This window comes from Sorangiineae bacterium MSr11954 (assembly GCA_037157815.1).
Taxonomy (GTDB): Bacteria; Myxococcota_A; Polyangia; order Polyangiales; family Polyangiaceae; genus Pendulispora; species Pendulispora albinea.
Map to the genome: position 1 here is coordinate 2,536,828 of CP089984.1, position 57,671 is coordinate 2,594,498.

A 57,671-nucleotide genomic window follows, 5' to 3' on the forward strand; every position below is an offset into this window, starting at 1 on the left:
CTCGGGTACGACATTCATGGGCCCTTCATGGGATTCGTGAATGGAATGCATCCGCTTCGCGTGCTCGAGTGATTCCATCGCCGGAACGTATCGTTCCGTGAGAAGGAAGCGCCCGTTCCTCGGCTGCGTCCTTACCGTTCGTCAGAGGCATCGCGCCGCCACGTTTACCGCGGCACCGTCTTCGTCCACAAAGACGCGAGCTATGCCACCTTTGCCGACCTTAAAATAAGGTATTGCGCAGGAAAGGGTGCCAATCTACCGGGCATGGTATACGTTGTGTGTACCTCGCGCGGGGACCGGTTTTTCGCGCGATGGTTCGCTACGCGAAGAATGGCATATGGCAAGCATGTCGGAGGGCCTCATGCATATTCCGTTTACCGCGCGATCGCTGATCCCCCTCACCGTCGTATCGCTCGCCGCGGCGGCGGCGCCGGGGTGCAGCTCGTACGAAGATGCTTCGACCGCGCAGACCAGCACCGATGGGCTCTCGAGCGTGGATCGCCTTCCACGGTACGAGAAAATTCGCGATTCGGCGCGTGCGCGCGGGATTGGCAATGCGTATCTGCTGGCCGGAATCGCCATGCACGAGTCGGCCGGGCTCGCGATGTGTTGGTCCGAGCTGACGTGGGCGTGCCAGGGGCCGAGCTCTCCCGATTGCGGGGGAGGACCCATCATGGCCGGCGCCGGAGATGGAGCGTGCTCGGCGCAGCAGGGCGGTCTGGGCATGTTCCAATTCGACGCAGGGACGTATTGGGACACCATCCGCAAGTACGGACAGGACGTGCTCACCATCGACGGGCAGGTCGCGCACGCGATCGATTACGCCGTCAATATGGTCAAGGTGTCCATTTATACCACGGACGCCGAGACCGATGCCAAAGCGCGCGCGTGGATCAACCGCTTCGACATTCACAACGGCGCGCTCCGCGACCAGTGGATCAAGACCGTGTTGAGCGAGTACAACGGGTGCCGCAGCCCGGATTGGAGCTGCTGGGCACCCCGTTACCAGCAGTACAACGATGCGCTCTCTCAAGTGCTCAATGAGACGCCGGCCGGCTTCTGGGGAGAGACGGGGATCACGTGCGCCGGCGGCAGCGGGACGGTGGTGGGCTTGATCGCCGAGAAGTATCGCGCGCTCGGCGGGTGCGGCTCGGTCCTCGGCGTCCCGAAGAGCAACGAGCTCGGCACGCCCGACGGGGTCGGTCGCTACAGCGTCTTCGAGCGCGGGTCGATCTATTGGACCCCGGCGCTCGGCGCCCACGAAGTGCATGGCGCCATTCGAGACAAATGGAAGGACACCGGCTGGGAGGCGGGCGCGCTCGGATATCCGATCACCGACGAGACGATCCCGCCGGATGGGATCGGGCGCTACAATGTGTTCGAGCGCGGCTCCATCTACTGGACGGCGGCGACCGGCGCCCACGAAGTGCACGGCGCCATTCGAGACAAATGGAAAGAGCTCGGCTGGGAGGCTGGAGCGCTGGGCTACCCCACCTCCGACGAGTACGTGGTCACGGTGGGCCGCAAGAACGACTTCCAGCACGGCTCGATCACCTGGAACGAGCGGACCAACCAGACGACGGTCGAGATGAAATAACGCGCGAGCCGCGGAGCCCGGAGGTGTGGCATGACGTCATTCGCTTATTTGCGTTCGTTTGCAATCGCACTGCCGTTCAGCGTGTGGGCGTGCTCCTCGGCCACCAACGAGGAGCGCGCGCTCGAGGAGGAGAGCCCGCTGGCCGACACCGGGTTCTGCCCCGCGGAGGGCCCGATTACGCAGGGCTATCACAGCGCTCACGACGGGGTCGACATCGGCGGCCCCATGAGCGCGCCCATCTTCGCCACGGCGGCGGGATCGGTGACGGCGTCCGGCCCGGCGCAAGGGTACGGGCAATGGATCCGCATCCGCCACGACGATGGCAGCATGACCGAATATGGGCATATGCACACCCGCTTCGTCGGGGTGGGGGACCGCGTGAACGGCGGCGATCGCATCGCGCTCATCGGCGCGGAGGGCCAGGCCACCGGGCCGCATTTGCACCTCCGCACGTACAACCGTGCGGGCGACGGGCACGGGGTCGATCCCGTGGGCTACCTGGGCGCGCGCGGCGTCTCGCTGCCTTGTCGGGCAGGGCAGGGCGGCGGTGGCTCGACGACGTGCCCCGGGGGAAAGGGGGCGACCATCGGGGCCATCAATGTCAAATACCGCGAGCTGGGGGCTTGTGACTCCGTTCTTGGAGCGCCCATGACGAACGAGCTCACCACGCCCGACACCCGCGGGCGCTACAACGTCTTCGAGCGCGGATCCATCTACTGGACCGCGGCGACGGGCGCCCACGAAGTCCACGGCCTGATTCGGGACAAATGGCGAGATTTGAAGTGGGAGACGGGGCACCTGGGATACCCCATCACCGACGAGTTTACGCCGCCGGATGGCCAGGGGCGCTTCAACGTCTTCGAGGGAGGATCCATCTATTGGACCCCTTGGACGGGCGCCCACGAAGTGCGCGGGGCCATTCGCGATCGGTGGCGGGACGAGGGTTGGGAGGCGGGGCGATTGGGGTACCCCACCTCGGACGAGTACGATGTCGGGGGCGATCGGCAAAGTGACTTCGAGCATGGATCCATCCAGTGGATTCGCGCCACCAATCAAACCAAGGTGCAAATGAAGTGACCGGTCCCCGGAACGATAGGGGAATGAATGACGCCTTCCTCGGCGATCTTCGCCGCTCGGATCGCGGCCCTTATTGGACCGAGGGCTATCCGGCCGTCACGGTCACCGACACCGCCAACCTCCGCAACCCGCCTATCACCGCCTGAACGGCGAGGTGGACGATTTGAGCCAGCTCGACTCGAGCTCGCGACCCGAGTCGTCCAAAACGCCGTGGACGCGCGCGCGGAGATGCCGGGGTTGCCCCGCGACATGGGGGTCATCGCAGCCCTTGCGTCACGCGCGCTGCAATACGTGACGAAGGAATTGGCGCCGGGGGCAGCTCGTCTACCCCCCACGCCGGTCTCTTGGTTTGTTACGCTGGCCGATCATGCTCAGCCGACGCGAACTCCTTGCGACCACGGGATCCACGCTTGCCGCAGCTGCTTGCAGCGTACCACCGCGAAGCACGACCTCGGTCACCGCGGCCGCGCTGAGCACGTGGCCCAAGGTGCGCGAGCAGTTCCTCTTGTCGCGGGAGTATCTGCACTTTTCGCAGTTCTTCCTCGTGTCGCACCCCAAGACCGTGCGCGACGCCATCGAGCGCTATCGCCGCATGCTCGACGACAATCCCTTTCTGACCATGGAGCGCACCCCCGAGATGAAGCTCCGCGTGCGCGGGGCGGCGGCGGAGTACCTCGGGGGCAAGCCGGAGGAGGTCGTTCTGGTCGACAGCACCACGCAAGGCCTCGCGTTGATCTATCAAGGCCTGCGGCTCCGGCCCGATCACGAGATCCTGACGACCATCCACGATCATTACGTGACCCATGAAGCCATCCGCCTCACCACGGAGCGCTCCGGCGCGAGCTCCCGTCGCATTGCGCTCTACGATGCGCCCCACACGGCCACGCGCGATGAAATGGTGGACCGGCTGCGGCGCGCCATCAAGCCCGCGACCCGGATCGTCGGCGTCACCTGGGTGCACTCGAGCACGGGGGTGAAGGTGCCGATTCGGGAGCTGGCGAATGTCGTGGCGGACGCGAACCGAGGACGCGCCGACGCGGACCGCGTGTTGCTGGTGGTCGACGGCGTGCATGGTTTTGGCAATCAGGAGCCAACGGTGGCCGAATTGGGCTGTGATTTCTTTGCGGCCGGCTGTCATAAGTGGATCTTCGCGCCCCGAGGCACGGGCATCGCGTGGGCGCGGCCGAGCAACTGGGCCCTCTTGCGGCCGACGATTCCATCCTGGTCATCGAGTGAGCTCCATCACGCGTGGGAAGATGGACGGAGCCCGTCCGGGCCGGCCGATGCGACGTGGATCCAGCCGGCGGGCTTCAAGGCTTACGAGCACCAATGGGCCATGCCGGAGGCGTTTGCCTTTCATCGCGAGCTCGGTCGCGGCCGGGTCGAAGCGCGGATTCGCGATCTCAATAGCCAATGCAAAGAGGGTTTGGCGAAAATCCCCGGTGTGACCGTGCACACCCCGCGCGATCCGAGCTTATCGGCGGGCATCGTATGCTTCGATGTCGCGGGCCTTTTGCCGAAAGACGTCGTCAAAAAGCTGCTCGAGAAGAAGGTGGTCGCGTCCGAGTCGCCGTACAAATTGTCGCACGTGCGCTTGGCCCCGAGCCTCGTCAACGACGAGGCGGAGGTCGACATGGCGCTGCGCGCCGTGCGCGCGATCGCCTAGACGCGAGGACGCATCGAAGAGGCGAAACCCCGCCCGTCAGCCGAGGCGCTCCAGGACGGCGACGACGTGCTCGGGGCTGCGTTCGCAGAGCTTTTGAAGGAGCTTGGCGTCGAAGAAGGCCACCGTGGTTCCGGCGCGCGCGATGGCCGCGACATGGGGCGCGATTTGGTGAACGGCGTCGCGCACACCGTAGAAGGAGTCGGCCTCGATGGTGGCGAGCGGGGTATCCGGCTTGCCGTCTTCGAAGAGCCCAATCGAGCCGCGCGCCACCAGGCAAGCCACATTGGGGATCTCATTGGCGCGCAGCAGGAGGGTGTCTCGGTGGAAGGTCTCGAGGCGCTGAATGCACTGGAGCATCTCGTCTCGGACTTGGACGTCGAGCTGGCCCATCGTCTCGTGCATCGAAAAGAACGAGTCGATGCGGTGGAGCTGTTTGGTCTCCGCGATCCGAAGGGCGAACGCGCGATCGTCGGCCATCAAGGTGCGGATGATGGACGCCGGGCAAATCCAGACTTCGCTGATTCGTTCGGCGCGCAAGGTGGCGGTGCAGCGCGCGTCGGCGGCGCCGAGGACGCTCGACTCGCCGAGGAGCCAGCCCGGAAAGCAGCAGCGCACGAGCCAGGAGCCGCCCTCGGGGCGTTCGAGCCAGACGCCGAGCAGGCCGCTCTTGACGACGAACACATTTTGCGAAGGTTCGCCTTCGTTCACCAGGGCCTCGCCGGCGGCGAGGGTGCGGAGCCGCGCATGGGGGAGGAGCTTGGCGCGGAGATCGCCCGGCAAATGGGCGAAGCTCCTCGCCTCGAAGAGGCTGCTCAGCGGGGTGAGGCGCGCGCGACTTTGCTCGAGCAGCGCATGGACCGGCGAGCCCACGAACGCGTCGGGCCCGCCGAGCTCGAGGTCGAGGGCGGCGGCATCTTCCAGTGACCCGAGATCGTACCGATCGGCGAACTCGCGCGCGGCCGCCTCCAGGTAGCCCCGGGCGAGCTCGGTTTGACCGAGCTTCACCTCGACGCGCGCCATCGTGAGCAAGGTCGCACCCCTGCGCTCGTGATCGGCGAGGAGGTGCGGGAGGAGCTCGCGCGCTTCGCGGAGCGAGGCGGTATCGCCGCGCGCGATGGCGGCGCGGGCGCGCGCGTCGAGGGGGGCCTCGGTGGTGGTGGCGAGCAGCTCGAGGGCGGGCTCATCGTCGAGCTCGGAGGCCAGCTCTTCCCCGAAATCCGTGAGCGTGTCGGGCGCCGTCGGCTGCACGGAGGCACGCGCATCGCGTCGCACGGCCTCGATGACATGGTCGGCGTTGAGGACCGGCGTGATCGCACCGGTGTCGTCGACGTTCACATCGGCGACATGGAGATCCCCGGAAGGCGCCGAGAGGACGACGGTGACGATCCACGCGTCGTGGGTCACACGGCGGACGCGGCGCACGCCTCGAACATCGAGGAGGCGGCCGAAATCCTTCCGCAGGGTGGCGGTCATCGTCTTCCAAACTTGTTCGCGGGTCACGCGGCCAAGTGTAGTTCGCAGGGCCGCCCCTGACGATCGGGATCCACGGCCGCCCGAACTTCGCGCGCCGGCCGCCGCCCGCGGTGCGGGGTCAGGCGCCGATCATCGAAAAAGTGACAGCTGATCTTTCTCCCGGGGAGGCGGAGCCCCCTCCGTCCATCGAGCGCGATCCATGTCGACGGCCGTACCCGAAGGTGCGAACGGCGTGCCCTCCTTGCGCAGCAGGTCGAGCTGGCGCGATTGCAAGTGCGGTGCACAACTGCCGTCGATGCGAACGACCCGCCACCACGGAACGTCATCGCCATGGTGCTGGAGGACGTCGCCCACGTCGCGCGGCGTCGTTGCGCCGGTTTGGGCTGCGATATCGCCGTAGGAAAGAACGCGCCCCGCGGGGATGGCCTTGACGAGTGCGAGCGTACGTGCGGTGAAGGCGTCCATCGCCGGTAGACAAGCACCGGCGGCCCGGCCGGTCAATCCCAGCCGGCACCGCGGTGCTCGCGCACATCCTGGCCGCCGCACGGGGCCGCGGGGTCGCCCTTCGCTACTCTTCAATCGTGTTGCCGCCTGCTTCGAATCGGATTCACGAAGGTGACGTGGCTCGCGTGTGCTCCGATTGTTGCCCGGGTCACGTTGCCTGCCCGACATCTGGTTGCCTGCGCAGCGTCACGTTGCCTGCGCAGCGTCACGTTGCCTGCGCAGCGTCACGTTGCCTGCGTAGCGTCACGTTGCCTGCGCAGCGTCACGTTGCCTGCGCAGCGTCACGTTGCCTGCGCAGCATCTCGTTGCTGGCGTAACTTCTTGCTGCCGGCATAACGTCCTGAATGGCACGTGCGCCTCGTCGCGATCGATATGAGCACGGCGATGGATCGATCCTGCCTGGAGCGCCTCCCGCGTGGCGCAGTATGACGTGTCTTATTGCGCCTTCGGCGTGTCGCGATTGGTCGTGCCTCGAAGCCCTGCATCGCGAGGTGCTCAAATTGCCCGCAATGGCGGAGTGGCGCGCGGTTCAATCCGCTTTCGTCGCGAATAAGCACGATGGCGTGCAAAGAAAATATTTCATCCGACGTCCATGAGACGCCAGGGCGAGGCGCGAAAGGTGGATGACAAACGTAGAGGTGTGACCTAGAAAGATAATGGCAAATTTGTCTGTCTCATTCGAGACGGGGACATCGAAAACGTGAACATGCAGTGGACGAGTGTCTCCGCTGTGGATCGCGCAAATGCCGCCGGCGGAGACCGGTCCGCATCGGTCAGCATCGGTGCGCGCCGGGCTTCGACGAGCTTCCTCCTCCCCTATTATCCGCAAATCGGTTGAAAACAAAAAGTCGGATTCCATTCGAATGATCGTCGAATCGTTGAACATCGCCCTGGACACCCCTGCGTTCGTGGAGAATCGGCCGTTCGAGCGCGACCAAGTCCAGGCTGCGTCCTCCCGAGATCTGCCGTTTTTCGCCGAGTTCGCTGTCCATCGCCATCGCGCAACGCCTTGGACGCGCGCGACTCGCGAGTTTGCAAACGTTCGCCAAATCGACCAAGACGCCAATCACTCCTCCTCGGAAAACGATTTCTCGCGAACGGTCCAATCATGACCCACGCGCCCGCGATCGCGGCCAACCTGGAGGAGCTTCGCACCTGGATCGTGACCTACGTGGCCGAGCGTCTCGGCGTGGATCGGGCGGCGGTCGATCCGCGCGCGCCATTCCGGCGTCTCGGTCTCGATTCGCAGCAATCGACCGAGCTCGTCTCTTGGTTGGGTAAACGATTGGGGCGCGCCCTATCGCCCGTGCTCGCCTGGAGGTGCCCGACGCCCGAGAGCCTGGCGCAGCACCTCCTGGATCCAACGGCGTCCGATTGGCGCGATGGATCCATGCGCGACGAAGATGGGCGAGGTGGAGAGGATGGGCCCATCGCCATCGTGGGCATGTCCTGTCGCGTCCCCGGCGGGCCCGATGTGGAGGTGTTTTGGCGGCTGCTCCGAGGCGGCGTCGATGCCATTACCGAGGTACCCGCGGGGCGATGGGACGCTGGAGCGTGGTTCGACCCCGATCCGCGGGCGCCCGGAAAAGCCAACAGCCGCTGGGGGGGCTTCCTCGATCGCATCGATGCCTTCGATGCGGCCTTCTTCGGTATCTCACCGCGCGAAGCGGCATCGATGGACCCCCAGCAGCGACTCTTGCTCGAGCTGAGTTGGGAGGCGCTGGAGGACGCGGGGGTCGTCCCCGGGAGCTTGAAGGGGAGCCCGACCGGCGTCTTTTTCGGATCGATGTGGGACGATTATGCGACCTTGGTGCATCGCGCCGCGGCCGAGGCCATCACCTCGCACACCTCCACCGGGCACCACCGCAGCATCCTTGCCAATCGCGTCTCCTACGCGCTGGGGCTGCACGGGCCGAGCATGAGCATCGATTCGGCGTGCTCGTCGTCGTTGGTCGCGGTGCATCTGGCGTGCGAGAGCTTGCGGCGCGGCGAGAGCTCCCTCGCGCTGGCGGGCGGGGTGAATCTCGATATCGTCCCCGAGAGCGCGCTCGGCATGAGCCAGCTGGGCGGCCTGTCCCCCGACGGGCGCTGTTTCACCTTCGATGCGCGCGCGAACGGGTATGTGCGAGGGGAGGGCGGCGGCGTCGTTCTGCTCAAGACGCTGGCCCGCGCGCGCGCCGATGGCGATCGCGTTCTCGCGGTGATTCGCGGGTCGGCTGTCAACAACGACGGGGCCACCAACGGCCTCACCGCCCCCAATCCGGCGGCCCAAGAGGCGGTGCTGCGCAGCGCCTATGCGCGCGCGGGCGTCTCGTCCGAAGCGGTGCAGTACGTGGAGGCGCACGGCACGGGCACCGCGCTCGGCGATCCGATCGAGGCGGGGGCGCTCGGGGCCGTGCTCGGTCGGGGCCGCTCGCGCGAGCACCCGCTCCTCATCGGATCGGTGAAGACGAACATCGGGCACTTGGAGGGAGCGGCCGGTATCGTCGGGCTCATCAAGGTCGTTCTGTGCATTCTGCATCGAAAGATCCCCGCGAGTCTCAACTTCGAAGTTCCCAATCCGCATATTCCATTTTCCGATTGGAACCTGCGCGTGCAGCGCGCGCTGGGGCCGTGGCCCAGGGAGGATCGGCCTCTGGTCGCGGGCGTCAGCTCCTTCGGAATGGGTGGAACGAATGCCCATGTCGTTCTGGCGGAGCCCGACCGAGAGCGCGGCGTGGTCTTCGTGTTCGGAGGCCAAGGTGCGCAGTGGGCCGGGATGGGCCTGGGCCTGCTCGAGCGCGAGCCGGTGTTTCGCGAGACGCTCGTCCGGTGCGATGCCGCGATCCGCCGCCACCTTGGCTGGTCGCTGCTCGACGCGTTGCGCGCGGAGGACGCGCGCCTCGACGGGGTGGCGGTCGGCTTTCCCGCCATCGTGGCGGTGGAGATCGCGCTGGCCGACCTGTGGCGCGCGCGCGGCGTGGAGCCGGCGGCGGTGGTGGGGCATAGCATCGGTGAGATCGCGGCGGCCCATGTGGCAGGCGCGCTCGACTTCGACGATGCCATGCGCATCGTGTGCGCGTATGCGCGCGTGCTCGGAGACCGGGTGGCCTCCGGCGGTGCCGGCGCCATGGGCGTGGTCGGCCTCTCGTGGCAAGCGGCCTGCGAGGCCGTATCCGATGAACCGGGCCGGCTCTTTCCAGCCATCGAGCACGGCGCCGATCTGACGGTGCTCGCAGGCGACACCGGCGCGCTGGACCGCGTGCTGGAGCGCCTCGAGGGCGAGGGGGTGTTCTGCCGGCGCGTCGCCACGGATGCGGCCGCCCATTGTCCGTGGTTGAATGGACTTCGCGCCGATCTGCGGGCCGCGCTCCTCGACGTACGCGCGCACGCGGCGGCGATTCCCATCTTCTCCGAGGTCACCGGCGGAGCCCTCGATGGCGCTTCCTTCGATGGGGACCATTGGGTGCGCAACCTGTGCGATCGCGCGCTCTTTTCGACGGCCATCGACGGCGCGCTGGAGGGCGGGTTCGAGCTGTTCCTGGAGCTCAGTCCGCACCCCGTCGCGCTCGGGGCCATCGAATCGAACCTCCGCCGCCGCGGGGGGCGCGGCATGGTCGTGCATGCGCTCCGGCGCGGGGCAAGCGAGGTCGAGACCATGCAGGCCGCAGACGAGCATCTTCGCGCTCGGTACGCGCATCGCGTTCATGGCGACCGTCCCGGCCGTCGCGACCGTCGGGTTTTGCGCGCACGCGATGTGCGGGCCGTGCTGCCATTTCCCCTGTCGGGCAAGACCGAAGCGGCGCTGTTTGCGCAGGCGGGGCGCTTGCGCGCGCACCTCGAGGAGCACCCCGACGCGAGCCTCGCCGACGTCGCCCATTCGCTGGGGACGGCGCGCACGCACTTCGAGCGCCGCGCCGTGATCGTGGCCCGTGAGCGCGCGGAGCTGCTCGACGCGCTGGGGGCGCTCGAAGCGGGCGAGCTCGGGCCGGGGGTCACCGCGGGCGAGGTCTCGGTCGAGGGCAAGGTGGTGTTCGTCTTTCCGGGCCAGGGGACGCAATGGCCGGGGATGGCCCGCGGGCTGCTCGGCGCATCGCCCGTGTTCCGCGAGCAGATCGAGGCGTGCGAGCGCGCCCTCGCCCCGCACGTGGGCTGGTCGCTTCGCGCGGTGCTCGAAGAGGCCGAGGGCGCACCGTCGCTCGCGCACACGCACGTCGTGCAGCCGGTCCTCTTCGCCATGATGGTCGCGCTGGCGGCGGTCTGGCGATCGCTGGGGGTCGAGCCCGATGCCGTGGTCGGCCACAGTCAGGGCGAGATCGCCGCCGCCTGCGTGGCGGGCGTGCTGTCGCTCGAAGATGCGGCCCGCATCGTGGCGCTGCGCAGCCGTGCCCTCGCGGAGCTCGCCGGGCGCGGTGCCATGATGGCCGTCGAGCTGCCCGCGCACGAGCTGTCCGCGTACGTGGGGCGCTTTGGTGGCGCGCTCGCGGTCGCCGCGATCAACAGCCCGCGATCGGCGACCGTGTCGGGCGACGCGCGCGCGCTCGACGCGCTCCTCGGAGACCTCGCGCGCGATGGCGTCTTTGCGCTCAAGCTGCCCGGCGACCTGGCGTCGCACGGCGATCAGGTGGAGGTGCTCCGTAGCCCGCTGCTCGAGGCGTTCTCCGGCATCGTACCGCGCGAAGGGACCGTTCCATTTTACTCCACGGTGACCGGGCAAAGGACGCCCGGGGCCGCGCTCGATGCCGCCTATTGGTACGAGAACCTCCGGCGCACGGTTCGTTTTGGCGACGCCGCGCGCGCCGCCATGGAGGACGGCCACCGCTTCTTCATCGAGATCAGCCCGCACCCCGTGCTCATGCTGCCGCTGCAGGAGACGATCGAGGCGACCGAGGTCCCCGCGGTCGCCGTGGGATCGCTCTGGCACGACGAGGGCGATATGGCGCGCATGCTCGCGTCGCTGGCCGAGCTTCACGTTCATGGTCGCGAGCTCGATTGGAAGACCGTCGTGCCCGAGGGTCGCCGCGCTCCGCTGCCGAGCTACGCCTTTCGACGCGAGCGGCACTGGCTCGACGCGTTCGCCGCTCCGGCGCCGGGGTCTCGGTCGCGGCAGGGCGACGAGGCGACCATCGATGCTTGCCGCTATCGGATCGTCTGGAGACCGCTCGAGCGCGATCCGCGCCCGCGCCCGCGCCCCGGAGGAGCGTGGTGGTTGGTGCTGCCGGACGCGTGCTCGGACGAGGAGGCGCGCGCGCTCGCGCTCCATCTCGGCCACGCCGGCGCCCGCATCACGACGATCCGCGTGCCCGACGAGGACCCCGGCGACGGCGCCGAACGCGCGCTCCTGGTGGCGCATCTGCGCGAGGCGCGCGCGCGGTGCGGCAGCGCGCCGGATGGCGTGCTGTCGCTCCTCGGCTTCGACGAGCGGCCCATGCCGGCCTACCCCGCCGTGCCACGAGGGCTCGCGCGAACGCTGGCCTTGGTGCAGGCGCTCGGAGACGAATCCCTCGAGGCGCCGCTTTGGGTTTTGACGCGCGGTGGCGTATCTGTCGGACCGCACGATGCGCTCACGAGCCCCGTGCAGGCGATGCTCTGGGGGCTCGGCCGGACGGCGGCGCTCGAGCACCCCGAGCGCTGGGGAGGCCTGATCGACGTCTCGGATCTCGAGGAGGCGTCGGTCTCGCGCCTGCCCGCCGCGCTCGGCGCGCATTCGCGCGAAGATCAGATCGCGTTGCGCCATGGCGGCGGGTTCGTACGGCGCTTGGTCCGCGCGCCGCTCGGCCCGAGCGCGGGTGCGCGCGCCTTCGAGGCGCGCGGAACGGTCTTGATCACCGGGGGCGCGGGCGCGTTGGGTGGCCATGTCGCGCGATGGCTGGCGCGGCGCGGCGCCGCGCATGTGGTGTTCGCCTCGCGCCGCGGCGCCGCGCTCCCGGGGGCGGCCGAATTCCAGACGGAGCTCGGCGCGCTCGGGGTTCGCGCCACCTTCGCCGACTGCGATGTCGCCGACCGGGCCGCCGTAGCGACCTTGCTCGCGCGCCTTCGGGGCGATGGCGAGGAGCTCCGCGCGGTGTTTCACCTCGCGGGCATCGGGCAGCAGCGGCCCCTCGATCGAACGACGCCGTCGGATCTTTCGCAGGTGCTCGCGGCCAAGGTCCTGGGCGCGCGGCACCTCGACGAGCTGCTCCTCGATCACGAGCTCGATGCGTTCGTGCTCTTCTCGTCCACCGGCGCGATCTGGGGCAGCGGCCATCAAGGTGCCTATGCGGCGGCCAACGCGTTCCTCGATGCGCTGGCCGAGCAGCGCCATGCATCGGGGCGCTCGGCGCTGTCGATCGCGTGGGGGAGCTGGGCCGGGCCGGGGATGGCCGACGATGGCTCGCGCGAGCACCTTTTGCGCCGCGGGCTGCTCCAGATGGAGCCTCCACGGGCCATGCAAGGGCTGGCGACGGCGCTCGGCTCCGATGCCCCATCCATCGTGGTGACCGACGTCGATTGGCGGCGGTTCGCCCCTTATTTTGCGTCCGCGCGACCGCGACCGCTGCTCGAGGATCTGCCGGAGGCGCGCGAAGCGCTGGGGCCGATCGAGGGCGCGAACGCGCGCGCGGCGGACCTCCTAGCCCGTCTGGAGCGCCTCTCGGACAAGGAGCGCCTGCGCGAGCTGGTCGCCCTCGTGGTCGCGGAGACGGCCGCGATCCTGGGCCACCGCGATGCTTCGCGCCTCGATCCGAAGAAGGGTTTCGTCGATCAGGGCCTGGACTCGCTCATGGCCATCGGTCTGCGCGAGCGGCTGCATCGTGCGACCGGCATACGCCTGCCGGCGACCTTGGCCTTCGATCATCCTTCCCCCCAGCACGCGGCGGCCCGTCTCCTCGACGGCATGGCCGCGAAGCTCCGACCCTCCGTTCGCGCTGCTCGGGCGGAGGCGCACGAGCGGCACGTGCGCACCGAGGGCGAACGGATCGCCATCGTGGGCATTGGATTGCGTCTCCCTGGCGGTGTGGTCGACTTGAATGGCTTTTGGGCGTTGCTGGAGGGCGAGATCGACGCCGTCTCCGAGATCCCGAGCGACCGCTGGGACGTCGATGCCTTCTACGATCCCGATCCGGAGGCCCAGGATAAGAGCTACGTTCGCGGCGGGGCGTTTCTCGACCGCATCGATCTTTTCGATGCCGATTTTTTTGGCATCAGCCCGCGCGAGGCAAAGGATCTCGATCCGCAGCATCGCATCTTGCTGGAGACCGCCTGGCAAGCGCTCGAGCACGCGGCCATCGTCCCCGGATCGCTGGAGGACTCCCGAACCGGCGTCTTCGTCGGCATCGGGCCGAGCGACTACGAGCGGCTGCGCACGTCGGCGCAACCCGGGACGATGCACGCCCTCACGGGCACGCACGCATCGTTTGCCGCGGGCCGGCTGGCGTTCACCTTGGGCCTGCAGGGACCTGCTCTTTCGGTGGACACCGCCTGTTCGTCCTCGTTGGTGGCGCTCCACCTGGCGTGCCAATCGCTGCGCCATGGCGAGTGCGAGCTCGCGCTGGCCGCCGGCGTGCAAGTGATGGCCTCTCCCGAGATGTTCGTGTTGCTGTCGCGGACGCGGGCGCTCTCTCCCGATGGTCGCTCGAAGACCTTCTCGGATCGCGCCGATGGGATGGGCCGCGGCGAGGGTGCGGTGGTTCTGGTGTTGGAGCGGGAGAGCGCGGCGCGTGCGGCGGGGAGGCGGATTTTGGGCGTGGTTCGGGGGAGCGCGGTGAATCACGACGGGGCGAGCAGCGGGATTACGGCGCCGAATGGGACGTCGCAGCAGAAGGTTCTGAGGGCGGCGCTGCGGGATGCGGGTCTGGAGGGCCACGAGGTGGATGGCGTGGAGTGCCACGGGACGGGGACGACGCTGGGGGATCCGATCGAGGTGCAGGCGTTGGGAGGGGTGTACGGGGAAGGTCGAGGGGAGTCGGGCCGGCTGTGGTTGGGTGCGGTGAAGACGAATATCGGTCATCTGGAGTCGGCGGCGGGGCTGGCGGGTGTGGTGAAGGTGGTGGCGTCGATGCGAGCTGGGATGCTGCCAGCGACGTTGCACACGAGGCCGAGGAATCGGCACGTGGAGTGGGAGAAGCTTGGGGTGGAGGTGGTGGAGTCGCGGAGGCCGTGGCCGCGGCGGGGTGAGGGCGTGGCGAGGCGAGCGGGGGTGTCGGCGTTCGGGCTGTCGGGCACGAATGCGCATGTGATTTTGGAAGAGGCGGGCGCGGGGTTGGATGTGGCGGCGAGGGCGCACGCGCAAGGAGGCGAGAGGGCGGCGGGGTGGGGGAGGGTTCCGCTGGTGCTGTCGGCGAAGAGCGAGGAGGCGCTGAGGGGACAGGCGGAGCGGTTGCGGGCGTATTTGGAAAAGGACGAAACGATATCGCTGTTGGATGTGGGGTATTCGCTGGCGACGACGCGGACGAGGTTCGAATACCGTGCGGCGGTGGTGGCGGGGGATCGTGCGGAGGCGCTTTTGGGGTTGGCGGCGCTGGCCGGCGAGGAGCTGGAGCCTGGGGGGCGGTGGGGAACGGGAGAAAACCGCAAGGGCGCAAGGGTCGCCAAAGGGCGCGCGAGGGGGGATGGGAAGTTGGCATTTCTGTTTACCGGGCAGGGGAGTGCGTATTCGGGAATGGGGCGGGAGTTGTATGCGGCGTTTCCGGTGTATCGGGGGTCGTTGGATCGGATTTGTGCGTGCTTTGAAGATGCGTTAGGCGTGTCGCTGCGGGAGGTGATCTTGGAGGCGGGGAATGCGACGCAATTGGAGCAAACGCAGTATGGGCAGGCGGCGCTGTTTGCGGTGGAAGTGTCGGTGGTGCGGTTGCTGGAGTCGTGGGGGATACGAGCGGATGTCGTGATGGGGCACTCGGTGGGGGAGCTTGGTGCGGCGCACGTGGCGGGTGTGCTGAGCTTGGAGGATGCGTGCCGGTTGGTGGCGGCGCGTGGGCGCTTGATGCAGGGGGTGAGCGCGAAGGGGGCGATGGCGTCGCTGCAGGCGACGGAGGCGGAGGTGGTGGAGCGGCTGGGGGCCGTGCGGGGGTGTCGATTGCGGCGGTGAATGGGCCGCGTACGACGGTGATCTCGGGGGACGAGGCGGCGGTGCAGGAGGTGGTGGAGGCGTTCGAGAAAGCGGGACGCAAGACGAAGCGGCTGGAGGTGAGCCACGCCTTTCACTCGGCGCATATGGATGAAGTTTTGGAGGCGTTTGGGCGCGAGGCTGCGAAAGTCGCATATGCGCCGCCGCAAACGGCGGTGATCGCGAATGTGACCGGGAAGCGAGCGCGCGACGAGGAGCTGCGCAGCGCGGGCTATTGGGTTCGCCACCTGCGGGAACCGGTTCGATTCGGCGAGGGCGTGCAAGCGCTGGAGGCGGAAGGCGTTACGCGTTACGTGGAGGTGGGCCCGCGGGGCGTGCTCTCGGCGATGGCGGCGGAGAACCTAACGGAACGTGGCGCGGAAGAGAGCGTGCTTTTGGCGGCCATTCGCCCGGAGCGCTCGGAGGTGGAGACGCTCCTGGAAGCTCTATGCAATCTGCACATAAATGGTCAATCGGTGGATTGGGCCGCCTTCTACGAACCGCTGGGCGCGCGCCACGTGGAGCTGCCGACCTACGCCTTTCAGCGCCAGCGCCATTGGCTCGACCTTCACCCGCGCGACGCGAAGGGCCGGAGTGCGCCCGACCGCGACGACGAGGATCGAAACACAATCTACGCGCTCGACTGGAGGCCCTGTCCGAGCGCCGGTGCTCCGGTATCCGGCGGGTCGTGGAGCATCGTTGGCCGCGACGGGGCAAGGTGGCACGAGCGAATCGCAAGCCGGGTCGGACCGCTCGACGCCCATGCGGATCTCGCCGAGCTCCGTGCGGAGATTGGCCGCGGCGCGCGCCTACCCGGCATCGTCCTTCTCCCGTGCACCGCACCTGCGGAAAGTCCACGCGCGCCGCTTCCGCACGTGCTCGCGCATCTCCAGGCGTGGTTGAACGATGAAGCCTTCGCCTCGTCGCGGCTGGTCATCGTCACCCGCCGCGCGGTCGCCGCGGGGCCCGACGAAGATGTCTCCGACGTCCATCACGCGCCCATTTGGGGCTTCGTGCGCTCAGCGCAAACGGAGCATCCGGATCGCAACCTGACCTTGCTCGACATCGATGACGACCCTGCGTCGCTGGACGCACTCCCGCTGGCGATGGCCTCGAACGAAGCGCAGATGGCGCTGCGGGGCGGAGCGATGCGGGTACCGCGGCTCGCGCCCCGGCGTGCGACGCCCAGCGCGAAGGCCGGCGGCCGCCAAAGCCCGCTCGCTCCCGAGGGAACGGTGCTCGTCACCGGTGGCACGGGGGCGCTCGGAGCCGCGGTCGCGCGGCACCTGGTGGACCGTCATGGCGTGATGCGACTCGTTCTCGCTTCGAGGCGGGGGCAGGCGGCGCCAGGGGCCGAGCAGCTCGCGCGCGACCTCGCGTCGGCCGGCGCCCAGGTGCAGATCGTGGCGTGCGACGTCTCGGATCGTGCGGCGCTGGCGTCGCTCCTCGCCGCGATTCCGGCGGCGCATCCATTGTCCGGGGTGATCCACGCGGCGGGCGTGCTCGATGACGGCGTGGTGCTTTCGCAGACGGAGGCTCGCATCGCGCGCGTCTTTGCGCCGAAGGTCGACGCGGCGTGGCACCTTCACGAGCTCACGCGCGAACGAGACCTTTCGGCCTTCGTGCTGTTCTCGTCGCTGTCCGGCGTGCTCGGGAGCGCGGGCCAGAGCACCTATGCGGCCGCCAACGCGTTTCTCGATGCGCTGGCACATCATCGACGCGCGCACGGCTTGCCCGCCATGTCGCTGGCATGGGGATGGTGGGCCGAGGACGGCGGCATGAGCGCGCACTTGGACGAGGTGGCCCAGAGGCGCATGTCGCGCCTTGGCATCGAACCGTTCTCCACGGCGGACGCGCTCGTGCTCCTGGATGCTGCGCTCGACCAAGGTGAGGCCTCATTGATTCCCGCGCGCTTCGATCGCCGTGCGCTTCGCGCGCGGACCGCCGGAGCGCGCGATCTGCCAGCGCCGCTGCGCGGGCTCGTTCCAGAAGCCGGCCCGCCCGTTCGAGAGCCCGGCCGCCTCGCTCCCGAGACCAGCCGCCTCGTCGAACCGCCCGGCCGGACCGAGCACGCGCCGGCATGGCCGTGGGGCGAGCAGCTCGGCGGACTCTCCGCGCGCGAGCGTGAGCGCGCGCTCCTCGCGGCGGTCGGCGCCGAGATCTCCACCGTGCTCGGGCGCGGGAGCGACCGAGGGCTCGAGCCGGATCGCCCGCTGCAGGAGCTCGGCTTGGACTCGCTCATGGCCCTGGAGCTACGCAACCGGCTCGGGGCGCTCGCGGGGAGGCGGTTCCCGGCCACATTGCTCTTCGATCATCCGACGCCGGCCGCCCTCGCGCGAAGCGTCCACGACACGCTGTTCCCCCAGGCGCCTCCGCGGCCCACCCAGGTGCTCGACGAGCTCGCGCGGCTCGAGTCGCTGCTGGCCTCCCTCGATCCCGAAGACGCCGAGCGGTCCGGCGTGGCGGCGCGGCTTCGCGCGCTGTCGTCGAAGTGGAGCCGCCCCGCGCCGAGCGCGCAACGAGCCGAGGCCGCGTTTCGGGCGGCCAGCGACGACGAGCTCTTTGCGCTCCTCGAGCAAAAACTGCAAGGGCGAGGTCTCGAATGAGCAACGAAGAACGACTCCGCGATTACCTCAAACGGGTCACGTCTCTTTTGCACGAGACCGAGGCGCGGCTGGCGGGCGTCGAAGAGAGGGACCGCGAGCCGATCGCCATCGTATCGATGGCGTGTCGGTATCCGGGTGGGGTGCGGACCCCCGAGGATCTCTGGGAGCTCCTTCGCACCGGGGTGGATGCGATATCGGGACCGCCTCGAGGTCGAGGTTGGGACACGGCGCCCTGGTACGATCCGGATCCGGACGCACCCGGCACGAGCTACACCCGCGAGGGAGGCTTCCTCCACGACGCCGACCAGTTCGATCCGGCGTTCTTCGGCATCAGCCCGCGCGAGGCGCTGGCCATCGATCCCCAGCAACGGCTGCTGCTGGAGACGTCGTGGGAGGTGGTGGAGCGCGCGGGCATCGATCCGCGGTCGCTCCAGGGCAGCGCCACCGGCGTCTTCATCGGCATGAACTCCAACGACTACGGCGCACGTTTGCTCGAGCACCGTGAGGCGCTGGAGGGCTACGTGGTGACGGGCAGCGCGGCGAGCGTGGCCTCGGGCCGCATCGCGTACACCTTGGGCCTCGAGGGGCCCGCGCTCACGATCGACACCGCGTGCAGCTCCTCGCTGGTCGCCATCCACCTCGCTTGCCATGCCCTGCGCCGCGGCGAGTGCGCGCGCGCGCTCGTGGGCGGCGTCACCGTCATGTCGACCCCCGCCGCATTCATCGAATTCAGCCGACAGCGCGCGCTGTCCCCCGACGGCCGCTGTCGGGCCTTTTCGGCCGGCGCCAACGGGACCGGGTGGGGCGAGGGCGCCGGTCTGCTCTTCCTCCAACGCCTCTCGGACGCCCGGCGCGAGGGCCGCCCCGTGCTGGGCGTGATCCGCGGCAGCGCCGTCAACCAAGACGGCCGAAGCCAAGGGTTGACGGCCCCGAACGGGCCCTCGCAGCAGCGGGTGATCCGGCGCGCGTTGGAGAGCGCCAACCTGGTCGCGCACGACGTGGATGCCGTGGAGGCGCACGGCACGGGGACGACCTTGGGCGATCCCATCGAGGCGCAGGCGCTGCTCGCCACCTACGGCCAAGGGCGAAGCGCCGACACCCCTTTGTGGTTGGGGACCATCAAGTCGAACCTGGGGCATACGCAGGCGGCGGCGGGGGTCGCGGGCGTGATCAAGATGCTGCTCGCCATGCAGCACGGGCTCTTGCCCAAGACGCTCCACGCCGAACACGGCTCGCCGCACATCGATTGGTCCCAAAATACCGTGCGCCTCGTCACCGCGCCGACCGCATGGAAGCGCCGCGGACGCGCGCGCCGCGCCGCCGTCTCGTCGTTCGGGGTGAGCGGCACCAACGCCCACCTGATCCTCGAAGAAGCTCCGCCCCCGCCCGATCCCGCCGAAGACGCCGGGCCGCGGACGCCGGCCCCTGCGTACGTGCCGCTCGTGGTATCGGGGCCGAGCGAGGCAGCGTTGCGCGCGCAGGCGGAGCGGTTGCGGGCGTATTTGGAAAAGGACGAAACGATATCGCTGTTGGATATGGGGTATTCGCTGGCGACGACGCGGACGAGGTTCGAATACCGTGCGGTGGTGGTGGCGGGGGATCGTGCGGGGGCGCTTTTGGGGCTGTCGGGGATCGCCGGTGGGGTCGGGAGAGAATGGCCCGAGCACGCGGGGTTGTCGGGGATGGGCGGTGGGGAGCCGGAGCATTTGGGGGGATGGGGAACGGGAGAAAACCGCAAGGGCGCAAGGGTCGCCAAAGGGCGCGCGAGGGTGGACGGGAAGTTGGCATTTCTGTTTACCGGGCAGGGGAGTGCGTATTCGGGAATGGGGCGGGAGTTGTATGCGGCGTTTCCGGCGTATCGGAGGTCGTTGGATCGGATTTGTGTGTGCTTTGAAGGGTCGCTGGGGGTGTCGCTGCGGGAGGTGATCTTCGAGGCGGGGAATGCGACGCAATTGGAGCAAACGCAGTATGGGCAGGCGGCGCTGTTTGCGGTGGAAGTGTCGTTGGTGCGGTTGCTGGAGTCGTGGGGGATACGGGCGGATGTCGTGATGGGGCATTCGGTGGGGGAGCTGGGTGCGGCGCACGTGGCGGGGGTGCTGAGTTTGGAGGATGCGTGCCGGTTGGTGGCGGCGCGGGGGCGCTTGATGCAGGGGGTGAGCGCGAAGGGAGCCATGGCGTCGCTGCAGGCGACGGAGGCGGAGGTGGTGGAGCGGCTGGGGGGCCGTGCGGGGGTGTCGATTGCGGCGGTGAATGGGCCGCGCGCGACGGTGATCTCGGGGGACGAGGCGGCGGTGCAGGAGGTGGTGGAGGCGTTCGCGAAAGCGGGGCGCAAGACGAAGCGGCTGGAGGTGAGCCACGCGTTTCACTCGTCGCATATGGATGAAGTTTTGGATGCGTTTGGACGCGAGGCCGAGAAGATCGATTATCGGGTGCCGCAAACGGCGGTGATCGCGAATGTGACCGGGAAGCGAGCGCGCGACGAAGAGCTGCGCAGCGCGGGCTATTGGGTTCGCCACGTGCGGGAGCCGGTTCGATTCGGCGAAGGGGTGCAAGCGCTGGAGGCGGAGGGCGTCACGCGCTACGTGGAGGTGGGGCCGCGGGGCGTGCTTTCGGCGATGGCGCTCGAGAACCTAACGGAGCGAGGGGCGGAGGAGAGCGTCGTGCTGGCGGCGCTTCGCCCGGAGCGCCCGGAGGTGGAGACGCTCCTGGAAGCTCTATGCAATTTGCATATAAATGGCCAATCCGTAGATTGGGCCGCCTTCTACGAACCGCTGGGCGCGCGCCACGTGGCGCTGCCGACCTACGCCTTTCAGCGCGAACGCTATTGGCTGGATCCTCCATCGCGACATGCGCCCGCCGCGGTCGCGGGACGGAGCGTGGTGACGCACCCGATGCTCGGTGCCGTTACGGTGCTGGCCGAGAGCGAGGGCTTGCTCTTCACCGGGCGCGTAGCGCTTCAGAGCCATCCCTGGCTGGCCGGGCACACGGTCTTCGGCCTCGTCCTCTTGCCGGGCACCGCCTTTGCGGAGCTCGCGCTGGCGGCGGCTCGCCACGTCGGGCTCTCGACCATCGAGGAGCTCACATTGGAAGCGCCGTTGGTGCTGCCACCCGAAGGCGACATCGAGCTTCAAATCACGATGGGCCGCCGCGACGATCGCGGCCGTCGCCCGCTGACCTTCCACGCCCGAGCGACAGGGGCGGAGGACGGCACCGGTTGGACCCGCCACGCCACCGGCGTCGTTGGGCCCTCGCGCGAGGCGCCCGCATTCGATCTCCGCACATGGCCGCCGCGAGGGGCCATCCCGCTCGACTTGGACGGCCTGTACGATCACTTCGCCGGCACGGGCTTTCTCTATGGCCCGCAATTTCAGGGGCTGCGCGCAGCATGGCAGCGCGAGGGCGAGCTGTTCGTCGAGGTTCGTCTGCCGGACGAATTGGCCGAGCAGGCCAGCTCGTTCGCCCTGCACCCTGCGCTGCTCGACGCCGCCCTTCACGGTCTCGGGCGCTACACCCTGCCGCTCTACGGTCCTTCGTCGGGCGGACCGGGCGCCGGGCACGTGGCGCTTCCGTTCTCGTGGTCGCACGTCGTGATTCATGGGATGGGGGCGGCGAGCTTGCGTGTGCGCCTGTCGCGCGGACCGACGGACGGGGCCGCGTCCCTGACGATGGCCGACATGGCCGGCGAGCCCGTCGCATCGGTCGCATCGCTGCTCACGCGCCCCACCACCGCGCAGCAGTTCCGAGATGCTCTCGTCTCCGGGCAACAGGACCTTTACTGCGTGGATTGGCACCCGATCCCGATGCCGGATGCGAACCGCGCGGGCGCACGGCGCGCGGTGCTCCTCGGGGCGAACGACGAGGCATGGCGAGGCGCATCGACCGCATCGACCGCATCCACCGCATCGACCGCATCCACTTGGGAACTACCGCTCGAGCACCATACGGATCTCGACGCGCTCCTTCGCGCCGTGGACTCCGGCGCGCCGCTTCCGGACGCGGTGGCCGTCTTTTGGTCGCAACGGGAGGGCGAGGACGTCGTCTCCGCCGCGTCTTCGGTTGCCGTGCACGCGCTCGCATTTCTTCGCGCTTGGCTCGCGGAGGAGCGGCTCGCCGCGATCCGGCTCGTGTGGGTCACGCGCGGGGCGGTGGCCGTCGACGCCGCCGAAGACGTGCCCTACCCTGCGCGCGCCGTCCTCTGGGGGCTCGTTCGCTCCGCCCAGACGGAGCATCCGGATCGCCCGCTCGCGCTCCTCGACGCCGACGATCTCACCCCGCACGCGCTGGTGACGGCGCTGTCTTCGTCCGAGCCGCAGCTCGCGCTGCGCCGCGGCGTTTTGCACGCGCCCCGGCTCACGCGCGCGCCGCGCGTCCCCCGTGCACCCTCGGAGCCCGCGTTTTCGCCGGACGCCACGGTGCTCATCACCGGCGCGACGGGCGCGCTCGGCGCGGAGCTGGCGCGGCACCTGGTGACCCGGCACGGCGTACGGCATTTGCTCCTGACGTCACGTCAGGGACCGCAGGCGGCCGGCGCCGGAGCGCTCGTGTCGGAGCTGCGCGCGGCCGGCGCCCAGGTCACCGTGGCGGCGTGCGACGTCGCCGACCGCGCCGAGCTCCAAGCGCTCCTCGCATCGATTCCAGCCGAGCACCCTTTGCGCGTCGTCATCCACGCGGCGGGTGTGCTCGACGATGGCGTGCTGCTCGCGCAGACGCCGGAGCGCCTCGCGCGCGTCTTTCGCCCGAAGGTGGCCGGCGCTTGGCACCTGCACGAGCTCACGCGCGAGCTGCCCCTCTCGGCCTTCGTGCTCTTCTCGTCTTTGGCGGGCGTCGTGGGCGGCGCGGGCCAAAGCAACTATGCCGCGGCCAATGCCTTTCTCGATGCCCTCGCGCACCACCGGCGCGCCCGCGGGTTGCCCGCGCTCTCGCTCGCATGGAGCCTCTGGCGGACGCCGAGCGGCATGAGCGCACGCCTGGACGATGCCGCGCGCGCCCGCATGACCCGGCTGGGGATCGAGCCGCTTTCCACGGCGGACGGTCTCGGGCTCCTGGACGCCGCCTGGACCCGCACCGAGCCGGTGTTGGCGCCGGCGCGCTTCGACCAAGCGGGGCCACGCCGCGGCAAGGACACCCCAAAACAGTTGCTCAAGCAACGAATAAGGCACCTCTCCGGCGAGGAGCGCGAGCGAGAGCTCCTCGCGCTGGTGTGCGCCGAGGCATCCGCCGCCCTCGGCGGTGCCCGTGTGGATTCGTCCGGGCGCGACCGACCCTTGCGCGAGCTCGGCCTCGACTCCTTGACCGCGCTCGAGCTGCGAAACCGCCTCGGGGCCGCCGTCGGCATGCGCTTGCCCGCCACCTTGCTCTTCGATCACCCCACGCCGGCCGCTCTGACCCGATGGCTTCGCGCGGAGCTCGACGGCGCGCGCGAACCCCACATGGCACCCGCGCCGGCGCCCGCGAAGCTGGAGGCCGCGGACGATCCCATCGCCATCGTGGCCATGAGCTGTCGCTTTCCGGGTGGGGTGTGCACGCCCGAAGGTCTATGGCAGGCCCTGATCGACGAGGTCGACGCGGTCGCCGGCTTTCCCGAAGGGCGTGGGTGGAACCTCCAGGGCCTGTACGATCCCGATCCCGACGCCGCAGGCAAATACTACACACGCGGAGGGAGCTTCCTCCACGACGAAGGCCTCTTCGACCCCGCGTTCTTCGGCATTTCGCCGCGCGAAGCGCCGACGATCGATCCCCAGCAGCGGCTGCTCCTGGAGACGGCATGGGAGGCGATCGAACGCGCCGGCATCGACGCGACGTCCCTCGAGGGGAGCCGGACGGGCGTCTTCGTAGGCATCATGTCGAGCGACTACGCCTCGCGCCTCTCCGTCGTCCCCGAGGACGTGGAGGGTTATGTCATCACCGGCAGCGCGAGCAGCGTCGCGTCGGGCCGCATCGCCTACACCCTCGGGCTCGAGGGACCGGCGGTGAGCATCGATACCGCATGCAGCTCGTCGCTGGTGGCCCTTCATCTGGCTTGCCAGGCCTTGAAACGAGGTGAGTGCAGCTTGGCGTTGGCGGGCGGGGTGACCGTGATGGCGACGCCCCAGAGCTTCATCGCGTTCAGCCGGCAAAGGGCCCTTTCGCCCGATGGGCGCTGCCGCTCGTTCTCCGAGGCGGCGAACGGGGTGGGTTGGAGCGAAGGGGCCGGGATGCTGCTGCTGGAGCCCCTCTCCGAGGCACGGCGCCTCGGCCACCCCGTGCTCGCCGTGGTGCGCGGCAGCGCGGTGAACCAGGACGGGCGAAGTCAAGGGCTGACGGCGCCGAATGGCCCATCGCAACAGCGCGTGATTCGCGAAGCGCTGGAGAACGCCAAGCTGGATGCCCGCGAGGTGGAGGTGGTGGAGGGGCACGGTACGGGGACGACCTTGGGCGATCCGATCGAGGCGCAGGCGCTCTTGGCGACGTACGGCCAAGGACGTGCCGCGGGGGAGCCCCTTTGGCTTGGGAGCATCAAGTCGAACGTGGGGCACACGCAGGCGGCGGCGGGGGTCGCGGGCGTGATGAAAATGGTGCTGGCCATGCAGCACCAGCGGCTGCCCAAGACGCTGCACGCGGACAGCCCGTCGACCCACGTGGATTGGTCGAGCGGTGCGGTGCGGCTCTTGACCGAGGCGCGGGAGTGGAGAGCCAGCGCGGAAGCTCGAACGCGGCGCGCCGGGGTTTCGTCCTTTGGAATCAGCGGAACGAACGCGCACGTCATCCTCGAAGAAGCGCCGGCGGAGGAGGTGCGCAGGGCGCAACCTGTGTCGCCGGAGCGCGTGCCGCTGGTGCTGTCGGCCAAGAGCGAGGCGGCGCTTCGGGAGCAAGCCTCGCGATTGCGCGCGCGTTTGGAGGAGGACGAAACGATATCGCTGTTGGATGTGGGGTATTCGCTGGCGACGACGCGGACGAGGTTCGAATATCGGGCGGCGGTGGTGGCGGGGGACCGTGCGGGGGCGCTTTTGGGGCTGTCGGGGATCGCCGGTGGGGTCGGGAGAGAATCGCCCGATCGCGCGGGGTTGTCGGGGATGGCCGGTGGGGAGTCGGAGGATTTGGGGGGATGGGGAACGGGAGGAAACCGCAAGGGCGCAAGGGTCGCCAAAGGGCGCGTGAGGGTGGACGGGAAGTTGGCATTTCTGTTTACCGGGCAGGGGAGTGCGTATTCGGGAATGGGGCGGGAGTTGTATGCGGTGTTTCCGGTGTATCGGAGGTCGTTGGATCGGATTTGTGCGTGCTTTGAAGATGCGCTGGGGGTGTCGCTGCGGGAGGTGATCTTCGAAGAGGGGAATGCGACGCAATTGGAGCAAACGCAGTATGCGCAGGCGGCGCTGTTTGCGGTGGAAGTGTCGTTGGTGCGGTTGCTGGAATCGTGGGGGATACGTGGGGATGTCGTGATGGGGCACTCGGTGGGGGAGCTGGGTGCGGCGCATGTGGCGGGTGTGTTGAGTTTGGAAGATGCGTGCCGGCTGGTGGCGGCGCGGGGGCGCTTGATGCAGGGGGTGAGCGCGAAGGGGGCGATGGCGTCGCTGCAGGCGACGGAGGCGGAGGTGGAGGAGCGGCTGGGGGGCCGGGTAGGGGTGTCGATTGCGGCGGTGAATGGGCCGCGTGCGACGGTGATCTCGGGGGACGAGGCGCCGGTGCGGGAGGTGGTGGAGGCGTTCGAGAAAGCGGGGCGCAAGACGAAGTGGCTGGAGGTGAGCCACGCGTTTCACTCGTCGCATATGGATGAAGTTTTGGAAGCGTTCGGACGCGAGGCGGCGAAAATCGATTATCGGGCGCCGCAAACCGCAGTGGTCTCGAACGTGACGGGGAAACGCGCAAGCGACGAGGAGCTGCGCAGCGCCGACTATTGGGTTCGCCACCTGCGGGAACCGGTTCGATTCGGCGAGGGGGTGCAAGCGCTGGAGGCGGAAGGTGTCACGCGCTACGTGGAGGTGGGCCCGCGGGGCGTGCTTTCGGCGATGGCGCTCGAGAACCTAACGGAACGGGGCGCGGAGGAGAGCGTGGTGCTGGCGGCCCTTCGCCGCGAGCGCCCCGAGGTGGAGACCGTCCTCGAAATTGTGTGCAATCTGCATGTGATCGGCCAACCGGTGGATTGGCGCGCCTTCTTCGAACCGCTGGGCGCGCGCCGTGTGCAGCTGCCGACCTACGCCTTCCAACGCCAGCGCTACTGGCTGGACGCGCCCCCACCCCGACCGGCCGCCCCCGATCACCCGCTCTGGGATGCGATCGACCGTGGCGATCTGGATGCCCTGATGGAGACACTTCACATCGACCGGCGCGAGCACCGGGACGCGCTCGCGATGTTGCTCCCCTCGCTCGCGAGCTGGCGAACGAGGGCCCAGGCTCCGAGCACCTTGGATGGCTGGCGGTATCGTGCGATCTGGAAGCCCCTCCCCGATCTCCCGACGGCCCACGTAACGGGGACGTGGCTATGCGTCGTTCCTTCGCACCTCGTGGATGCGGCGAGCCGATGGTGGAGAGGCGACGCGATCGTCGTTCCGGTCTCCGAAGCCGACATGGATCGCGTTCACCTCGCGGCGCGCCTTCGCGAAGCTCTCGCAGCGCACCCGGCCCCGCGCGGCGTGCTCTCGCTGCTCGCCCTCGACGAGGCGCCCGCCGCATCGCACCCCGCGCTTCCACGGGGGCTCGCGCTCACCTTGACCTTGGTGCAAGCGTTGGGCGACGCGGCCATCCGCGCGCCGCTTTGGTCTTCGACCCAAGGGGCCGTCTCCACGGGACCTTCCGATCCCATTCAGCGCCCGCTGCAAGCCATGGTTTGGGGGATGGGTCGGGTGGTCGGCCTCGAGCACCCCGAGCGCTGGGGAGGCCTCGTCGATCTCGACGCCCCGCCCGACGCCGGCGCGATCGAACGCATCCTGGCGATGCTCGAAGGCGGCTGCGACGAGGACCAGATCGCATGGCGGCAAGGTCGGGCCTTTGGACGGCGCCTGGTGCGAGCCCCCCTCGAGGCTACCTCCGCCCTCGCAAACCGGTGGACACCCACGGGCACGGTGCTCGTCACCGGCGGCACGGGTGCTCTGGGCGCCCACGTGGCCCGCTGGTTGGCGCGAAGAGGCGCAGCCCACATCGTCCTCGTGGGTCGACGAGGCCGAAATGCACCGGGCGTGGCCGCGCTCGAGCGCGAGCTCGCCGCCGCCGGCGCACGGATCACGGTCCTGGCGTGCGATCTCGCCGATCGTCGCGCCGTACGTGCTTTGCTCGATGCGCACGCCGAGGATCTGCGCGCCGTCGTCCACGCGGCCGGCGTGCCCCAACGGGCATCGCTGGATGCGACCACCGTGTCCGAGCTCGAGGCGGTCGTCTCCGGCAAAGTCTCCGGCGCGCGCCACCTCGACGAGCTCCTCGCCGGCCGCCAGCTCGATGCGCGCATCTTCTTCTCCTCCATCGCCGGTACGTGGGGGAGCGCAGGTCAAGGTGCTTACGGCGCGGCCAATGCGTTTTTGGATGCCCTGGCCGAACAACGCGGCGGCGCGGGCGCGCGCGTCCTCTCGGTCGCCTGGGGACCATGGGCGGAGGGTGGCATGGTCGCCGGCGACGCGGAGCGCGATCACCTCCTCCGGCGAGGCCTCGTGCCCATGGCCACCGATCGCGCCATCCTGGCCCTCGAGCAAGCCGTCGACCGCAACGAGACGACCCTCACGGTGGCCGACGTCGACTGGGCTCATTTCGCTCCATCGTTCGCGGCGGCGCGTCCGCGTCCATTGCTGCGCGATATCCCCGAGGCCCGAGCCGCCCTCGCCGCCGAAGCACCCGAGCCGCCCGGGCGCGAGCCGCCGCTCGCGTCCCACCTTCGAACGTTGCCGGAGCAACGACGTACCCCCCACCTGGTGGCCTTGGTCCTGGCGGAGGCCGCCGCCGTCTTGGGCCACGTGGACCCTGCATCGCTGGACCCCCGCACGGGCTGGCTTCGACTCGGCTTGGATTCGCTGATGTCCATCGAGCTGCGCAAGCGCCTGGAGCGCGCGACCGGCTTGCGATTGCCGGCCACCTTGGCCTTCGATCACCCGACCGCCCACGAGGTGGCGAAGCTCCTGCTCGCGACCTTCGAAGGCACGGACGAAGCCGTCTCCTCGCCGGGCCGTGGCGATGCGGCGGCTGCGCGGGAGGTGGCGGGGCCTCCCTTGGAGGACCTCGACGACGACGATCTCGTGGCGGCCGCCGAGGCTCTTTTGGGAACGAGCTGAACTCATGTCCGATCGAAATCAAAGCAAGCTCCGTGAGGCCCTGGTCCGCTCGCTCCAGGAATTGAAGCGTCTTCGCGATCGCATGGCCGAGCTCGAAGGCTCCTCGAGCGAGCCGGTGGCCATCATCGGCGTGGGGTTGCGTCTCCCGGGCGGTGCCATCGATTTGGATGGCTTTTGGCGGGTGCTCGAACAGGGAATCGACGCCGTGGGCCACGTGCCCGCGGACCGCTTCGCGATCGACGACGTCTACGATCCCGATGGCGACCTCGCCCCCGACAAGAGCTATGTCCGCGAAGGCGCCTTCCTCGACGGCGTCGATGGATTCGACGCGGCCTTTTTTGGAATGGGTCCGGCCGAGGCCGACCACGTCGACCCTCAGCACCGTCTGCTGCTCGAGCTGACCTGGGAGGCGCTGGAGCACGCCGGCGTGCTTCCCGCATCGCTCGAGGCGACGAAGACGGGGGTGTTCGTCGGCGTGGGGCCGAGCGACTACGAGCGCCTCCAAATGAACGCGGGCGACGACCATCCCTACGCGATCACCGGAACGCACGCATCGTTTGCCGCGGGCCGGCTGGCGTTCACGTTCGGGCTGCAAGGACCGGCCCTCTCGGTGGACACGGCGTGCTCGTCGTCCCTGGTGGCGCTCCACCTGGCGTGCCAATCGTTGCGGCGCGGTGAATGCGAGCTGGCCATCGTCGGTGGGGCAAAGGTGATGCTCGCGCCCGAGCCCTTCGTGCTGCTCTCGCGAACGAAGGCACTGGCCCCCGATGGTCGCTCGAAGACCTTTTCGGATCGCGCCGACGGTTATGGCCGCGGTGAGGGCGCGGTGGTTCTGGTGTTGGAGCGGGAGAGCGCGGCGCGTGCGGCGGGGAGGCGGATTTTAGGTGTGGTTCGGGGGAGCGCGGTGAATCACGACGGGGCGAGCAGCGGGATTACGGCGCCGAATGGGACGTCGCAGCAGAAGGTTCTGAGGGCGGCGCTGCGGGATGCGGGTCTGGAGGGCCACGAGGTGGATGGCGTGGAGTGCCACGGGACGGGGACGACGCTGGGGGATCCGATCGAGGTGCAGGCGTTGGGAGGGGTGTACGGGGAAGGTCGAGGGGAGTCGGGCCGGCTGTGGCTGGGTGCGGTGAAGACGAATATCGGTCATCTGGAGTCGGCGGCGGGGCTGGCGGGTGTGGTGAAGGTGGTGGCGTCGATGCGAGCTGGAATGCTGCCGGCGACGTTGCACACGAGGCCGAGGAATCGGCATGTGGAGTGGGAGAAGCTTGGGGTGGAGGTGGTGGAGTCGCGGAGGCCGTGGCCGCGGCGGGGTGAGGGCGTGGCGAGGCGAGCGGGGGTGTCGGCGTTCGGGCTGTCGGGCACGAATGCGCATGTGATTTTGGAAGAGGCGGGGGAGACGGTCGCGCAAGGAGGCGAGAGGGCGGCGGGGTGGGGGAGGGTTCCGCTGGTGCTGTCGGCGAAGAGCGAGGGGGCGCTGAGGGGACAGGCGGAGCGGTTGCGGGCGTATTTGGAAAAGGACGAAACGATATCGCTGTTGGATGTGGGGTATTCGCTGGCGACGACGCGGACGAGGTTCGAATACCGTGCGGCGGTGGTGGCGGGGGAGCGTGCGGAGGCGCTTTTGGCGCTGTCGGGGATGGCCGGTGGGGAGCCGGAGGATTTGGGGGGATGGGGAACGGGAGAAAACCGCAAGGGCGCAAGGGTCGCCAAAGGGCGCGCGAGGGTAGACGGGAAGTTGGCATTTCTGTTTACCGGGCAGGGGAGTGCGTATTCGGGAATGGGGCGGGAGTTGTATGCGGCGTTTCCGGTGTATCGGAGGTCGTTGGATCGGATTTGTGCGTGCTTCGAAGATGCGCTGGGGGTGTCGCTGCGGGAGGTGATCTTCGAGGCGGGGAATGCGACGCAATTGGAGCAAACGCAGTATGGGCAGGCGGCGCTGTTTGCGGTGGAAGTGTCGTTGGTGCGGCTGCTGGAGTCGTGGGGGATACGAGCGGATGTCGTGATGGGGCACTCGGTGGGGGAGCTGGGTGCGGCGCATGTGGCGGGGGTGCTGAGCTTGGAGGATGCGTGCCGGTTGGTGGCGACGCGGGGGCGCTTGATGCAGGGGGTGAGCGCGAAGGGAGCCATGGCGTCGCTGCAGGCGACGGAGGGGGAGGTGGAGGAGCGGCTGGGGGGCCGTGCGGGGGTGTCGATTGCGGCGGTGAATGGGCCGCGTGCGACGGTGATCTCGGGGGACGAGGCGGCGGTGCAGGAGGTGGTGGAGGCGTTCGAGAAAGCGGGGCGCAAGACGAAGCGGCTGGAGGTGAGCCACGCCTTTCACTCGTCGCATATGGATGAAGTTTTGGAGGCGTTCGGGCGCGAGGCGGCGATAGTTGACTATTCGCGGCCTCAGATACCGGTGATTTCCAATGTGACCGGGAAACGCGCGAGCGACGAGGAGCTGCGCAGCGCGGGCTATTGGGTTCGCCACGTGCGGGAGCCGGTTCGATTCGGCGAGGGGGTGCAAGCGCTGGAGGCGGAGGGGGTCACGCGTTACGTGGAGGTGGGGCCGCGGGGCGTGCTTTCCGCGATGGCGGCGGAGAACCTGACGGAGCGGGGTGCGGAGGAGAGCGTGCTTTTGGCGACCATTCGCCCGGAGCGCTCGGAGGTGGAGACGCTCCTGGAAGCTCTGTGCAATTTGCATATAAATGGCCAATCGGTGGATTGGGCCGCCTTCTACGAACCGCTGGGCGCGCGCCACGTGGAGCTGCCGACCTACGCCTTTCAGCGCCAGCGCCACTGGCTCGACATAGCCAAACCGCGCACCGCGGATTTGACGTCCGTCGGCCTCACCTCGTCGCAGCACCCCTTTCTTGGCGCCGCGGTATCGCTGGCGGACGCCGATGGCCACGTGCTCACGGGCTTGCTGTCCTTGGAGAGCCAACCGTGGCTTGCGGAGCACGAGGTATTCGGAACGGTGATTTTGCCGGGGACGGCATTTCTCGAAATGGCTTTTGCCGCGGCGCGACGGGTCGGGCTGGGGTGCGTCGAAGAGCTGACCTTGGAAACGCCGCTTTCCCTGTTTCCCAAGTTGCCTGTCCAGGTGCAGCTCTTCGTCGGCAGTCCCGATGAAGCGGGCCTCCGCGGCCTGACCATTCATGCGCGACCCCAAGGCGCGGATGATGCTCCGTGGGTCCGTCACGCGAACGGCCTCTTGGGCCCGCGCCGCCCCGGGGCCGCGGACTTCGATTTTCACATTTGGCCCCCCCGCGGGGCCACCGCGCTGAATGTGACCGAGCTTCACGAGCGCCTGGCCGAAATGGGGCTGGTGTACGGTCCTTCCTTTCGAAGCCTCCAGGCCGCATGGCAGCGCGGCGACGAGCTCTTTGCCGAGGTGCATCTTCCCGATACCCTCACCCCGGACGCCCAAGCTTTCGCGCTCCACCCGGCGCTGCTCGATGCAGCCCTCCACGCGACGGCTCTTGGCTCGGATGGGCATCCTCTGGTGGAAGCGCGCCTTCCATTCTCATGGGCTCGGGCCGATGTGCATGCTCCCGGAGCGGACAGCCTGCGCGTTCGAATCGTACGCACGCTCGCCGACAACCAAGGTGCGCTGTCGTTGCGAATGGCGGACGCGCGCGGTGAGCCGGTCGCCTCGGTCGATAGCCTGCGCACGCGGCCGATGCCGGCAACCGGCGGTCGAGCCTCGCTCTATCGCCTCGATTGGCGTCGCCTCCCCGTACGAAGCTCACCCACCCGCGAACGTTGGGCGGTGCTGGCGGACGAAGGCGATCCCCTGGTGACCGATTTGCGATCGGCGGTGAGCGCGCTCGCGTGCATTCCCGACCGGGCCGCGCTCGATACCACCGCCCTTCGCCCGCAGGTCCTGATCCTCCCGTTCCTCGCGCCGGAAGCCGGCATGAGCCGCGTGACCGAGACCGTGCACGAGGTCACCGTTCGCGCCATCGCACTCTTGCGCGCTTGGCTGGCCGCCGAGCATTTCTCCGCGTGCCAGCTGGTGATCCTCACGCGACGCGCCGTCCGCGCGACCGACGGCGACGCCAACGTCGATCGGGCGCACGGACCGCTTTGGCCGTTGGTTCGCGCGGCGCAATGGGAGCACCCCGATCGCGCGGTGATCTTGGTCGACGTGGACGATGCATCCACGTCGCTGAGCGCATTGCCGGCGGCTTTGGCGACCGGGGAGCCTCAACTCGCGTTGCGACGAGGCTCCGTATACGTGCCGCGATTGGCGCGCGCGGTGAGCGCACCTGCGGGACCGAAGCCCGTTCTCTCGCCCGAAAAGACGTTTCTGGTGACGGGCGGAACGGGGGCCCTCGGAGCACTTTTCGCACGGCATCTCGTTTCGAACTTTGGTGTTCGCCGTCTCCTCCTCGTCTCGCGTGGAGGTGAGCGCGCCGAGGGCGCCGGGCCCCTTGCACGCGAGCTCGAAGGGCTGGGCGCCCGCGTAACGTTCGCGGCCTGCGACGTTGGCGATCGGGCGGCGCTGAAGCAGGTGCTCGAACGCATCCCCCAGGAGCACCCGCTGGGCGGCGTGATCCACGCGGCCGGCGTGCGCGACGACGGTCTCCTTGCATCGCTCGATGCGGCGCGCATCGCGCGCGTTCTGCGGCCCAAGGTGGACGGGGCCCATCATCTGCACGAGCTCACGCTGGACCGAGAGCTGGAAATGTTCGTGCTGTTCTCGTCGCTGGCGGGCGTGCTCGGCAGCGCGGGACAAGCTGCATATTGCGCAGCCAACGGGTTTCTCGATGCGCTGTCGCATCACCGCCGCGCGCTCGGTCAGCCGGCGCTCTCCCTGGCTTGGGGGCCTTGGGCCGAGGAGGGCATGGCCGCGCGCGCCTCGGACGTGGAGCGCGCGCGCATGCGTCGGTTTGGGTTTCCACCGATGACCCGTGACGAAGGGCTCTCCCTCTTCGACGCGGCGCTCGGACACGGGGACGCGCTCCTCGCTGCCGCCCGGCTCGATGGGGCGAGCCTGCGCGCGCGCGCGGACGAGCTACCCTCGACCTTGCACGACCTCGTGGGCATCGGCGCAGCGCGCCGCGTGGAGAGCAAGCGCGAAGAGCGATCGCGATTTGCGGAGCGCGTGAGAAGGCTGGGGGACGAGCAGCGCGCGAAGTACATTTTGGATTTGGTGCGCGAAGAAGTGGGTCGCGTGCTGGCGCGGGCGCACGAGGCAATCGAGGAGACGAGGCCGCTGCAAGAGCTTGGTCTGGACTCGTTGATGGCGGTGGAGTTGCGCAATCGTTTGGGTACGGTGACGGGGAGGCGCTTGCCGGCGACCTTGCTGTTCGACCATCCGACCCCGCAGGCGCTGACGCGATACCTGCAGCGAGAGCTAGTGGGGGACGTCGGTATCGCGCCGGATGGAGTGCGCGAGGGCAGATGGGAGAGCACGGGGAACGAGCCAATTGCGATTGTATCGATGGCGTGCCGCTATCCCGGTGGGGTGAGGGACGCCGAGGGATTGTGGGCGCTGTTGGAGGCTGGTGGCGAGGGGATCACGGAGTTTCCCGCGAATCGGGGCTGGGATGTGGAGGGGCTCTACGATCCGGACGCGGAGGCGGTGGGGAAGAGCACGACGCGACGGGGCGGGTTTTTGCACGAGGCGGCGGAGTTCGATGCGGGGTTTTTCGGAATTAGCCCGCGGGAGGCGTTGACGATCGATCCGCAGCAGCGGCTCTTGTTGGAGACGTCGTGGGAGGCGTTGGAGGGAGGCGGGATGGACCCGCGGACCTTGCAGGGGACGCGGACGGGTGTGTTCGTGGGGGTGATGTACAGCGATTACGGGGCGCGTCTAGCACCGGCGCCGGCGGGGTACGAAGGTCATGTTGGGATAGGGAGCGCACCGAGCATCGCATCGGGGCGTATCGCGTACACGCTGGGGCTGGAAGGGCCCGCGATGACGATCGACACGGCGTGCAGCTCGTCGCTGGTAGCGATTCACCTGGCGTGTCGGGCGTTGCGGCAAGGGGAGTGCACGTTGGCGCTGGCCGGTGGGGTGACTGTGATGTCGACGCCGCTGACCTTCATCGAGTTCAGTCGTCAGCGTGGATTGTCGCCGGATGGGCGATGCCGGTCGTTTGGGGAGGGTGCAAACGGAGTGGGTTGGAGCGAAGGGGTGGGGATGCTGGTGCTGGAGCGGTTGTCGGAGGCGAAACGCCTCGGGCACCCGGTGCTGGCGGTGATTCGCGGGAGCGCGGTGAACCAAGACGGGCGAAGCCAAGGGCTGACGGCGCCGAATGGGCCGTCGCAGCAGCGCGTGATTATGCAGGCGCTGGAAGATGCGGGGTTGGGAGCGGGGGACGTGGAGGTGGTGGAGGGTCACGGGACGGGGACGACGTTGGGGGATCCGATCGAGGCGCAGGCGCTGCTGGCGACGTATGGGCAGGGTCGGAAAGCGGAGGAGGGGTTATGGCTTGGGAGCATCAAGTCGAACTTGGGCCATACGCAGGCGGCGGCGGGGGTTGCGGGTGTGATGAAGATGGTGCTGTCGATGCAGCACGAGAAGCTGCCGAAGAGCTTGCACGCGGAGCGGGCGTCGAGGCACGTGGATTGGTCGGGCGGTGGGGTGAGGTTGTTGACGGAGGCGCAGGAGTGGAGGGCGCGATTCGGTCGGCAACGGCGCGCGGGGATTTCCTCGTTTGGAATCAGTGGGACGAATGCGCACGTGATTCTGGAGGAAGCGCCGGTGGAGGACATGGCGGTCGTCGCGGAGGCCGCGGGGCTCGCGAGGGTGCCGCTGGTGTTGTCGGGGAAGAGCGAGGGGGCGCTACGGGAGCAAGCGGCGCGATTGCTCGCGTCGGTGCAACGGAACGAGACGATCTCGCTGTTGGATATGGGGTATTCGCTGGCGACGACGCGAGCACCGTTCGAATACCGTGCGGCGGTGGTGGCGGGGGATCGCGCGGGGGCGCTTTTGGGGCTGTCGGAGATTGCTGGTGGGGTCGGGAGAGAATCGCCCGATCGCGCGGGGTTGTCGGGGATGGCCGGTGGGGAGCCGGAGGATTTGGGGGGATGGGGAACGGGAGAAAACCGCAAGGGCGCAAGGGTCGCCAAAGGGCGCGCGAGGGTGGACGGGAAGTTGGCATTTCTGTTCACGGGGCAGGGGAGTGTTTATTCGGGAATGGGGCGGGAGTTGTATGCGGCGTTTCCGGTGTATCGGGGGTCGTTGGATCGGATTTGTGCGTGCTTTGAAGGGTTGCTGAGGGTGTCGCTGCGGGAGGTGATCTTCGAAGAGGGGAATGCGTCGCGGTTGGAGCAGACGCAGTATGCGCAGGCGGCGCTGTTTGCGGTGGAAGTGTCGTTGGTGCGGTTGCTGGAGTCGTGGGGGATACGGGCGGATGTCGTGATGGGGCACTCGGTGGGGGAGCTTGGTGCGGCGCATGTGGCGGGTGTGTTGAGCTTGGAGGATGCGTGCCGGTTGGTGGCGGCGCGTGGGCGCTTGATGCAGGGGGTGAGCGCAAAGGGAGCCATGGCGTCGCTGCAAGCGTCGGAGGGGGAGGTGGAGGAGCGGCTGGGGGGCCGGGTAGGGGTGTCGATCGCGGCGGTGAATGGGCCGCGCGCGACGGTGATCTCGGGGGATGAGGCGGCCGTGCAGGAGGTGGTGGAGGCGTTCGCGAAAGCGGGACGCAAGGCGAAGCGGCTGGAGGTGAGCCACGCGTTTCACTCGTCGCATATGGATGAAGTTTTGGAGGCGTTCGAGCGCGAGGCGGCGAAAATCGATTATCGGGCGCCGCAAACCGCGGTGATCTCGAACGTGACAGGAAAACGCGCGAGCGACGAGGAGCTGCGCAGCGCGGGCTATTGGGTTCGCCACGTGCGGGAGCCGGTTCGATTCGGCGAAGGGGTGCAAGCGCTGGAGGCGGAGGGTGTCACACGCTACGTGGAGGTGGGCCCGCGGGGCGTGCTTTCGGCCATGGCGGCGGAGAACCTGACGGAGCGGGGCGCAGAGGAGAGCGTGCTTTTGGCAGCGCTTCGCGCGGACCGTTCGGAGGTGGAAACGGTATTCGAAACATTGTGCCAACTGCACGTCACCGGCCAAGTCGTGGACTGGTCGTCGCTGTTCGCGCCGCTCGGAGCGCGCCGGATCGCGTTGCCGACATATGCCTTCCAACGTGAACGCTATTGGCTCGACGCGCCCAAGGCACGCACCGCCGACGTACGGTCGCTCGGTGTTGCCCCTGCGGAGCATCCATTTCTGAGCACGGTGGTGCCTCTTGCCGATGCGGATGGGTTCTTTTTTACGGGCCGGCTCTCCATCGACGATCTCCCGTGGCTCGCCGACCACACCCTGTTTGGTTCGTGCCTCTTGCCCGCCACCGCCTTATTGGAATCGGCCCTTGCCGCTGCACGTCGGGTCGGGCTCGACGGCGTGGAGGAGCTAACCTTGGACGCGCCCCTGCTCCTTCCGGCGAAGGGCGGCGTTCAAGTGCAAATCGTCGTGGGCGATCGCGACGACGCCGGCCAGCGCTCGTTTGCATTTCATGCACGCACGGAGGAACCCGGCGATGCCGGCCGCTGGACCCGCCATGCGACGGGGCGCCTCGGGTGCGCTCGGAAACCCGCGTCGTTCGACCTCCGCACATGGCCTCCCGCCGACGCGGTCCCCTTGGATCGCGACGAGCTGCACGGCCGCCTGCAGGCCTCGGGCTTCCGCTACGGTGCGTGTTTTCAGGGACTGCGTGCGGCCTGGAGCCGCGGCCGTGACATGTTCGCGGAAGTGCAATTGCCCGCCGGCCATCGGCTCGATGTCGGGGACATGGGCGATTACCAACTTCACCCGGCGCTGCTCGATGCCGCTCTTCACGCGCTCGCCGGCGCATCCTCGGCGGATCTCGCCGGCGCCCATGTCGCGGTTCCGTTTGCATGGTCGGGTATTTCGATGCACACGGCGGGGGCGTCGAGCTTGCGCGTGCGTCTCGCACCCCGTACGGGCGCCGATGGGGAGAACGCCTGGTCGCTGGCGGTGGCCGACGCCTCGGGTTCGCCGGTGGCATCGGTCCAGGAGCTGCTGCTCCGACCGATATCGCAGGAGCGATTGCGCGCAGCACTGGGCTCGTCGCGCGATCTGCACGCGGTCGCGTGGATGGCGTGGCCGGAGGTTGGCCATGGGCACACGGCCGCCATGGGCCGCTGCGCGCTCCTCGGTGCGAGCGAAGTACCTTGGATGGCCTCCCTCCGCGCGCGACGCTTGGAACGGTATTCCGATCTTGCCGCGCTGCAAACGTTCCTCGACGGCGGCGGTTCGGTGCCCGATACGATCCTCGTCACCTGGAGCGGCACCCATGCCAGTGGATGCCCCGCCGACGAACGGATTGCGGCCGCACATCGCAGCTCGTACCGCGCCCTTGCATTTCTGCACGCATGGCTGGCCGACGAGCGCTTGAAGGACACACGATTGGTGGTGCTCACGCACCGCGCAATCGCAACCCGCGAAGGCGAGGACGTGCTCGATCTGGAGCACGCCGCACTGTGGGGGCTTCTGCGTTCGGTGCAAACGGAGCACGCGACGCGGCCCATCGTGCTCGTGGACGTCGACGGCGAAAGCACGGTCACCGAATGGCCGGCGGCCCTCGTACGCGGCGAATCCCAATGGGCTCTCCGTCACGGAACGTGGCACGTACCGCGCCTGGTGCGCCCCTCCGCGTCCCCGAGCGCGGCGCGCGTGGCCCGCCCGAGTGGGACGTATTTGGTAACGGGAGGCACGGGAGGGCTTGGAGGAGAGGTCGCGGAGCTCGTGGTGAAGCGGGGTGTGGGGCGAGTGATTCTGCTGTCGCGGCAAGGTGAGAATGCGCCGGGGGCGAAGGAGCTGAAGGCGCGGTTGGAGAAGGCGGGCGCCGAGGTGCGGCTGGAAGCGTGCGACGTGGGCGAGCGAGCGCAATTGGAAGAGGTGTTGAAGGAGATCGAGGGAGAGTGGGGGTTGGATGGAGTGATCCACACGGCGGGGGTGTTGGAAGACGGGGTCGTGGAGAAGCAAACGGAGGAGAGCCTCGTGCGGGTGATGCGAGGGAAGGTGGATGGGGCGTGGCACCTTCACGAGCTGACCCGAGGAATGAGGCTGGAAGCGTTCGTGATGTTCTCGTCGGTGTCGGGGTTGGTTGGAGGGGCAGGACAAAGCAACTACGCGGCGGCGAATGCATTTTTGGATGCGCTGGCGCACCACCGAAGGTCGCAGGGGTTGTCGGGGCAATCGCTGGCGTGGGGGAGGTGGACGGTGGGGAAAGGGATGGGGTCGCAGTTGAGCGAGGGCGCCGAAGAGCGGATGGAGAGGTGGGGAGTGGGAGGGTTGGGGCGAGAGGAAGGATTGGAGCTTTTCGAAGAGGCGCTCGGGCGAGAGGAGGCGCTGTTGGTGCCCGCGAAGCTGCAGGTCAGGGAGGTGAGGAGGCGGGCGAAGGAGGGGGAACGAATCGAGCCGTTGCTACGTGGGTTGGTGCCGGAGTGGCGCGAGAGAGGAGAAGGGGAGGGATTTGCGGAGCGGGTGAGGGGGATGGGGGAAGAGGAGCGGGGAAAGTATGTGATGGAGGTGGTGCGCGAAGAGGTGGGTCGCGTGCTGGGTGGGGTGAGCGGAGGAATCGAGGAGACGAGGCCGCTGCAAGAGCTTGGTCTGGACTCGTTGATGGCGGTGGAGTTGCGCAATCGTTTGGGTACGGTGACGGGGAGGCGCTTGCCGGCGACCTTGCTGTTCGACCATCCGACCCCGCAGGCGCTGATGCGGTACCTGCAGCGGGAGCTGATGGGGGACGTCAGCGTCGCGCCGAACGGGTCGCGCGAGGCGCGATCGGACTATGCGGGGAACGAGCCAATTGCGATTGTATCGATGGCGTGCCGCTATCCCGGCGGGGTGAAGGATGCGGAGGGATTGTGGGCGCTGTTGGAGGCTGGTGGCGAGGGGATCACGGAGTTCCCCGCGAATCGGGGCTGGGACGTGGAGGGGCTCTACGATCCGGACGCGGAGGCGATAGGAAAGAGCACGACGCGGCGGGGCGGGTTTTTGCACGAGGCGGCGGAGTTCGACGCGGGGTTCTTTGGAATTAGCCCGCGGGAGGCGTTGACGATCGATCCGCAGCAGCGGCTCTTGTTGGAGACGTCGTGGGAGGCGTTGGAGGGAGGCGGGATGGACCCGCGGACCTTGCAGGGGACGCGGACGGGCGTGTTCGTGGGGGTGATGTACAGCGATTACGGGGCGCGTCTGGCGCCGGCACCGGCGGGGTACGAAGGTCATGTTGGGATAGGGAGCGCACCGAGCATCGCATCGGGGCGCATCGCGTACACGCTGGGTTTGGAGGGGCCCGCGATGACGATCGACACGGCGTGCAGCTCGTCGCTGGTGGCGATTCACCTGGCGTGTCGGGCGTTGCGGCAAGGGGAGTGCGCGTTGGCGCTGGCCGGTGGGGTGACAGTGATGTCGACGCCGCTGACCTTCATCGAGTTCAGTCGTCAGCGTGGGTTGTCGCCGGATGGGCGATGCCGGTCGTTTGGGGAGGGTGCAAACGGAGTGGGTTGGAGCGAAGGGGTGGGGATGCTGGTGCTGGAGCGGTTGTCGGAGGCGAAACGCCTCGGTCATCCGGTGCTGGCGGTGATTCGCGGGAGCGCGGTGAACCAAGACGGGCGAAGCCAAGGGCTGACGGCGCCGAATGGGCCGTCGCAGCAGCGCGTGATTATGCAGGCGCTGGAAGATGCGGGGTTGGGAGCGGGGGACGTGGAGGTGGTGGAGGGTCACGGGACGGGGACGACGTTGGGGGATCCGATCGAGGCGCAGGCGCTGCTGGCGACGTATGGGCAGGGTCGGAAAGCGGAGGAGGGGTTATGGCTCGGGAGCATCAAGTCGAATCTTGGCCATACGCAAGCGGCGGCGGGGGTTGCGGGTGTGATGAAGATGGTGCTGTCGATGCAGCACGAGAAGCTGCCGAAGAGCTTGCACGCGGAGCGGGCGTCGAGGCACGTGGATTGGTCGGGCGGTGGGGTGAGGTTGTTGACGGAGGCGCAGGAGTGGAGGGCGCGATTCGGTCGGCAACGGCGCGCGGGGATTTCCTCGTTTGGAATCAGCGGGACGAATGCGCACATGATTCTTGAAGAGGCTCCGGCGGAGGATGCGACGGTCGTTGCGGAATCCACGGTGGTGCCGGAATACGTGCCGCTGGTGTTGTCGGGGAAGAGCGAGGGGGCGCTGCGGGAGCAAGCGGCGCGGTTGCTCGCGTCGGTGCAACGGAACGAGACGATCTCGTTGTTGGATATGGGGTATTCGCTGGCGACGACGCGAGCACCGTTCGAATACCGTGCGGCGGTGGTGGCGGGGGATCGCGCGGGGGCGCTTTTGGGGTTGTCGGAGATTGCTGGTGGGGAGCCGGAGGATTTTGGGGGATGGGGAACGGGAGAAAACCGCCAGGGCGCAAGGGTCGCCAAAGATTTGGGGGGATGGGGAACGGGAGAAAACCGCCAGGGCGCAAGGGTCGCCAAAGGGCGCGTGAGGGTGGATGGGAAGTTGGCATTTCTGTTCACGGGGCAGGGGAGTGTTTATTCGGGAATGGGGCGGGAGTTGTATGCGGCGTTTCCGGTGTATCGGGGGTCGTTGGATCGGATTTGTGTGTGCTTCGAAGATGCGCTGGGGGTGTCGCTGCGGGAGGTGATCTTCGAGGCGGGGAATGCGAGGCGGTTGGAGCAGACGCAGTATGCGCAGGCGGCGCTGTTTGCGGTGGAAGTGTCGTTGGTGCGGCTGCTGGAGTCGTGGGGGATACGGGCGGATGTCGTGATGGGGCACTCGGTGGGGGAGCTGGGTGCGGCGCATGTGGCGGGTGTGTTGAGCTTGGAGGATGCGTGCCGGTTGGTGGCGGCGCGGGGGCGCTTGATGCAGGGGGTGAGCGCGAAGGGAGCGATGGCGTCGCTGCAGGCGACGGAGGCGGAGGTGGAGGAGCGGCTGGGGGGCCGTGCGGGGGTGTCGATTGCGGCCGTGAATGGGCCGCGCGCGACGGTGATCTCGGGGGACGAGGCGGCCGTGCAGGAGGTGATGGCGGAATTCGAAGGAGCGGGACGCAAGGCGAAGCGGCTGGAGGTGAGCCACGCGTTTCACTCGTCGCATATGGATGAAGTTTTGGAGGCGTTTGGGCGCGAGGTGGCGAAAGTCGACTATTCACGGCCTCAGATACCGGTGATTTCCAATGTGACGGGGAAGCGCGCAAGCGACGACGAACTGCGCAGCGCGGGCTATTGGGTTCGCCATGTGCGCGAGACGGTTCGATTTGGCGAAGGGGTGCAAGCGCTGGAGGCGGAGGGGGTCACGCGTTACGTGGAGGTGGGCCCGCGGGGCGTACTTTCGGCCCTGGCGGCGGAGAACCTGACGGAGCGGGGTGCGGAGGAGAGCGTGCTCTTGGCGGCGCTTCGTGCGGACCGTTCGGAGGTGGAGACGGTGCTCGAAGTATTGTGCAATCTGCACGTCATCGGTCAATCGGTGGATTGGGGCGCCTTCTTCGAACCGCTCGGAGCGCGCCGGATGGCATTGCCGACGTATGCCTTTCAACACGAACGCTATTGGCTGGATGCGCCCAAGGCAGCTACGGGCGATATGGCCTCTGTGGGCCTCGCGGCGGCGGAGCACCCGTTCCTCGGAGCGGAAGTCGCGCTGGCGGAAGGAGACGGCCTGGTTCTCACGGGGGCATTGTCGCTGGAGAGCCAAAGTTGGCTACGAGAGCACGACGTGTTCGGCACGGTGATCTTACCGGGGACGGCATTTCTGGAGCTGGCATTTGCGGCAGGGGAGCGCGTCGGGCTGGAACGCGTGGAGGAGCTGGTCCTGGAGGCGCCGCTGGGGATACGGGAGAAGGCGCGGGTGCAGATGCAAGTGGTGATCGGGAGCCTGGAGGAGCAGGGAGGCCGCCCGCTGAGCATCTATGCGCGCGAGAGCGGAGCGGAGGGAGAGGTGGGCTGGATTCGGCACGCGAGCGGCAGACTGGGTCCGTCCGCACCGCCGGCAACGCAGGAGCAGTCAATATGGGATTACGCCGCATGGCCCCCGGCGGGAGCGAGAGCGATCCCCCTGGACGAGCTCTACGAGCGCCTGTCCAACGCAGGGTTGGTCTACGGCCCGTCCTTCCAAGGCCTGCACGCGGCATGGAAACGAGGCGAAGACCTCTTCGTCGAGGTGCAGCTACCGGAGCGGATGGCGGAAGAAGCGGGGCAGTACCACCTGCACCCCGCGCTCCTGGACAGCGTACTGCACGCACTCGCGCTGAACATCGAAGAACCCCGTGACAACGACGGCCGGAGTCAGGGCGCGCCCGGCAAGGGCGTCGTCGACGCTTGGGAGCCCGCGCTACCATTCTCGTGGACGGGCGCCACCTTGCCGCTCGCGAGCAGCTCCCGCCTGCGGGCGCAGCTCTCACGCAAACCGGACGGCGGCATCGCCATGACCCTGGGAGACGCCTCGGGCCGGCGGGTCGCGCAGGTGCAAACGCTGCTCACCCGCCCCGTTTCGCGCGACCGTTGGCTGCTCCCTTCTTCTGCTTCTTCTTCTTCCCAAGAATCGATGTACGTCGTGAATTGGATTCCATGCCGGCCATCCGACATTGGATCACCCACCCGGACGCACGCACAACACTGGGCCCTTTTGGGGGACGACGATGGCCCTTGGACCGAGGCGCTCGAGGCCACGGTTGGACGGCTGGATCGATATCCCGATTTGGCATCGCTCTGCGCAGCCCTCGCAGACGGCGCAACAATGCCCGAGCGGGTGGTTTGCCCGTGGATGGCTTCCGCGACCTCGAACACGGATCCGTTGCCCATGATCCACGACACGGCACGCCGTGCGCTCTCGTTTCTCCAAGCGTGGATCGCCGAGGAGCCGCTCGCGAATACCCACCTCGTGCTCCTAACCCATCGGGCGATGGCCTCGGGCTCGGACGAAACCTGGGTCGACTTGCCGAACGCCCCTCTCTGGGGACTCGCCCGCTCGGTGCAGTCGGAGCACCCCGAATTGCGAATGACATTGGCCGACTTCGATGGCACGGATGCATCCATTCGCGCGTTATCGAACGCGCTCCCATTCGGCGAGCCGCAGATCGCCGCACGCTCGGGAGCCCTACACATTCCGCGGTTCGCCCGCGCCATGTCGAGGGCCAACGCCATACCGGCCCGCCTGAGTGGGACGTATTTGATAACGGGAGGCACGGGAGGGCTTGGAGGAGAGGTCGCGGAGCTCGTGGTGAAGCGGGGTGTGGGGCGAGTGATTCTGCTGTCGCGGCAAGGTGAGAGTGCGCCGGGGGCGAAGGAGCTGAAGGCGCGGTTGGAGAAGGCGGGCGCCGAGGTGCGGGTGGAAGCGTGCGACGTGGGCGAGCGAGCGCAATTGGAAGAGGTGTTGAAGGAGATCGAGGGAGAGTGGGGGCTGGATGGAGTGATCCACACGGCGGGGGTGTTGGAAGACGGGGTCGTGGAGAAGCAAACGGAGGAGAGCCTCGTGCGGGTGATGCGAGGGAAGGTGGATGGGGCGTGGCACCTTCACGAGCTGACCCGAGGAATGAGGCTGGAAGCGTTCGTGATGTTCTCGTCGGTGTCGGGGTTGGTTGGAGGAGCAGGACAAAGCAACTACGCGGCGGCGAATGCATTTTTGGATGCGCTGGCGCACCACCGAAGATCGCAGGGGTTGTCGGGGCAATCGCTGGCGTGGGGGAGGTGGACGGTGGGGAAAGGGATGGGGTCGCAGTTGAGCGAGGGCGCCGAAGAGCGGATGGAGAGGTGGGGAGTGGGAGGGCTGGGGCGAGAGGAAGGATTGGAGCTGTTCGAAGAGGCGCTCGGGCGAGAGGAGGCGCTGTTGGTGCCCGCGAAGCTGCAGGTCAGGGAGGTGAGGAGGCGGGCGAAGGAGGGGGAACGAATCGAGCCGCTGCTGCGTGGGTTGATGCCGGAGTGGCGCGAGAGAGGAGAAGGGGAGGGATTTGCGGAGCGGGTGAGGGGGATGGGGGAAGAGGAGCGGGGAAAGTACGTGATGGAGGTGGTGCGCGAAGAGGTGGGTCGCGTGCTGGGTCGGGTGAGCGGAGGAATCGAGGAGACGAGGCCGCTGCAAGAGCTTGGTCTGGATTCGTTGATGGCGGTGGAGTTGCGCAATCGGCTGGGGGCGGTGACGGGGAGGCGCTTGCCGGCGACCTTGCTGTTCGACCATCCGACGCCGCGGGCGCTCGCCCAGCGGGTGCTCACCGAAATCGCGCCCCCCGAGGCGGCGCCCATCGCGCCCGTGCTCACGGACATCGACAAGCTCGAAGGCTCTCTCGCCAGGATGGATTCGGATGAGCGCACGCGTGCCATCGTCGCGGCGCGCTTGCGGCGGCTGCTATCGAAGTGGGCCCGCGTCGAAACGGCGGCGGACGGCTCGGACATCGACGGAGCGACCAACGACGAGCTCTTTCGGCTTCTCGACCAAGAGCTCGATGCGATGGAGGCGAGCCGATGAGCGCCGGCGCGACCATGAACGAGCAAGAGCGACTTCGCGACTACCTCGCACGAGCAACTTCGGCTCTGCGCGACACCCGGAAACGGCTGCAAGAGCTCGAAGAAAAAGAGCGCGAGCCCATCGCCATCGTCTCGATGAGTTGCCGCTATCCGGGCGGTGTTCGCACGCCCGAAGATTTATGGCAGCTCCTGATGGCCGAGCGTGACGCGATATCGACATTCCCGGAGAATCGCGATTGGGACATCGATGGAGTTTACGACGTCAATCCCGATGCAGAGGGCAAGAGCTACACGCGCCAAGGCGGCTTTCTCCACGATGCCGCGGAGTTCGATCCCGCATTCTTCGGGATTAGCCCACGCGAAGCCTTGGCCATCGATCCGCAACAGCGGCTGCTCCTCGAGACGTCCTGGGAGGCGTTCGAGCGCGCCGGTCTCGATCCGGTCCGGCTCCAAGGCAGCCCCACCGGCGTCTTCGTCGGGGTCATGTACAACGACTACGCCGCGCGCCTGTCCCCCGCGCCCGAGGGCTTCGAAGGGCACGTCGGCACGGGCAGCGCGGGCAGCATTGCATCCGGGCGTATTGCCTACACCTTAGGCCTCGAAGGTCCCGCGGTGACGATCGACACGGCGTGCAGCTCGTCGTTGGTGGCGATTCACCTGGCGTGCCGGGCGTTGCGACGAGGGGAGTGCACCTTCGCGCTCGCGGGCGGGGTCACGGTGATGGCGACGCCCAGCGCATTCATCGCATTCAGCCGCCAGCGCGGCCTCTCCCCCGATGGGCGATGCCGTGCATTCTCGGAAGACGCCAATGGCGCGGGGTGGAGCGAGGGCGTGGGGATGCTGGTGCTGGAGCGGTTGTCGGAGGCGAAGCGCCTTGGGCATCCGGTGCTGGCGGTGATCCGTGGGAGCGCAGTGAACCAAGACGGGCGAAGTCAGGGCCTGACGGCGCCCAATGGTCCATCGCAGCAGCGTGTGATTGTGAAGGCTCTCGAAGATGCGGGGTTGGGCGCCGAGGACGTGGAGGTCGTGGAGGGTCACGGGACGGGGACGCCGTTGGGGGATCCAATCGAGGCGCAAGCGCTGTTGGCGACATATGGGCAGGGGCGAAAAGCGGAGGAGGCGCTGTGGCTTGGGAGCATCAAGTCGAATCTTGGCCATACGCAGGCGGCGGCGGGGGTTGCTGGGGTGATGAAGATGGTGCTGTCGATGCAGCACGGGAAGCTGCCGAAGACGTTGCACGCGGAGCGGGCGTCGACGCACGTGGATTGGTCGAGCGGTGCGGTGCGGTTGTTGACGGAGGCGCAGGAGTGGAAGGCGCAACCCGATAAGCCACGGCGCGCGGGGGTATCGTCGTTTGGAATCAGCGGAACGAATGCGCACGTTCTCATCGAAGAAGCCCCGGCGAAGGAGGCGGTAGCCGCCGCAGAATCCACGGCGCCGGAGTGCATACCGTTTCTGTTGTCGGGAAAGAGCGAAGGCGCGCTGCGGGAGCAGGCGGAGCGGCTGCGGGCGTATTTGCAGGAGGATAAAACGATATCGTTGTTGGATATCGGGTATTCGCTGGTAACGACCCGCGCGCAATTCGGCCACCGCGCGGTGGTGTTTGCGCGGGATCGAGAGCAGGCGATCGCCGCGCTGGGTCAAATCGCACGCGGAGAGCCAAGCGCGGACGCGGTGCAGGGCGAGGCGAAGGTTTCGGGGAAGGTGGCGTTCATCTACCCGGGGCAAGGGTCGCAGTGGCAAGCGATGGGCAAGGCGCTGTGGGAAGGGTCGGAGGTGTTTCGCACGGCGATGCAAGCGTGTGAGCGGGCGCTGTCGCCGCACGTGGACTGGTCGCTGCGTGCAGTGGTGTGTGGGGAGCCGGGTGCGTCCGAGACCGAGGCCGCGTCCGCGTCCGAGACCGAGGCCGCGTCCGAGACCGCGTCTGCGTCCGCGGCGATGCTGGAGCGCGTGGAGGTTGTGCAGCCCGCGCTGTGGGCGATGCATGTGTCGCTGACGGCACTATGGCGGTGGCTGGGTGTGGAGGCGCAGGCGGTGGTGGGTCACAGCCAGGGGGAGCTTGCGGCGGCGAGCGTCTCGGGTGCGCTGAGCCTGGAGGAAGCGGCGAAGGTGGTGGCGATTCGAAGCCGTTGGGTGGGACAGCTGTCGAAGCAGGGTGCGATGGCGGCGGTGGAGTTGGGGGTGGAGGAGCTGGAACGCAGGCTGGGTCGCCACGGAGAACGACTGAGCATCGCAGCGGAGAACAGCTTGCGCACGAGCGTGGTGAGCGGGGAGCCGGAGGTGGTGGAGCAGCTGTTGGAGGAGCTGAACGCAGCGGGTCGCTACGGCAAACGGATCCGGGTGGACTACGCCTCGCACAGTGCGCAAGTGGAGGCGCTGCGCGAGCCGCTGCAGAGGGAGCTGGGGAACCTAGCCCGGTCGGCGAAGCCAAGCATCGCGATGAAGTCGACGGTGACGTGCCGCCCAATCGAAGAAGGGGAGCTCGACGGAGGGTACTGGTACGCCAACCTACGGGAGCGGGTCCGGTATCGCGAGGTGATGGAGCAACTCGGTGGGGAGGGATACGGGTGGCTGATCGAGGTGAGCGCGCACCCTGTGCTGATGCAAGCGACGCAGGAAACGGCCGAACGCTGGTCGCACAGTGCAGCGACCACCGGAACGCTAAGAAAAGAGCACGGAGGAGTGGAGACGCTGATGCGCGCAGCCTCGGAGCTGTGGACGCAAGGCCTGGGGGTGGCATGGGAAAAGCTACTGAACGGAGGACGCCGCGTGGCGCTGCCGACGTACGCCTTCCAACGCGAACGCTATTGGCTGGAGGCAAGCGCGAGAAAGTCGACGGACGTGCGTGCGGCGGGAATGGATGGAACGGAGCACCCGCTGCTGGGCGCGGGGGTGTCGCTGGCGAACAGCGCAGGGTACCTGTACACGGGGCGTCTGACATTGCAGAAGCAGCGCTGGCTATCGGAGCACACGGTGTTCGAGCGGGTGCTGCTGCCTGGCGCGGCATACCTGGAGCTCGCCTGGGTAGCGGCGCAGCAGGTGGGTCTCACGAGGGTGGAGGAGCTGACATTGCAAGCGCCGATGGAGCTTCCGGCGAAGGGGAGCGTGCAATGGCAGGTGACGGTAGGAGGAGCGGATAAAGAGGGAAGGCGCCCGTGGTCGCTGCACGCGCGAAACGAAGGGCGCCCGGGAGAGGCGGGAGAGGAACGAGGCGACGAAGTCTGGACCCAACACGCGAGCGGCATGCTGGGCCACGCGGAAACGCGCGCCGCATGGGATATGGCAGAATGGCCGCCCGCCGGGGCCACGGAGCTGAGCGTGGAAGGGCTGTACGAGCGATTGGCGGAGGCCGGACTCGGTTACGGCGCCTCGTTCCGCAATGTGCGGGCAGCGTGGAGACGAGGGTACGAGACCTTCGCGGAGGTGGAGCTCGGCGCGGATCTCGACCCGCGCCATTTCGCACTTCACCCGGCTCTCCTCGATGCTGCGCTCCACCCCCTCGCCCTCGACCCCGGCGAAGCGGTGGCGACCGCCCTCCCCTTTGCATGGTCCGGCGCACGTCTGTACGCGACCGGAGCATCGACCTTGCGCGTCTGTCTCTCACGCCATCCGGCCGACGATTCCCTCTCGCTCGCCCTCGCCGACGGGGCAGGCATGCCGGTGGCCCGCATCGATGCGCTGCGCCTGCGCCCGGCCTCCCCGCAACGACTGCAGGATATGTTGCAGAATACACGCTCCGCGCATCGTCAACCCCTGTACCGCGTCGACTGGGTGCCCCTGCACGGCGCCGCGGTTGCGATCGCCGGGGAGCATTGGGCGCACATTGGTGCATCCGACGCGATGCGCGGGGCCCTGCAGCGCGCGGGAATACGGCTCGACGGCTACCGCGATCTCGCCGCGCTGCGCTCCGCCTTGGACGAAGGACGCCCCGCACCCGCCGTGGTGTTGCTCGTGCGCTCCCCGGCCCCGACGCCGTTTGCGGAACACACCGACCTCGCACCCGCCGTTCACCAGGCGACGCATGGCCTGCTCGATCACGTGCAACGCTGGCTCGCGGACCCGCGCTTGGCTGCGAGCCGCTTGGTCGTCCTCACCCAGCACGCCGTGGCGGCAGGCGAAGACGAAGGCGTCGCGCACATCGAAGATTCCGCCCTCTGGGGGCTCCTTCGCACCGCACAATCCGAGCACCCGGATGCGCAATGGGTGCTCGGCGACCACGACGCCACCGAGGTCTCGCTCCGCGCGCTGCCCGCGGCCATCGCGTCCCGTGAGCCGCAGTTCGCGCTTCGGGGTGGGGCGGTGCGGGTGCCGCGTCTCGGGCGAGCCCGGGCGCGTGCATCGTTGGACATCCCCGCATCGTCCTCGACCTGGCACCTTCACACCCCTGCCAAGGGCACGTTCGAGTCGCTCGAATTCGTGGATACCCCCGACCTCGCGGCGCCGCTGGCCGAGGGGCAGGTGCGGATCGCGGTTCGGGCCGCGGGCCTCAACTTTCGCGATGTGCTCGACGCGCTCGGCATGCTCCCGCGCGACGTCGGCCCCCTCGGAGGTGAAGGCGCCGGGGTGATCGTCGAGACGGGCCCCGGTGTGCGCGAGCTCGCCCCGGGCGATCGCGTGATGGGCATGTTCGCGAGGGCGTTCGGTCCGCTGGCCGTGGCCGACCAACGCATGATCACGCGCATGCCCGCCGCGTGGTCGTTCGCGCAGGCCGCGAGCGTTCCCATCGTATTTCTCACCGCGTATTACGGCTTGGTCGATCTCGCCGATTTGAAGGCGGGCGAGCGCTTGCTCGTGCATGCGGGCGCGGGCGGCGTGGGCATGGCCGCCATTCAGCTCGCGCGCCATCTCGGCGCCGACGTCTTCACCACCGCCAGCCCGGCCAAGTGGGACACCTTGCGCGCCCTCGGGTTCGACGATGCGCACCTCGCCACCTCGCGCTCCAGCGACTTCGAGGCGGACGTTCTGCGGTCCACGGGCGGCCTCGGCGTCGACGTCGTTCTGAACTCACTCGCGCACGAGCTCGTCGATGCCTCTCTGCGCCTGCTTCCCCGCGGGGGACGCTTCATCGAGATGGGCAAGATCGACATTCGCGATGCCGGCGCCATCGCATCGCATCACGCGGGGGTCGTCTACCGCGCCTTCGATCTGCTCGACGCCGGCCCCGATCGCATCGGCGAGATGTTGGCCGCCTTGATGTCGCTGTTCGAACGCGGGGTCCTCCAGCCTTTGCCCGTGGCCGCCTGGGATCTCCGGCGCGCCCCCGAAGCGTTCCGGTTCCTCGCACAAGCGCATCACATTGGCAAAATCGTCCTCACGCCGCCGCGCCCCCTGGACGCAGCCGGGACGGTGCTCATCACCGGCGGCACCGGCACACTCGGTGCGCGGCTCGCGCGCCACCTCGTCGAGTCCCACGGGGTGCGCCATCTTCTTCTCGTGTCGCGCCGGGGAGCTGCCGCGCCGGGGGCGGAGGCGCTCCAGCGCGAATTGGAGTCGGCCGGCGCCCGGGTCACATTGGCCGCGTGCGATGTCCGGCATCGGGCTTCGCTCGAACAGGTCCTCGGGGCGATTCCGCGCGAACATCCCTTGACGGCCGTCGTCCATGCGGCGGGCATCCTCGACGATGGGGTGCTCTCCGCGCTCACGCCGGAGCGGGTGAGCCAGGTGCTGCAGGCCAAGGTGGATGCCGCATGGAACCTTCACCTGCTCACCCGAGAGCGCGACCTATCCGCGTTCGTGCTCTTCTCTTCGCTCGCCGGCACCTTGGGCACCCCGGGCCAGGGTCACTACGCCGCCGCCAACGCCTTTCTCGATGCGCTCGCACACCACCGCCGCGCTCGAGGTCTGCCCGCGCTCTCGCTGGCGTGGGGCTTTTGGACCGAACGAAGCGGGATGACCGCCCACCTCGCCGAATCGGATGTCGCGCGCATGACGCGCCTCGGATTCGATGGCCTCGCGTCCTCCGACGCCTTGGAGCTCCTCGACCTCGCGCTCCGGCGTCCGGAGCCTTTCCTGGTCCCTGCGGCCATCGACGCGAGGGCGCTGCAACGGCGCGCGGCGGAGGGCGATGCGCTCCCCGCGGTTCTGCGCGATCTCGTTGGCGCGCCGGCATGGCGCACGGTCGCCGCGGAGGCTCCGGAGCGCTCCGCGTTCGAACGGCGGCTGCGCGCGCTCTCGGCGGCCGAGCGGCAGCGCGCGATCGTGGAGATGGTCCACGCCGAGGTGGCGAAGTGCCTGGGCTACACGGCGGGCGCCATCGATCCCGAGCGCCCGCTCCGAGAGCTCGGCCTCGATTCGTTGATGGCCGTGGAGCTGCGCAATCGCCTTCGTGCGCTGACGGGACTGCGTCTTCCGGCCACCTTGCTCTTCGACTATCCAACCGCCTCGGCGCTGGTGGCCCGCCTGCGCGAAGAGCTCCTCGGCGCGGCCTCGTCCGAGCCTCGACCGCCGGCCCGGATGCTGCCGCGCCAACCCGAGGGCACCGGCGAGGAGCCGGTGGCGATCGTGGCGATGAGCTGCCGATTCCCCGGGGGCGTGCGGGATCCCGAGCACCTTTGGACGATGCTGACCCACGGCGCCGACGCGATTTCCGCCTTCCCCGCCGGCCGATGCGATCCCAAAGGCCTCGACGGGGACAGCGAGGAGCGCGAGACCGTCCATGGCGGCTTTCTCGTGGACGCCGATCGCTTCGACGCCACCTTCTTCGGCCTGAGCCCGCGTGAGGCGACGGTCATGGATCCGCAACACCGGCTGCTCCTCGAGACCGGCTGGGAGGCCCTCGAGCGCGCGGGCGTCGACCCCACGGCGCTCGCCGGGAGCCGCGCGGGTGTCTTCGTGGGAATTTGCAGCACGGACTATCAGCGGCTCACGCAAGCGTCCGAGGCACCCAAGGGCGGCCACGACGAGCTCTATACGTTCCTCGGCAGCTCCGCGAGCTTGGCCTCCGGACGCATCGCGTACGCGCTGGGGCTCCAGGGGCCCGCGCTGACGATCGACACGGCGTGCAGCTCGTCGCTGGTGGCGATCCACCTCGCTTGCCAAGCGTTGAAAAAGGGCGAGTGCTCGCTGGCGTTGGCCGGAGGCGCAACTGTGTTTGCGACACCCGAGCCGCTGGTGAGTTTGAGCCATCTCGAGATGCTGAGCTCCCCCGACGGGCGATGCCGCGCGTTCTCGGAAGACGCCAATGGCGCGGGGTGGAGTGAGGGCGTGGGGATGCTGGTGCTGGAGCGCTTGTCGGAGGCGAAGCGCCTCGGGCACCCGGTGCTGGCGGTGATCCGTGGGAGCGCGGTGAACCAAGACGGACGAAGTCAGGGCCTGACGGCGCCGAACGGTCCTTCGCAGCAGCGTGTGATCGTGCAGGCGCTGGACGATGCGGGGTTGGGCGCCGGGGATGTGGAGGTGGTGGAAGGTCACGGGACGGGGACGACGTTGGGGGATCCGATCGAGGCGCAGGCGCTGTTGGCGACGTACGGGCAGGGTCGAAGAGCGGAGGAGCCGCTGTGGCTTGGGAGCATCAAGTCGAATCTTGGTCATACGCAGGCGGCGGCGGGGGTCGCGGGTGTGATGAAGATGGTGCTGTCGATGCAGCACGGGAAGCTGCCGAAGACGTTGCACGCGGAGCGGGCGTCGACGCACGTGGATTGGTCGAGCGGTGGGGTGCGGTTGTTGACGGAGGCGCGGGAGTGGAGCGCGCGGGTCGATAAGCGACGGCGCGCGGGGGTATCGTCGTTTGGAATCAGCGGGACGAATGCGCACGTGATTCTAGAGGAAGCGCCCGTGGAGGAGGCGGCGGTCGTTACGGAATCCACGGTGGTGTCGGAGAGCGTGCCGCTGGTGTTGTCGGGGAAGACTGAAGAAGCGCTGCGGGAGCAGGCGGAGCGGCTGCGGGCGTATTTGCAGGAGGATAAAACGATATCGTTGTTGGATATCGGGTATTCGCTGGTGACGACCCGCGCGCAATTCGGCCACCGCGCGGTGGTGTTTGCGCGGGACCGAGAGCAGGCGGTCGCCGCGCTGGAGCAAATCGCGCGCGGGGAGCCAAGCGCGGACGCGGTGCAGGGCGAGGCGAAGGTTTCGGGGAAGGTGGCGTTCATCTACCCGGGGCAAGGGTCGCAGTGGCAAGCGATGGGCAAGGCGCTGTGGGAAGGGTCGGAGGTGTTTCGCACGGCGATGCAAGCGTGTGAGCGGGCGCTGTCGCCGCACGTGGACTGGTCGCTGCGTGCAGTGGTGTGTGGGGAGCCGGGTGCGTCCGAGACCGCGTTCGAGACCGAGACCGCGTTCGAGACCGAGGCCGCGTCCGAGACCGAGGCCGCGTCCGCGTTCGCGTCCGAGACCGAGGCCGCGTTCGCGTCCGAGACCGAGGCCGCGTCCGAGACCGCGTTCGAGACCGAGGCCGCGTCCGCGTCCGAGACCGAGGCCGCGCTCGAGACCGAGGCCGCGTCCGCGGCGATGCTGGAGCGCGTGGAGGTTGTGCAGCCCGCGCTGTGGGCGATGCATGTGTCGCTGACGGCACTATGGCGGTGGCTGGGGGTGGAGGCGCAGGCGGTGGTGGGTCACAGCCAGGGGGAACTTGCAGCGGCGAGCGTCTCGGGTGCGCTGAGCCTGGAGGAAGCGGCGAAGGTGGTGGCGATTCGAAGCCGTTGGGTGGGACAGCTGTCGAAGCAGGGTGCGATGGCGGCGGTGGAGCTGGGGGTGGAGGAGTTGGAACGAAGACTCGGTCGCCACGGGGAAAAGTTGAGCATTGCAGCGGAGAACAGCTTGCGCACGAGCGTGGTGAGCGGGGAGCCGGAGGCGGTGGAGCAGCTGTTGGGAGAGTTGAACGCAGCGGGTCGCTACGGCAAACGGATCCGGGTGGACTACGCCTCGCACAGTGCGCAAGTGGAGGCGCTGCGCGAGCCGCTGCAGAGGGAGCTGGGGGATTTGCGCGGGTCGGCGAAGCCAAGCATCGCGATGAAGTCGACGGTGACGTGCCGTGCGATCGAAGAAGGGGAGCTGGACGGAGGGTACTGGTACGCCAACCTTCGAGAGCGGGTCCGGTATCGGGAGGTGATGGAGCAACTCGGTGGGGAGGGATACGGGTGGCTGATCGAGGTGAGCGCGCACCCCGTGCTGATGCAAGCGACGCAGGAGACGGCGGAAGGCTGGTCGCACAGTGCCGCGACCACCGGAACGCTGAGAAAAGAACACGGAGGAGTGGAGACGCTGATGCGCGCAGCCTCGGAGCTGTGGACGCAAGGCCTGGCGGTGGCATGGGAAAAGCTACTAAACGGAGGACGCCGCGTGGCGCTGCCGACGTACGCCTTCCAACGCGAACGCTATTGGCTGGAGGCAAGCGCGAGAAAATCGACAGACGTGCGTGCGGCGGGAATGGATGGAACGGAGCACCCGCTGCTGGGCGCGGGGGTGTCGCTGGCGAACAGCGCAGGGTACCTGTACACGGGACGTCTGACATTGCAGAAGCAGCGCTGGCTATCGGAGCACACGGTGTTCGAGCGGGTGCTGCTGCCGGGTGCGGCATACCTGGAGCTCGCATGGGTAGCGGCGCAGCAGGTGGGTCTCACGACGGTGGAGGAGCTGACATTGCAAGCGCCGATGGAGCTTCCGGCGAAGGGGAGCGTGCAATGGCAGGTGACGGTAGGAGGAGCGGACAAAGAGGGAAGGCGCTCGTGGTCGCTGCACGCGCGAAACGAAGGGCGCCCGGGAGAGGCGGGAGAGGTGCGAGAGGCGGGAGAGGAACGAGGCGACGAAGTCTGGACCCAACACGCGAGCGGCGTGCTGGGCCACGCGGAAACGCGCGCCGCATGGGACATGGCGGAATGGCCGCCCGCCGGGGCCACGGAGCTGAGCGTGGAAGTGCTGTACGAGCGATTGGCGGAGGCCGGACTCGGCTACGGCGCCTCGTTCCGCAATGTGCGGGCAGCGTGGAGACGGGGTCACGAGACCTTCGCGGAGGTGGAGCTCGGCGCGGATCTCGACCCGCGCCATTTCGCACTTCACCCGGCTCTCCTCGACGCCGCGCTCCACCTCCTTGCGTTCGATGACGCGTCCCCCGCCGACGGCCCCTCGCTCTTGTTCGCCTGGGGAGGCGCCCGCCTTCATCGCCCGGGGGCCACCAAGCTGCGCGTGCGCATCGCGCGTCCGCCGGGCGGCGTGCCCTCGCTCGCCCTCGCGGACGCGGCGGGCGAGCCGGTCGCCACCATCGACGCGCTCCGCACGCGCCCCGTGTCGCCCGAACAGTTGCAATATGCACGCACCGCCCGCCGCGACTCGTTTTATCGGATCGAATGGGTACCGCCCGCCCCTACGGCTCCCGCGCCCCCCGGGCAACACTGGGCGGTGATTGGAGCGTCCGAAGCGCTGCTCACGGCGCTGGCGCGCTCCGGGGTCCGACTGGAGCCCTACCGCGATCTCGCGGCCCTTCGAAACGCACTCGACGAAGGCAAACCTCTGCCCCACGCCGTGCTGCTCGCATCGGCGCCGGCAGCACCGGCGGCGACGGCCGACGGAGTGCATCGGCGGCCGTCACCGACCACGGCCGACCGAGCCCGTGCCGTTCACGACGCAACGCGATCGGCCCTCACCCACCTGCAAACGTGGCTGCGCGATGGCCGGTTCGGCACGAGCCCGATGCTCGTGCTCACGCAAGGCGCGATCGCCGCGCGCGACGGTGAAGACGTACCGGGCCTCGAGAGCGCCGCGCTTTGGGGCCTGGTGCGCGCCGTTCAGTCCGAGCACCCCGACGGCGCCGTGATCCTCGCAGACCACGATGGACGCGAAGCCTCGCTCGCCGCGCTGCCGCACGCGCTCGGCGCGCGCGAACCGCAGCTTGCCCTCCGTGAAGGTACGCTGCTCGTCCCTCGATTCTCCAAGGTGCCAGCTTCCCACGCAGAAGCTCGCCCGTGGGATCCGGAGGGGACGGTGCTCGTCACGGGTGGCACCGGACCTCTGGGCGCCCGGCTCGCGCGGCACCTCGTGGCCGAAGGGGGCGTGCGGCACCTTCTGTTGGTTTCACGCCGGGGCCCGGCCGCGCCGGGCGCGGACCAACTCGAAAAGGACCTCCTCGCGGCGGGCGCGTCGTCCGCGACCTTGGCCGCGTGCGACGCCGCCGATCGCGGTGCGCTCGCGGCGCTGCTCGGCGCGATCCCCGAGCATCGACCCTTGAGGGGCGTCGTGCACACCGCCGCGGTGCTCGACGACGGCCTCTTTCTCGACCTTTCGCCGGAGCAGCTCGAGCGCGTCCTGCGGCCCAAGGTGGACGCTGCGCTGCACCTGCACGAGCTCACGAAGGACTTGCCCCTGACCGCCTTCGTCGCGTTCTCGTCGCTCTCGGGGCTCCTCGGCGGCGCGGGCGTGAGCAACTACGCGGCCGCCAACGCCTTCCTCGACGCGCTGGCGGCCCACCGCCGCGCGCAGGGGCTTCATGCCGTTTCGCTCGCGTGGGGCACGTGGACCGAGGTGGGCATGTTCACGCGGCTCTCGGCCGCCGATCGCGCGCGCTCCCGGCGCGCCGGATTGTTGGCGCGGTCTCCGGAGGACAACCTCGCCCTCTTCGACGGAGCGCTCGCGCGCACCGAAGCGCTGCTCGTCCCGGCGCGCTTCGATCTGGCGGCGGTGGCGGCCCAGTCCCATCGATCGCCTCTCTTCAATGGCCTCGTCCGCGCGCGCTCGGGACCTCCCGATGCCCACGGGCGCGAGCAGCGGCGGGCCGCCTATGCCGGCGCCGACGGCGAGCACCGGCTGGTGGAGCTGGTGCGCACCGAAGCGGCGGCCGTGCTCGGGCTGCCGAGCACCCAGGGCGTCAAACCGAACCGCCCCATTCGCGAGCTCGGACTGGACTCGGTCATGGCCGTCGAGCTGCGAAATCGCTTGGGCGCCGCGACCCATCTGCGCCTCCCCGCGACCTTGCTCTTCGATCACCCCACGCCGAGGGCCCTCGCGCGGCACCTCCACCAGGAGATCGCCCCCGGCGCCCCGCGACCCGGAGCGCCCCGCGCGCCTGCGATCCTCGACGATCTCGACAAGCTGGAGGCGGCGCTGGCCGCGCTGGCCCCCGACGATCGCGCCCAGGCGGCGATCACCCAACGATTGCAGGCGCTGCTCGCCAAGCGATCCGACGCCGGCGCCGAGGGCGCGGCGCTCACCAACACGTTGCAGTCGGCCACGGCCGACGAAGTCTTCGCCATCTTCGATCGCGAGTTTGGCGCACCAGGAGTCGATCCGTGACGAACGAGGAGAAGCTGCTCGGGTATCTCAAACGCGCGATGGCCGATCTGCACGAGGCCCGCCAACGGCTTCGGGAGGTCGAAGACAAGGAGGCGGAGCCCATCGCGATCGTGTCGATGAGTTGCCGCTTTCCCGGCGGCGTGAGGAGCCCGGACGAGTTGTGGGCGGTGCTGACCGGGGAGGTGGACGCGATCGGCGAGCTCCCCCGCGATCGAGGATGGGACGTGGAGGGGCTCTACGACGCCGATCCGGACGCCAAGGGAAAAATCTATGTGCGCCACGGCGGCTTCGTGCAGGAAGCGGACGGCTTCGACGCCGCATTTTTCGGGATCAGCCCGCGGGAGGCGCTGGCGATCGATCCGCAGCAACGGCTGCTGTTGGAGACGTCGTGGGAGGCGGTGGAGCGCGCGGGGATCGAGGCGACGGGGCTGGAGGGGAGCCGGACGGGCGTGTTCGTGGGCGTGATCTACAACGACTACGCGGCGCGGTTGAGCGAGATCCCGGAGGGGCTCGAAGGGTACGTGGGGACGGGGAGCGCGCCGAGCGTGGCGTCGGGTCGGATCGCGTACACGTTTGGATTCGAGGGCCCGGCGGTGACGATCGACACGGCGTGCAGCTCGTCGTTGGTGGCGATTCACCTGGCGTGCAGGGCGCTCCGTCAGGGGGAGTGCACGTTGGCGCTGGCGGGCGGGGTGACCTTGCTGGCGACGCCGTCCACCCTCGTCGAATTCAGCCGGCAGCGTGCGCTCTCGCCCGACGGACGATGCCGCGCGTTCTCGGAGGACGCCAGCGGCAC

At 68.5% G+C, this 57,671-nt stretch carries 12 protein-coding genes and 6 pseudogenes (2 of these 18 only partly in view); 16 read left to right on the forward strand and 2 right to left on the reverse strand.

What is annotated here, in order from left to right; translation table 11 throughout:
* From LZC94_10235 to LZC94_10250, 4 genes are all read left to right on the forward strand, one after another.
* On the forward strand, positions 1-72 hold the final stretch of the coding sequence (locus LZC94_10235; protein ID WXB17639.1) for a phytanoyl-CoA dioxygenase family protein. Its footprint begins 780 nt before the window's first position; 72 of the gene's 852 nt are visible here — the last part of the coding sequence; its start codon lies off the left edge, out of view; it ends in the stop codon at positions 70-72.
* Positions 73-361: 289 nt separating this feature from the next.
* A complete protein-coding gene (locus LZC94_10240) occupies positions 362-1,597 on the forward strand; it encodes a hypothetical protein (protein WXB17640.1) in 1,236 nt (411 codons plus the stop codon).
* Positions 1,598-1,627: 30 nt separating this feature from the next.
* Positions 1,628-2,674 (forward strand): peptidoglycan DD-metalloendopeptidase family protein, encoded by a 1,047-nt coding sequence (locus LZC94_10245; GenBank protein ID WXB17641.1) that lies wholly within the window; start codon positions 1,628-1,630, stop codon positions 2,672-2,674.
* A 367-nt stretch (positions 2,675-3,041) separates the two neighbouring features.
* A complete protein-coding gene (locus tag LZC94_10250; GenBank protein WXB17642.1) occupies positions 3,042-4,340 on the forward strand; it encodes an aminotransferase class V-fold PLP-dependent enzyme in 1,299 nt (432 codons plus the stop codon).
* 36 nt (positions 4,341-4,376) lie between these two features.
* Here LZC94_10250 and LZC94_10255 read toward each other — a convergent pair whose 3' ends face one another.
* On the reverse strand, positions 4,377-5,840 hold the full coding sequence (locus tag LZC94_10255; GenBank protein ID WXB17643.1) for a Crp/Fnr family transcriptional regulator: 1,464 nt from the start codon (positions 5,838-5,840) through the stop codon (positions 4,377-4,379).
* A gap of 102 nt (positions 5,841-5,942) precedes the next feature.
* Positions 5,943-6,278 carry an MGMT family protein gene (locus LZC94_10260; protein WXB17644.1) on the reverse strand — a complete coding sequence of 112 codons (336 nt, stop codon included), beginning with the start codon at positions 6,276-6,278 and terminating at the stop codon, positions 5,943-5,945.
* Between the two features lie 782 nt (positions 6,279-7,060).
* Between LZC94_10260 and LZC94_10265 the strand changes: the two genes are divergently transcribed.
* The 12 genes and pseudogenes from LZC94_10265 to LZC94_10320 form a co-directional block, all read left to right on the forward strand.
* Complete coding sequence (locus tag LZC94_10265; GenBank protein ID WXB17645.1) at positions 7,061-7,429, forward strand: hypothetical protein; 369 nt, start codon at positions 7,061-7,063, stop codon at positions 7,427-7,429.
* A pseudogene (locus LZC94_10270) lies at positions 7,426-15,791 on the forward strand (SDR family NAD(P)-dependent oxidoreductase). Before LZC94_10265 ends, LZC94_10270 begins: the two are co-directional and overlap by 4 nt.
* Positions 15,792-16,526: 735 nt before the next feature.
* Positions 16,527-17,984: a beta-ketoacyl reductase gene (locus LZC94_10275; GenBank protein ID WXB20371.1), complete on the forward strand. Its 1,458-nt coding sequence runs from the start codon at positions 16,527-16,529 to the stop codon at positions 17,982-17,984.
* Between the two features lie 86 nt (positions 17,985-18,070).
* Positions 18,071-19,516 (forward strand): annotated as a pseudogene (locus tag LZC94_10280) (polyketide synthase).
* Positions 19,517-19,807: 291 nt separating this feature from the next.
* Complete coding sequence (locus LZC94_10285; protein ID WXB20372.1) at positions 19,808-28,216, forward strand: SDR family NAD(P)-dependent oxidoreductase; 8,409 nt, start codon at positions 19,808-19,810, stop codon at positions 28,214-28,216.
* An 82-nt stretch (positions 28,217-28,298) separates the two neighbouring features.
* A pseudogene (locus LZC94_10290) lies at positions 28,299-29,756 on the forward strand (polyketide synthase).
* Positions 29,757-29,806: 50 nt separating this feature from the next.
* A pseudogene (locus LZC94_10295) lies at positions 29,807-29,887 on the forward strand (RNA-binding protein).
* A gap of 109 nt (positions 29,888-29,996) precedes the next feature.
* A pseudogene (locus tag LZC94_10300) lies at positions 29,997-38,885 on the forward strand (SDR family NAD(P)-dependent oxidoreductase).
* A gap of 132 nt (positions 38,886-39,017) precedes the next feature.
* Positions 39,018-40,511, forward strand: a pseudogene (locus LZC94_10305) (polyketide synthase).
* Between the two features lie 237 nt (positions 40,512-40,748).
* Positions 40,749-44,657, forward strand: a complete 3,909-nt coding sequence (locus LZC94_10310) for a type I polyketide synthase (protein WXB20373.1) — start codon at positions 40,749-40,751, stop codon at positions 44,655-44,657.
* Positions 44,654-56,875, forward strand: a complete 12,222-nt coding sequence (locus LZC94_10315) for an SDR family NAD(P)-dependent oxidoreductase (protein WXB17646.1) — start codon at positions 44,654-44,656, stop codon at positions 56,873-56,875. Before LZC94_10310 ends, LZC94_10315 begins: the two co-directional genes overlap by 4 nt.
* Positions 56,872-57,671 carry the 5' portion of an SDR family NAD(P)-dependent oxidoreductase gene (locus LZC94_10320; protein WXB17647.1) on the forward strand. 15,088 nt of this gene lie beyond the right edge of the window, so the window shows 800 of its 15,888 coding nt (coding positions 1-800); it begins with the start codon at positions 56,872-56,874; the stop codon falls past the right edge of the window. Before LZC94_10315 ends, LZC94_10320 begins: the two co-directional genes overlap by 4 nt.

Excerpts from the sequence above, each read along its gene's own strand:
- LZC94_10240 (WXB17640.1), top strand. The coding sequence starts at position 362 with ATGCATATTCCGTTTACCGCGCGATCGCTGATCCCCCTCACCGTCGTA.
- LZC94_10245 (WXB17641.1), top strand. The coding sequence starts at position 1,628 with ATGACGTCATTCGCTTATTTGCGTTCGTTTGCAATCGCACTGCCGTTC.
- LZC94_10250 (WXB17642.1), top strand. The coding sequence starts at position 3,042 with ATGCTCAGCCGACGCGAACTCCTTGCGACCACGGGATCCACGCTTGCC.
- LZC94_10260 (WXB17644.1), bottom strand. The coding sequence starts at position 6,278 with ATGGACGCCTTCACCGCACGTACGCTCGCACTCGTCAAGGCCATCCCC.
- LZC94_10265 (WXB17645.1), top strand. The coding sequence starts at position 7,061 with ATGCCGCCGGCGGAGACCGGTCCGCATCGGTCAGCATCGGTGCGCGCC.
- LZC94_10275 (WXB20371.1), top strand. The coding sequence starts at position 16,527 with ATGCGGGTACCGCGGCTCGCGCCCCGGCGTGCGACGCCCAGCGCGAAG.
- LZC94_10285 (WXB20372.1), top strand. The coding sequence starts at position 19,808 with ATGGGGCGGGAGTTGTATGCGGCGTTTCCGGCGTATCGGAGGTCGTTG.
- LZC94_10310 (WXB20373.1), top strand. The coding sequence starts at position 40,749 with ATGGGGCGGGAGTTGTATGCGGCGTTTCCGGTGTATCGGGGGTCGTTG.
- LZC94_10315 (WXB17646.1), top strand. The coding sequence starts at position 44,654 with ATGAGCGCCGGCGCGACCATGAACGAGCAAGAGCGACTTCGCGACTAC.